General features: G+C 56.4%; 48 protein-coding genes and 3 pseudogenes (1 of these 51 running past the window's edge). 20 read left to right on the forward strand and 31 right to left on the reverse strand.

The features are described from left to right. Window positions 1-103: 103 nt before the first annotated feature. The 3 genes and pseudogenes from KDX37_RS22375 to KDX37_RS22385 form a co-directional block, all read right to left on the reverse strand. Window positions 104-505 (reverse strand): annotated as a pseudogene (locus tag KDX37_RS22375) (LysR family transcriptional regulator); the annotation flags it as partial. A gap of 15 nt (window positions 506-520) precedes the next feature. Next, on the reverse strand, window positions 521-916 hold the full coding sequence (locus KDX37_RS22380) for a DUF1330 domain-containing protein (RefSeq protein WP_231655204.1): 396 nt from the start codon (window positions 914-916) through the stop codon (window positions 521-523). Window positions 917-991: 75 nt separating this feature from the next. Continuing rightward, on the reverse strand, window positions 992-1,381 hold the full coding sequence (locus KDX37_RS22385) for a putative quinol monooxygenase (protein WP_231655205.1): 390 nt from the start codon (window positions 1,379-1,381) through the stop codon (window positions 992-994). 369 nt (window positions 1,382-1,750) lie between these two features. Here KDX37_RS22385 and paoA point away from each other — a divergent pair, with 369 nt between their 5' ends. The 4 genes from paoA to KDX37_RS22405 are packed head-to-tail and all read left to right on the forward strand — an operon-like array spanning window position 1,751 to window position 6,574. Continuing rightward, window positions 1,751-2,410, forward strand: a complete 660-nt coding sequence (gene paoA / locus KDX37_RS22390) for an aldehyde dehydrogenase iron-sulfur subunit PaoA (protein ID WP_231655206.1) — start codon at window positions 1,751-1,753, stop codon at window positions 2,408-2,410. Continuing rightward, window positions 2,407-3,357 carry an FAD binding domain-containing protein gene (locus KDX37_RS22395; RefSeq protein ID WP_231655207.1) on the forward strand — a complete coding sequence of 317 codons (951 nt, stop codon included), beginning with the start codon at window positions 2,407-2,409 and terminating at the stop codon, window positions 3,355-3,357. Before paoA ends, KDX37_RS22395 begins: the two co-directional genes overlap by 4 nt. A gap of 52 nt (window positions 3,358-3,409) precedes the next feature. Then, window positions 3,410-5,620: an aldehyde oxidoreductase molybdenum-binding subunit PaoC gene (paoC, locus tag KDX37_RS22400; protein ID WP_231655208.1), complete on the forward strand. Its 2,211-nt coding sequence runs from the start codon at window positions 3,410-3,412 to the stop codon at window positions 5,618-5,620. Window positions 5,621-5,659: 39 nt separating this feature from the next. Further along, the gene (locus tag KDX37_RS22405) at window positions 5,660-6,574 is read left to right on the forward strand and encodes a LysR family transcriptional regulator (RefSeq protein WP_231655209.1); all 915 of its coding nucleotides are present in this window, start codon (window positions 5,660-5,662) and stop codon (window positions 6,572-6,574) included. Window positions 6,575-6,579: 5 nt separating this feature from the next. On the opposite strand, the gene KDX37_RS22410 is transcribed toward KDX37_RS22405, so the two are convergent. Beyond that, a complete protein-coding gene (locus tag KDX37_RS22410) occupies window positions 6,580-7,368 on the reverse strand; it encodes a carboxymuconolactone decarboxylase family protein (RefSeq protein ID WP_406643114.1) in 789 nt (262 codons plus the stop codon). Beyond that, window positions 7,365-7,856 (reverse strand): (R)-mandelonitrile lyase, encoded by a 492-nt coding sequence (locus KDX37_RS22415; protein WP_231655210.1) that lies wholly within the window; start codon window positions 7,854-7,856, stop codon window positions 7,365-7,367. Before KDX37_RS22415 ends, KDX37_RS22410 begins: the two co-directional genes overlap by 4 nt. Window positions 7,857-8,082: 226 nt before the next feature. Here KDX37_RS22415 and KDX37_RS22420 point away from each other — a divergent pair, with 226 nt between their 5' ends. Further along, window positions 8,083-9,336 (forward strand): Bcr/CflA family multidrug efflux MFS transporter, encoded by a 1,254-nt coding sequence (locus KDX37_RS22420; protein ID WP_231655211.1) that lies wholly within the window; start codon window positions 8,083-8,085, stop codon window positions 9,334-9,336. Window positions 9,337-9,433: 97 nt separating this feature from the next. Here the strand turns inward: KDX37_RS22420 and KDX37_RS22425 are convergent, their stop codons facing one another. Together KDX37_RS22425 and KDX37_RS22430 are read right to left on the reverse strand one after the other, a co-directional pair. After that, on the reverse strand, window positions 9,434-10,171 hold the full coding sequence (locus KDX37_RS22425) for an SDR family oxidoreductase (protein WP_231655212.1): 738 nt from the start codon (window positions 10,169-10,171) through the stop codon (window positions 9,434-9,436). 390 nt (window positions 10,172-10,561) lie between these two features. Further along, complete coding sequence (locus KDX37_RS22430) at window positions 10,562-11,389, reverse strand: LysR family transcriptional regulator (RefSeq protein ID WP_231655213.1); 828 nt, start codon at window positions 11,387-11,389, stop codon at window positions 10,562-10,564. A 187-nt stretch (window positions 11,390-11,576) separates the two neighbouring features. On the opposite strand from KDX37_RS22430, the gene KDX37_RS22435 reads away from it, so the two are divergent. The 3 genes from KDX37_RS22435 to KDX37_RS22445 all read left to right on the forward strand — a co-directional run bounded on the left by KDX37_RS22435 (window position 11,577) and on the right by KDX37_RS22445 (window position 13,614). After that, window positions 11,577-12,146 (forward strand): flavodoxin family protein, encoded by a 570-nt coding sequence (locus KDX37_RS22435; RefSeq protein ID WP_231655214.1) that lies wholly within the window; start codon window positions 11,577-11,579, stop codon window positions 12,144-12,146. A 34-nt stretch (window positions 12,147-12,180) separates the two neighbouring features. After that, window positions 12,181-12,474, forward strand: coding sequence for a superoxide dismutase (locus tag KDX37_RS22440; protein ID WP_231655215.1), 294 nt, complete (start codon window positions 12,181-12,183; stop codon window positions 12,472-12,474). Window positions 12,475-12,564: 90 nt separating this feature from the next. Further along, window positions 12,565-13,614, forward strand: a complete 1,050-nt coding sequence (locus KDX37_RS22445; protein ID WP_231655216.1) for an NAD(P)-dependent alcohol dehydrogenase — start codon at window positions 12,565-12,567, stop codon at window positions 13,612-13,614. 83 nt (window positions 13,615-13,697) lie between these two features. Here KDX37_RS22445 and KDX37_RS22450 read toward each other — a convergent pair whose 3' ends face one another. From KDX37_RS22450 to KDX37_RS22460, 3 genes are read right to left on the reverse strand one after another with little or no spacing between them, the layout of a single operon-like run. Further along, on the reverse strand, window positions 13,698-14,084 hold the full coding sequence (locus KDX37_RS22450) for a putative quinol monooxygenase (RefSeq protein ID WP_231655217.1): 387 nt from the start codon (window positions 14,082-14,084) through the stop codon (window positions 13,698-13,700). Between the two features lie 52 nt (window positions 14,085-14,136). Next, on the reverse strand, window positions 14,137-15,171 hold the full coding sequence (locus KDX37_RS22455; RefSeq protein WP_231655218.1) for an amidohydrolase family protein: 1,035 nt from the start codon (window positions 15,169-15,171) through the stop codon (window positions 14,137-14,139). Between the two features lie 29 nt (window positions 15,172-15,200). Continuing rightward, complete coding sequence (locus tag KDX37_RS22460) at window positions 15,201-15,899, reverse strand: type 1 glutamine amidotransferase domain-containing protein (protein WP_231655219.1); 699 nt, start codon at window positions 15,897-15,899, stop codon at window positions 15,201-15,203. 339 nt (window positions 15,900-16,238) lie between these two features. On the opposite strand from KDX37_RS22460, the gene KDX37_RS22465 reads away from it, so the two are divergent. Together KDX37_RS22465 and KDX37_RS22470 are read left to right on the forward strand one after the other, a co-directional pair. Next, window positions 16,239-17,171, forward strand: coding sequence for an NAD(P)-dependent alcohol dehydrogenase (locus tag KDX37_RS22465; protein ID WP_231655220.1), 933 nt, complete (start codon window positions 16,239-16,241; stop codon window positions 17,169-17,171). Between the two features lie 3 nt (window positions 17,172-17,174). Then, window positions 17,175-17,879, forward strand: a complete 705-nt coding sequence (locus tag KDX37_RS22470; RefSeq protein ID WP_231655221.1) for a helix-turn-helix transcriptional regulator — start codon at window positions 17,175-17,177, stop codon at window positions 17,877-17,879. Between the two features lie 334 nt (window positions 17,880-18,213). Here KDX37_RS22470 and KDX37_RS22475 read toward each other — a convergent pair whose 3' ends face one another. Beyond that, window positions 18,214-19,107: a LysR family transcriptional regulator gene (locus KDX37_RS22475; protein WP_231655222.1), complete on the reverse strand. Its 894-nt coding sequence runs from the start codon at window positions 19,105-19,107 to the stop codon at window positions 18,214-18,216. A 99-nt stretch (window positions 19,108-19,206) separates the two neighbouring features. Here KDX37_RS22475 and KDX37_RS22480 point away from each other — a divergent pair, with 99 nt between their 5' ends. Further along, complete coding sequence (locus KDX37_RS22480; protein WP_231655223.1) at window positions 19,207-20,376, forward strand: mandelate racemase/muconate lactonizing enzyme family protein; 1,170 nt, start codon at window positions 19,207-19,209, stop codon at window positions 20,374-20,376. A 99-nt stretch (window positions 20,377-20,475) separates the two neighbouring features. Continuing rightward, a complete protein-coding gene (gene dctA, locus KDX37_RS22485) occupies window positions 20,476-21,783 on the forward strand; it encodes a C4-dicarboxylate transporter DctA (RefSeq protein WP_231655224.1) in 1,308 nt (435 codons plus the stop codon). Window positions 21,784-22,021: 238 nt separating this feature from the next. Here the strand turns inward: dctA and ycaC are convergent, their stop codons facing one another. From ycaC to treP, 7 genes and pseudogenes are all read right to left on the reverse strand, one after another. Next, on the reverse strand, window positions 22,022-22,648 hold the full coding sequence (gene ycaC / locus KDX37_RS22490) for an isochorismate family cysteine hydrolase YcaC (protein ID WP_231655225.1): 627 nt from the start codon (window positions 22,646-22,648) through the stop codon (window positions 22,022-22,024). Between the two features lie 231 nt (window positions 22,649-22,879). After that, window positions 22,880-27,460, reverse strand: a complete 4,581-nt coding sequence (locus tag KDX37_RS22495) for an AAA domain-containing protein (RefSeq protein WP_231655226.1) — start codon at window positions 27,458-27,460, stop codon at window positions 22,880-22,882. Between the two features lie 296 nt (window positions 27,461-27,756). After that, on the reverse strand, window positions 27,757-28,065 hold the full coding sequence (locus tag KDX37_RS22500; RefSeq protein WP_231655227.1) for a PTS transporter subunit EIIB: 309 nt from the start codon (window positions 28,063-28,065) through the stop codon (window positions 27,757-27,759). 2 nt (window positions 28,066-28,067) lie between these two features. After that, window positions 28,068-30,601: pseudogene (gene ptsP / locus KDX37_RS22505) on the reverse strand (phosphoenolpyruvate--protein phosphotransferase). 60 nt (window positions 30,602-30,661) lie between these two features. Further along, window positions 30,662-31,885, reverse strand: a pseudogene (locus tag KDX37_RS22510) (carbohydrate porin). Window positions 31,886-32,008: 123 nt separating this feature from the next. Next, window positions 32,009-33,667, reverse strand: a complete 1,659-nt coding sequence (gene treC, locus KDX37_RS22515) for an alpha,alpha-phosphotrehalase (RefSeq protein ID WP_231655259.1) — start codon at window positions 33,665-33,667, stop codon at window positions 32,009-32,011. A gap of 84 nt (window positions 33,668-33,751) precedes the next feature. Next, entirely contained in the window at window positions 33,752-35,194 is a 1,443-nt protein-coding gene (gene treP / locus KDX37_RS22520; protein ID WP_231655228.1) for a PTS system trehalose-specific EIIBC component, read from the reverse strand. A gap of 245 nt (window positions 35,195-35,439) precedes the next feature. On the opposite strand from treP, the gene treR reads away from it, so the two are divergent. The 4 genes from treR (at window position 35,440) to gudD (ending at window position 40,270) form a co-directional block, all read left to right on the forward strand. After that, window positions 35,440-36,144 carry a trehalose operon repressor gene (gene treR, locus KDX37_RS22525; protein WP_231655229.1) on the forward strand — a complete coding sequence of 235 codons (705 nt, stop codon included), beginning with the start codon at window positions 35,440-35,442 and terminating at the stop codon, window positions 36,142-36,144. 189 nt (window positions 36,145-36,333) lie between these two features. Continuing rightward, on the forward strand, window positions 36,334-37,368 hold the full coding sequence (locus tag KDX37_RS22530) for a LacI family DNA-binding transcriptional regulator (protein WP_231655230.1): 1,035 nt from the start codon (window positions 36,334-36,336) through the stop codon (window positions 37,366-37,368). Window positions 37,369-37,520: 152 nt separating this feature from the next. Further along, complete coding sequence (locus KDX37_RS22535; RefSeq protein WP_231655231.1) at window positions 37,521-38,891, forward strand: MFS transporter; 1,371 nt, start codon at window positions 37,521-37,523, stop codon at window positions 38,889-38,891. A 23-nt stretch (window positions 38,892-38,914) separates the two neighbouring features. Continuing rightward, window positions 38,915-40,270, forward strand: a complete 1,356-nt coding sequence (gene gudD, locus KDX37_RS22540) for a glucarate dehydratase (protein ID WP_231655232.1) — start codon at window positions 38,915-38,917, stop codon at window positions 40,268-40,270. 130 nt (window positions 40,271-40,400) lie between these two features. Here gudD and KDX37_RS22545 read toward each other — a convergent pair whose 3' ends face one another. After that, window positions 40,401-40,814 (reverse strand): hypothetical protein, encoded by a 414-nt coding sequence (locus KDX37_RS22545; protein ID WP_231655233.1) that lies wholly within the window; start codon window positions 40,812-40,814, stop codon window positions 40,401-40,403. 275 nt (window positions 40,815-41,089) lie between these two features. On the opposite strand from KDX37_RS22545, the gene KDX37_RS22550 reads away from it, so the two are divergent. Beyond that, the gene (locus tag KDX37_RS22550; protein WP_231655234.1) at window positions 41,090-41,866 is read left to right on the forward strand and encodes a hypothetical protein; all 777 of its coding nucleotides are present in this window, start codon (window positions 41,090-41,092) and stop codon (window positions 41,864-41,866) included. An 85-nt stretch (window positions 41,867-41,951) separates the two neighbouring features. Then, window positions 41,952-42,692, forward strand: a complete 741-nt coding sequence (locus tag KDX37_RS22555; RefSeq protein ID WP_231655235.1) for a PA3715 family protein — start codon at window positions 41,952-41,954, stop codon at window positions 42,690-42,692. 32 nt (window positions 42,693-42,724) lie between these two features. Here the strand turns inward: KDX37_RS22555 and KDX37_RS22560 are convergent, their stop codons facing one another. Next, window positions 42,725-43,702: a GlxA family transcriptional regulator gene (locus KDX37_RS22560; protein ID WP_231655236.1), complete on the reverse strand. Its 978-nt coding sequence runs from the start codon at window positions 43,700-43,702 to the stop codon at window positions 42,725-42,727. Window positions 43,703-43,804: 102 nt separating this feature from the next. Between KDX37_RS22560 and KDX37_RS22565 the strand changes: the two genes are divergently transcribed. Beyond that, complete coding sequence (locus KDX37_RS22565) at window positions 43,805-44,353, forward strand: cysteine hydrolase family protein (RefSeq protein WP_231655237.1); 549 nt, start codon at window positions 43,805-43,807, stop codon at window positions 44,351-44,353. Between the two features lie 60 nt (window positions 44,354-44,413). Here KDX37_RS22565 and KDX37_RS22570 read toward each other — a convergent pair whose 3' ends face one another. The 11 genes from KDX37_RS22570 to KDX37_RS22620 all read right to left on the reverse strand — a co-directional run bounded on the left by KDX37_RS22570 (window position 44,414) and on the right by KDX37_RS22620 (window position 56,795). After that, entirely contained in the window at window positions 44,414-45,592 is a 1,179-nt protein-coding gene (locus tag KDX37_RS22570) for an MFS transporter (protein WP_231655238.1), read from the reverse strand. Between the two features lie 152 nt (window positions 45,593-45,744). Then, complete coding sequence (locus tag KDX37_RS22575) at window positions 45,745-46,698, reverse strand: fatty acid desaturase family protein (protein ID WP_231655239.1); 954 nt, start codon at window positions 46,696-46,698, stop codon at window positions 45,745-45,747. Further along, window positions 46,685-47,320, reverse strand: a complete 636-nt coding sequence (locus KDX37_RS22580) for a phosphatase PAP2 family protein (RefSeq protein WP_231655240.1) — start codon at window positions 47,318-47,320, stop codon at window positions 46,685-46,687. Before KDX37_RS22580 ends, KDX37_RS22575 begins: the two co-directional genes overlap by 14 nt. A gap of 3 nt (window positions 47,321-47,323) precedes the next feature. Then, entirely contained in the window at window positions 47,324-48,451 is a 1,128-nt protein-coding gene (locus KDX37_RS22585) for a glycosyltransferase family protein (protein ID WP_231655241.1), read from the reverse strand. Continuing rightward, entirely contained in the window at window positions 48,448-49,146 is a 699-nt protein-coding gene (locus KDX37_RS22590) for a hypothetical protein (protein ID WP_231655242.1), read from the reverse strand. The genes KDX37_RS22585 and KDX37_RS22590 overlap by 4 nt, the downstream gene beginning before the upstream one ends. A gap of 32 nt (window positions 49,147-49,178) precedes the next feature. Beyond that, complete coding sequence (locus tag KDX37_RS22595) at window positions 49,179-50,204, reverse strand: hypothetical protein (RefSeq protein WP_231655243.1); 1,026 nt, start codon at window positions 50,202-50,204, stop codon at window positions 49,179-49,181. A 34-nt stretch (window positions 50,205-50,238) separates the two neighbouring features. Then, window positions 50,239-51,318 (reverse strand): glycosyltransferase family A protein, encoded by a 1,080-nt coding sequence (locus KDX37_RS22600; protein ID WP_231655244.1) that lies wholly within the window; start codon window positions 51,316-51,318, stop codon window positions 50,239-50,241. A gap of 220 nt (window positions 51,319-51,538) precedes the next feature. Beyond that, a complete protein-coding gene (locus tag KDX37_RS22605) occupies window positions 51,539-52,792 on the reverse strand; it encodes an OprD family porin (RefSeq protein ID WP_231655245.1) in 1,254 nt (417 codons plus the stop codon). Window positions 52,793-52,879: 87 nt separating this feature from the next. Beyond that, window positions 52,880-54,184, reverse strand: a complete 1,305-nt coding sequence (locus KDX37_RS22610) for a CitMHS family transporter (RefSeq protein ID WP_231655246.1) — start codon at window positions 54,182-54,184, stop codon at window positions 52,880-52,882. A gap of 140 nt (window positions 54,185-54,324) precedes the next feature. After that, complete coding sequence (locus tag KDX37_RS22615; RefSeq protein ID WP_231655247.1) at window positions 54,325-55,632, reverse strand: dicarboxylate/amino acid:cation symporter; 1,308 nt, start codon at window positions 55,630-55,632, stop codon at window positions 54,325-54,327. Between the two features lie 80 nt (window positions 55,633-55,712). Beyond that, on the reverse strand, window positions 55,713-56,795 hold the full coding sequence (locus tag KDX37_RS22620) for a 4-oxalomesaconate tautomerase (RefSeq protein ID WP_231655248.1): 1,083 nt from the start codon (window positions 56,793-56,795) through the stop codon (window positions 55,713-55,715). 167 nt (window positions 56,796-56,962) lie between these two features. On the opposite strand from KDX37_RS22620, the gene KDX37_RS22625 reads away from it, so the two are divergent. Next, window positions 56,963-57,671 carry the 5' portion of a LysR family transcriptional regulator gene (locus KDX37_RS22625; protein ID WP_231655249.1) on the forward strand. It continues 182 nt past the right edge of the window, so 709 of the gene's 891 nt are visible here — the first part of the coding sequence; the start codon lies at window positions 56,963-56,965; the stop codon falls past the right edge of the window.

The raw sequence follows: 57,671 nt of genomic DNA on the forward strand, positions 1-57,671 counted from the left end.
GTCGGGTCGCATCATGATCGATGGGCTCCTGAGAGAATCGGGAGCCCAGCATCTGGCATTAGCTTAGTGCTTTGAATGTGGGGTTAATGGAGCGGTTACGGTCGGCTACGATGTCGACCAACCGATAGTCACAGTTCACTTCTACATTGATGTCTGGGTAGCGAGCCAGGAAGGTCTCAAGCACTGGCCATAACACCGTATGAAAGCTGAAATCTGCTGCGGTAATCTTTATTGTGCCGGCTGGCTTTTCTCGAAGGCCTAGCAGTGCCTGAAATGCGTCAAAGTGAGGGCTCATACCGTCGTAGAGCGCTTGTCCGGCATCCGTCAACGTGACACTTCGCGTTGTACGGGTCAGAAGTCTCAGCCCTAGCCTCTCTTCGAACGCCTTGATGGTGTGGCTCATCGCAGATTGAGAGACGCGAAGCTGTGAAGCCGCCTTCGTGAAGCTTTTTTCTCTAGCCACTGCAATGAAGACCAGTAGGTCATTCGCATTCTCGCGCAGCATGGCGCTACTCCTCGACTATTGCGCCGATACCCCCTCGATCAAATAGACGTCTGTCTTGGCCGTACGCTGGCGGATTTTCCTCAGTTCTGTGTACTCGGCAGAGTTGTACCATGCCTGGGCTTTTTCCACGCTTGCAAACTCGATCACAACGCGTCGACGTTTTGGCGCCACACCCTCGAGTGAAACAGTCTTGCCGCCACGGACGATGAAATGCCCCCCGTAGGGTTTGAAGGTTGATTCGACCTGGGCACTGTAAGGTTTTATTCCCTCAGCATCGGTGATCTCAAATTCGGCAACATAATAGGCCGGGGGCGTTGCCGTGTTTGCTTCTGATGCGATTACCTGGCCGATGCCTGCTGCAAAAAAAGCCAGGCACGCCATGGCAAGCGTCATCCCCTTAAAGTTACTCATCATTTTCCTCCATTAAAAAAACAAGCCCGCTCAGTCCGATACTACTTTACCGACCCGCCACTCACAGAAAATCGATCACTTTCCGGTTTGAGTGCTGAGTTGAACCGGTTCGGTTTCCATTAGCACTCTGGATGCGATCATTGACTGGGTAGTTTTCACGTATTTCTGAAAGTGCGAGGACGCTATATGACTTCGATACGCGGCCTCATCTGCATAGATCTCGAAGAAGTGAAGCCGATTCGGATGATCTTTTTCCGCGACGGAGTAGATAGCAAGCACCCCCGGCTCAAGGCGAACGGAGTCGGCCATTTCCTCTTTGACTGCAGCGTGATACGCCGCCAGCTGAGCAGGGTCAATCACAAGCTGAGCGATACGCACAACCTTTTCAGTTGGTTCACCTGCGAGCACCGATCCTCCCCCAAAACAAACAATGGCAGCGGCTGTACACAGGGCTGGAATACGCATTCGTATATCTCTGATAGTTATTAGCGAGTCATGCTACACCGCATCCTCGAAAAGGATTCATGAGCACACTAGATAACTGTTATGAGCCAGCGAACCCTCGGGAGCAAGGGCATGCTAATTAATATTGTGTTTCTAATCATGCATCAGTGCAGCGGATTGACGACGTCCAGGCAGAACTACTGAGCCCTGCTCATGACTTCATTCTGAAAACCCCGGTTATCAGCTGGAGTCCAGTGCCATAGGCTCCACCGATGAAAAGTCCAATAAAACGTTTTTCATCCAGTGCATTGGTGATTAAAGCTTCGTACCTGGAAGGAATACTTGAGGAGCGACCGGCTTCAGCCACCCACGCTGCTAACGGAGACGTTGATGAACCCTGGAAAACCCGACGCTGGAATAGAACTATCCCGACGACAAGTCCTGATCGGCACAGCAGGTACTGCTGTAACAGTAGTATTTGCGAAGGTCGATGATGCTCAGGCGATTGCCAGGATGAAGTCCGCAGCGCATAGCCCACCGGACAGCCATGTAACGTTCAACCTCAACGGCCGACGATTTGCTCTGGATGTGGACAACCGTACTACTCTCTTGGACGTCCTTCGAGAAAGGCTTCACTTGACGGGCACCAAGAAGGGCTGCGACCACGGCCAGTGCGGCGCCTGTACGGTGATCGTTGAAGGAAGACGAATCAACTCATGCCTGACGCTTGCGGTCATGCACGAAGGCGACATCATCACCACCATTGAAGGGCTCGGCACGCCGGACAATCTGCATCCACTGCAATCGGCATTCATCAAACATGACGGCTATCAATGCGGTTACTGCACGCCTGGACAGATTTGCTCGGCAGTGGCGATGCTTGAAGAGATAAAGGCCGGAATACCCAGTCACGTAAGCAGCGATTTGATCGCGAAGAGTCCCGTAAGCGCTGCTGAAATCCGGGAACGTATGAGTGGCAATATCTGCCGATGCGGCGCGTACTCCAACATCGTCGATGCCATTACTGAAGTGGCCGGGGGTGAAGTATGAAGTCCTTCACTTACGAACGGGTGACATCTGTACAACAGGCGGTGAACGCTGCCGCCAATAATCCAGGCTTCCGATTCATTGCCGGCGGTACCAATCTGCTCGATCTGATGAAATTGGAAATCGAGACTCCTCCGCACCTTATTGATGTGAACGGGCTGGCGCTCGACAAAATTACCCCGACCGAGGACGGCGGACTAAGGATCGGCGCCCTGGTGCGCAACACCGACCTGGCCGCTGCGCCTCAAATTCGTCGAGACTACGCCTTACTGTCCAAGGCACTGCTTGCCGGAGCGTCAGGGCAACTGCGCAATAAAGCCACAACGGCAGGCAACCTATTGCAACGCACCCGCTGCGCCTACTTTTACGATACCAATCAGCCGTGCAACAAGCGGCGCCCAGGTTCTGGCTGCTCTGCGATGGGTGGCGCCAGCCGGCAGCAAGCGATTATCGGAATCAGCGATGCCTGCATTGCCAGTCATCCGAGCGATATGGCCGTGGCAATGCGAGCATTGGGCGCGAAGGTAGAAACACTCAACTCAGACGGCCAAGTCAGGACGATCGCAATCGCCGATCTTTACCGGGCTCCCGGGGATACCCCGCATATAGAAAACACTCTGGGTAAAGCCGAACTGATTACGGCTGTGACCTTGCCTGAACCTCCAGGAGGCAAGCATATCTACTACAAGGTTCGCGACCGTGCGTCCTACGCGTTTGCGCTGGTGTCTGTCGCGGCGATCGTACTGCCTGACCAAACCGGACAGCTCGCTCTGGGTGGCGTGGCATACAAGCCTTGGCGAAGTGAAGATGCCGAAGCGTATCTCCCTGACGGCGCGAAGGCCGTAGCCACACGTTTGCTGGCCGGCGCTAATCCTACCGCGCAGAACGCCTTCAAAATCAAACTGGTAGAAAGGACGATCAGTCTTGCTCTTTCCAGCGCGTCTTCCTAAGCAAAATCACTGGCATTGCACGGCTGCGGTCGATTGACCAGGAGTGAGCCTCATGAAGTTTGATACGCCTGCGAGCACAAATCCCATCGATCAAATGAAGATCATTGGGCAACCCAAAGATCGCGTTGAAGGCAAACTGAAAACAACCGGTACTGCGACCTATGCCTACGAACAACAGGCCATGGTCAGCCCCCCTGCTTACGGTTATGTAGTAGGTTCATCCATTGGCAAGGGACGCATCTCATCAATCGATTCGAGCGAAGCACGCCAAGCCAGCGGCGTTATTGCAATCGTCACCTATGAGAATGCGGGTCATCTGGACAGGGGCGAATTTTACGTTGATCGCGCACTAGCCGGCCCCCAGGTGGATCACTATCACCAGGCAGTGGCGATCGTCGTTGCGCACACGTTTGAACAGGCAAGGGCCGCTTCGGCATTGGTTCGCGTCTATTACGTCAGAGAGTCCGGATCCTACGATCTGGCCGCCCAACGCGAGTCAGCCACGACACCTGCACCGGGGGCGTTCGGCCCTCCCCCACAAACGGCAATCGGGGATTTCGAAGGCGCGTTCAAGAAGGCAGCGTTTACACTCGACGGCCATTACACGACTCCGGATCATGCACACGCGATGATGGAACCCCACGCGACCATCGCTCAGTGGCAGGGAGAAAAACTGACACTATGGACTTCCATTCAGCAAATGAACTGGGGTGTCAGAGATCTTGCCAAAACACTGGGTATTCCCAAAGACGACATTCACTTGATCTCACCTTACATTGGCGGCGGCTTTGGCGGTAAGGGCACCATTCTGTGTGACGCGGTGCTGGCATCTCTTGCTGCTAGAGAAGCCGGGCGCCCGGTAAAAGTCGCACTCCCCCGCCCACTCATGTTCAACAACCTGACCCACAGACCCGCGACGATTCAAAGAATACGGCTCGGTGCCAATCCGGACGGCACGCTTACCGCCATCGGCCACGAGAGTTGGTCAGGCAATCTGCGCGGTGGTCGTACTGAAGCCGCCACCGCATCGACCCGAACATTGTATGCGGGCGCGAACCGTATGACCCGTTTGTACCTTGCCAAACTCGATCTTGCTGAAGGCAGCGCGATGCGTGCGCCCGGCGAAGCGCCAGGCATGATGGCGCTGGAAATTGCCATGGACGAAATGGCTGAAAAACTGGGGATGGATCCTGTGAGGTTTCGCGTCATCAACGACACCCAGGTAGACCCGGAGCAGCCTGATCGCCCGTTTTCAAAGCGCCAGCTAGTAGAGTGCTTGAATACAGGAGCCAATCATTTTGGCTGGGCTCGACGTAACGCCCGTCCGGGTAAAGAATTGCATGACGGCTGGTGGGTCGGAATGGGGATGGCCTCCGCGATTCGAGGCGCACCTACAACGAAATCCGCTGCTCGCGTCCGGCTTGACCGCAAAGGCTTGATCACCGTCGAAACAGATATGACAGACATCGGAACCGGCTCTTACACGATCATCGCCCAGACTGCTGCTGAAATGTTGGGCGTTGAGATGTACAAGGTGAACGTCTACTTGGGAGATTCAAGATTCCCGGAGTCTTCAGGGTCTGGTGGTCAATGGGGAGCGGCCTCATCAACGGCGGGCGTCTATGCCGCCTGCGTAAAACTCCGGGAAGTCATCGCTACCAAGTTGGGCCTGGATCCAACGAAAGCGGAATTTATAGGTGGCCACGTTCGTGAAGGTTCGAACAACCTGCCATTGGACGATGCGACCAAAGATGGCGACCTGTCGGCCGAAGACGTCATGGAGTTTGGCGACTTGGCAAAGCAGTATGCCCAGCAAGCCTTTGGCGCTCACTTTGTCGAGGTTGGCGTAAACGCTGCGACAGGAGAAATTCGTATTCGCCGTCAGTTGGCGGTGTGCGCAGCAGGCAGAATACTCAACCCCAAAACAGCCCGAAGTCAGATCATTGGGGGAATGACCATGGGCGCGGGCGCGGCGCTAATGGAAGAAATGATTGTGGATCATCGCTTGGGTTTCTTTGTTAATCACGATCTGGCCAGCTACGAAGTTCCGGTTCATGCCGACATTCCTCATCAGGAGGTCATTTTCCTGGATGAAGTAGACCCCTATACGACGCCTCTTAAAGCTAAAGGCGTAGGCGAGCTCGGTATTTCCGGAGCAGCCGCAGCAATCGCCAACGCTGTCTATAACGCTACCGGCATAAGGGTGCGCGATTACCCAATCACACTCGATAAACTCATTGAACATTTGCCCGCTCTGGGCTGACGTTCCCCACAACTCACTGTTTTGGCTTCGGAGTAACAAATGCAGTTAAGCCGTACGAATTTGGCAGACATTGTTTATTTCCTCGCCATCGCGCGGCATCAAAGCTTCAGAAAGGCTGGTCTGGAGGTCGGTATCAGTGCGTCAGCGCTGAGCCATGCCATGAAAGGACTTGAGACGCGGCTTGGTGTACGACTGCTCAATCGCACAACTCGAAGCGTGACCCTGACGGCCGCTGGTGAGGAGTTGCAGGGCCTCATCAGCGCACCGGTCAATGATATCGGCCAAGCACTGGAGACGCTGAATCGGCTACGCGATGAACCCGCAGGGCGTATCCGTCTGAACGTCTTGAGCGACGGCGCAAAACTGCTTTTGGGCCCCGTACTCCCTGTTTTTGTTGACCGCTATCCGGATATCGAGGTCGACCTGACCGTTACCAATAAAATGGTCGATGTTATCGGCGACGGTCATGATGCAGGCATTCGTTTCGGTGGGACTGTTCCCGAAGATATGATCGCTCAACGACTATCTCCCGATGTAGCCTGGGCAGTCGTTGGGGCGCCTGATTATCTTGAGCGATTTGGCACCCCGATACATCCAGAAGATTTATATCAGCATCGTTGTTTACGCGTGCGCCTGGGTAATGCACACATTTACCACTGGCAATTCTCGAAAGGCGGCCAACAGATGGAGATTGACGTTCCCGGAGCCATCACGATCGATGAAGCACGCGTTGGTGTAACGATGGCCATGCGCGGCGCTGGTTTGATGTACGTTCTAGCCTCAGTCGTCGAGCGACAGATCGCGGAAGGCTCGCTGCAGCGAGTGCTTGAAGACTGGACTCACTACGACCCCGGCTTTCATATCTATTATTCAAGCTTCAGGCAGGTTCCAGTGGGCCTTCGCCTCCTCATTGACCTGATTCGTGAACTCGAACCCATGGGCCCACTTCCATGACGGATTTAGCTCGCCTGCCGCTTGGTGAATACATCGTTGAAAACAGGCACCGCCGAAAAAGCGTTAGGCCAGCCCGCATAGAAGGCAAGGTGCGACAGCAGTTCGGACGCCTCGGTCTGCGTCAGGCCATTGTCCATTGCACGATTGAGGTGGTACCCGATCTGAGCAACCTGACCATTGGCCACTAACGTTGTCACAGTTATCAGGCTGCGGTCTCTGGGGGCGAGACCAGGTCGCAGCCATAGATCATTGAATAGCGCGCTGGTAGTGTACTGCACTAGCCTAGGCGAAACCGGGCCAACCGATTTGTCGACACTCGCTACGCGGGCATCTTCGGCAACCTGATCAATAGGCAGAAGGACGGGCGATACTGGAGCCAGTTGATCAACTGATATGCCGTTCCTGCTGAAGACATCTTTAGCGATCGGTGCTGCTCCAGCGGCATTACCCCAGCCCGAGTAAAACGCGAGATGGTTGATTGCTTCGGACAACTCCAGAGGAGTCACACTGTTCTTCAGCGCCAGATCAAGGTGGGCGGCCAGTTCTGCTGTCTGACCTCGCGCAATCAGCACCGCCACGGTTGCAAGGCTCCGATCTCGGGGAGACAACTCTGGGCGCTTCCATACCTCACCAAGGAGTAATGTGTCGGTGTTGTGAGCCATGACTGGTGAAATGGCGCGCAGATCGGCGGAGTTGGGCATGTGAGAATTTTCCTTGGTCATTGCCACGTTGGCGGTGGCGAATGCAGACAAACATAGCGCTAAACTTGCTGCTGAAAATGTGCGAATAATCATAATGAAGCTCCGTACTGGGCTTCGGTGACAGGCTCAAGCCACTCAACATTCTTACCGTCAAGCGTTCCTTGAATAGCCATATGGGTCACGCCCGTCGTGCTGGTGGCGCCATGCCAATGCTTGACGCCTGGGGGAGTCCATATCACGTCACCAGGTTTGATAACCTGCTTTTCAGCACCCTCCTGTTGAACCCACCCGCTACCCGTCGTTACCACCAACATTTGTCCCTGCGGGTGGGTATGCCAATTGGATCGCGCCCCTGGCTGGAAGGTGACATAGCCTGCCGAGACCTTCGAGGGTGCTTGTGCGGCAAACAGAGGGTCTATTCGTGCGCTGCCCACGAAATTCGTGGGCGCCCCGATAATTGAGGCCTGCTCGCCATTTTTTACCACGGTCATGGATTGCCGGTTGGGTTCATCGGCAGCGCTGGCGTTGAGTGTGGCAGTGGCCAACAAGACGAATGCTGACAAGGTTGATCTTTGACGCATCTGTAGCTCCCTGCTGAAGAAGTACACTTGCCAACAACCTAAAGCATGATTTCTCGCTCAACTACCAGCTGCTGGGTTGATGTACAGATGAGCATCACTCAGCAATGGGCAATCCAGACCATTGGTGAGTAGAGCTCAGCGGTTCATCCTTCGCGGGTGTGTTTTCCTATGGACGGGCTTGTATTAGCGTATGCGTCCCGAACCTATCAGGAGCGCCGAATTTTTCATGAGTCAACTGGACGTTGTTTCTCAAAAAACCGAAGCGTTGAATACCCGCGCGACAGACAAGCCCCCGGATCACGCTTTGCGGACCTTGCTTATTCTCAGCCTGCTGATGGCATTCGCCTCTATCTCGACCGACTTGTACCTGCCAGCCATGCCTGAGATGGCGCAGGCACTCAACATAAGTGCCGGCACCCTGCAATTCACCGTTACGGGCTACCTCATCGGGTTCAGCGCAGGACAGTTGTTCTGGGGGCCAATCAGTGATCGCTTCGGACGGAAATTACCTGTCGCCATTGGGTTGATACTTTTCATCACAGGATCGGCAGGCTGCGCAATGGCCACAGATGGCACCCAGATTATTATCTGGCGCGTCGTTCAAGCACTGGGGGCATGCGCAAACGTAGTGTTAGCGCGCGCGATGGTAAGAGACATTTATGAAGGCCGAGAGGCGGCTCAGAAAATGTCTACGCTTATGACCATCATGGCCATAGCCCCGCTCGCTGGACCTACCCTGGGTGGACAGATTTTACGATTCGGCTCATGGCAGGCAATTTTCTGGAGCCTGGTGCTGATAGCCGTCGTAACACTGATCAGCCTATCCATGCTGCCGGAAACGCTTCCACGACAACGGCGCAGCCCTGCCTCGCTCAATCAGATCGTCAAACGATATGGCAGTTTCTTTCGTGATAGTCGCTTCTTGAGTTATACGGCCGCCGGTGCGTTTTTTTATGCTGGCACGTTCGCTTACATCGCCGCCTCCCCCTTTGCATACATCACGTATTACCACATATCTCCGCAGTTTTACGGCCTGATATTTGCGGGAGGAATTATCGGCATGATGGTCACTGCACAAATTAACGCCAGGCTGCTACAGCGCTACGATACTGAAACAATGCTGCGGCTGGGGGCGTTAGTATCGGCCTGCGCAGGCTTGATACTGGTCGTGAATACCTGGGCAGACTGGGGTGGACTACCCTTGATGATTTTCGCTTGCCTGCTCTTCGTCGCGGCGACAGGACTGGTGTTGGCCAACTCGGTAGCGGGCGCATTGAATTGCTTTCCAGATGCCAGTGGCTCGGCCTCTGCATTGGTCGGCGCGCTGCAATATGGCTCGGCCATGCTTGGATCGGCAGCGGTAGCATTTTTCGCGAATGGCTCTGCGCTGCCATTGGGTTCTGTTGTGGCAGTCTGCGGTACAGGTTGTCTGCTTTGCGCATTGTCGGTGCCCAGAGCCTCAGCCCCGGGCCTTGAATAAGATGAGTTTATCTCCTCCCGGAATGGTTTGAACGAATGAATGGGCAGCACGCCTTCATTGAGGAAGAACTGCCCTTCGGACAGCTCTTAGCCTGGGCTCAGTCACGGTTATTCATAATCTCGAACATCGCGTCTCCCATCTGACGAGTCTTTATGGAAATACCGACCAGAATCTCCTCTTTACCCGCTGCGAGCTGCTCAATGGTCTCATCGGCAAAGTCATCAGCTGACACCATCATGTGGCTTACCGCGCCCGCGCTGCGAGTACCGCCACCGAGCCCGGTATCGACTAATGGCGGAGCAACTTCAATGACGCGGACATTAGAAGACTTCAGTTGATGCCTCAGGCTCAGCGTAAAGGAATGAATAGCCGCCTTGGTTGCGCAATACACCGGCACGTCAGCCATGGGCGAGAATGCCAGGCCAGAGCTGATATTGATTATGTACGCCTTTTCTTGCTGTTTTAAGCTTGGCAGTAGTTCCGCAATCAAGTGGACAGGAGCCGTGAAGTTAACGGCGACCTCTGCATCGAGCGTATCCATACGCGGGTCGCTGTTGAAATCACGTTGGTTTTGAACGCCAGCGTTGTTGATCAAAACGTTGAGGCTCGGGTGGTTGGCTTTGAGCCATTCCACCAGCGCACCACGACTATCAGTGTCAGCCACATCACAAACACGTGTGATCAGCGTCGAAACATTATCTTTAGCGCGGGCCAACATCGCCTCATTACGGCCGCAAATAATCACATTATTATTTTGAGCGAGATGTTTGGCGAGAGAGAAGCCGATGCCCGAGGCACCGCCAGTGATCAGAATGGTATTGCCGCTGAGTTTCATGAGAGCTTCCTACGTTCAGTAAGAAGGTGCGCTGCACGAAAAGAGGAATCCGCAGGCACACCTTCGCAACCGGCAAGCCGGGAAGGTGTCGCGGATACCCTTTCGGGAGGAGTTGACGTCCCAAGGAACGTTGACCGGGCTACCATCCGGCCTGCACTCTTTCGACACGCAATTTTTAGCAAGCTTTTGTGCGAATCACAACCCGTGCCGTTACCTGCGGCTGATAAAACAAAAGTGAAACCCAGTTTCATCCACGCTGTGTCAACGCATCCAAGGTCATGCATGTGCGGTGTCAGCTAGGTCTGAGGCGCCTGGCTTTCCAGAATCTTTGGAAGCTCCAGTGCCAGCAGATCAATAGCCAGCCGTGATCGTAATGGAAGGTGCTGAGCATCAGGCCACACAACGTTGCACTCCATCACCGCCCGGGGTCGCCCCCCCCCAAATCTCGACCAGTTCATTACGTTGAATACGCTCTCGAATCAACCAGTACGGAAGCCACGCAATGCCCATGTCTGCGACGGCCGCATCGGCCACCATTTCGAGATCGTCCAAACGAACGCGAGGACACACAGGAACCTCGACCAACACACCATTCGCGTCGGGAAGCCGCCAAGGAAGTGCCTGACCGTTACGGCAGTACGGCAGGAGTTCATGACTCGAAAGGCCTGCAAGTGACTCCGGCGTACCACGCAAATCGAGATACGAAGGGGAAGCACACAGCAACTTGGGTTGGCTGACCAACCGGCGGGCGCGTAACGTGGCTCCATTGCCAAGGCTGCCACTGCGCACTGCAAGGTCGAACCCGTCAGTCACGAGATCTATCTGACGATCGCTAAAGCTGAGTTCGAGCTCCAGCCCAGGATGCGCACGAGCAAAGCCCAGTAAAATAGGCGCAACGCAGTACCGCCCAAATAGCACAGGCAGTGACACTTTCAACCTGCCGACCACCTCCCGGCGGCCAGTCTCCAGCATGATCTCGCCGACGCGCAATTCCTCCAGGGCTCGAAGGCATTGCTCGTAATACTGTTGGCCATCTTCGGTAATGCATTGCGTCCTGGTGGTGCGCTTGAACAACTGGACACCCAGCCGCGCCTCCAACCGCGCGATGGACTTACCGACGGCTGAGCGCGTCAACGACAGCCGTTCGCCAGCCCTGGCGAAACCACCTGCCTCGACAACTTCAACGAACAGTTGCACACCGTCGAACCTATCTCGCATAGCACGCTCTCAGGCTGAAAATGTAGAACTTATGGAACCACTGACGAGAATAATCGCCAACAATGGGTATTTAATTTCTACTTTATAGTAATCGAGAAACAAGGGCAGAAGATTTTCAGACTTCAAGGCACTACGTGTTGGTAGTGAGTTTTTAGCATCCGGCATGTCATGCAAAAAAGGGCGGCAGATGATTATCACGATCGTATATGACAGCGGCTATGGACACACCCAACGCGTAGCAGAATGCGTAGTTGACGGCGCGCTGGTGGTTGAAGGAACCGATGTAAAGGCCATTTCTGTCAGTGACGGTTTTTCTGACTGGGAGCGTCTCGAAAACAGCGACGCGATTATCTTTGGTTCGCCGACCTACAACGGCTTTATCAGCGCAAAGCTGAAGCAGTTTTTTGAAGATTCCACCAAGACAGCCTGGGCTCAGCAGAAGTGGCGCAACAAGATCGCCGCCGGCTTCACAAACTCTGGCGCCCAGAACGGAGACAAGCTCAACTCCCTGATAGCGATGGCCCTCTTCGCCGCACAGCACGGAATGATCTGGGTTGGCCTGGATTTGATGCCCGGCAACAGCAGCAGCGCCGGCTCCACTGGAGACCTGAATCGGCTCGGAAGTTGGCTTGGCGTTATGACACAGGCAGATACAGATCAGCCGCCCGAGCTCTCTCCCCCGGACAGCGACCTACGTACAGCTGAATATTTTGGTCGCCGTATCGCGCAAATTGCAGCTCGATTCCAACCCGTTTGACCCCCTCCCTTATCCTCGATCAAGGAAACAGATCATGAAGCTGCTTTGCCTCGACGTCCCACGGCCAGGCGCCACCTTCACCCAATATCAGCCATACATGCAGGCTGAAGTGCGTCATAGCTGGAATCTCTATAAAAACGGCGCCATACGTGACATCTACTTTCGGCAAGATCGGCCCGGCGTCGCGATCATTGCCGAGTTCGAGTCAGTTGAAGCTGCAAAACAGGCGTTGGCAGACTTCCCACTCGCCCGCGCCGGCCTGATTGACTGGGATGTCATCCCCCTCGGGCCGTTCACCAACTGGGAAGCGCTGTTTGCGGTCGAGTGATTGTCAAGCAAAACCGCAATCTTGACTGCAACGAGAGCCCGCACTCAATCCGGAGTGGGCGGCTCCCAGGATAATAACAAGGCGTATTGTATGAAAGTATTGGGCTTCGCAGCTCACTCGGCCACAGCTTCGCTTGAGCCGTTTTCCTTCGAAAGACGCACCCCGCGAGAGGACGATGTTGTCATCGAAATTTTGTATTGCGGCGTTTGCCACACCGACTTGCATCTGGCACGCGATCATGGCGGCTATACAACCTATCCCATCGTCCCTGGTCACGAAATCATCGGTCGAATACGCCAGGTCGGCGCACAGGTGACGCGCTTTCGCGCTGATCAGTTGGTCGGCGTTGGATGCATGGTCGACTCGTGCCAGCAATGCCAGCCCTGCCTGCACGGGTGGGAACAGAACTGCCTGGAGGGATCGACTTTTACTTACAACAGTAAAGACAGACTCGACGGCAGTGCGACCTTTGGTGGCTATTCGCAAAACATCGTAGTACGGGAGAAATTCGTGCTCGCCCTTCCCGCCGGCCTTGACCCTGCCGGCGCTGCACCACTGCTTTGCGCAGGCATCACGACGTGGTCACCCTTGCTGCATTGGGGTGTCGGCGCTGGCACCAAGGTCGCTGTCATCGGTCTTGGTGGGCTCGGTCATATGGCATTGAAGCTGGCAAAGGCTTTGGGCGCAGACGTCAGCCTGTTCACAAGGTCTGAGGGGAAATCGGAGGATGCAATTCGACTGGGCGCCGACCATGTCGTTGTGTCGAGCGATCCAGAACAGATGGGCGCTGTGACTGGCCAATTCGATGTAATTATCGATACCGTGCCCTACGATCACGACATCAATCCTTACGTACCTACCCTGGAGCTGGAAGGCGTGTTGGTTTTGGTGGGCTACATGGGCCCACTGTCTACACCGGTAAACGCCGGCCTGCTGGTCAGCGGTCGAAAGGCTGTTACAGGCTCCTTCATAGGAGGGGTAAAAGAAACCCAGCAAATGCTCGATTTCTGCGGCGAAAAAGGCATCGTCTCTGACGTCGAAATAATCCCGATTCAAAAGATAGATGAAGCCTTCGACAGGATGTCGAGGAGCGACGTTAAATATCGCTTCGTCATCGAGATGTCATCTTTGAGCGTTTAAGGAAAAAGCATCTGGGTGATGCCAGCCGCAAACCCAGGCAGCTCTGATAAAGAGCTCAAGGGCGCTCGATAGAGGCGGCATCGTCAAATCAAATCATGATCTGATGGCTTTGTTGCAAGCGCCACGACGTCTACATCGATCAGTTCCAGAGACTGGACGCTACCTGCTACCGCCGCTTTGTATTGCCTGAACGACTGGGTCTTTAGATGTGACTGATACCCTTCTTCATCGCGATAAATCTCGACCACAAAGAATCCACCTGGCACATCACGTCGCTCCAACGCATAAAAAGCCAGAACGCCCGGTTCCTGGGCGACAGACTCTTCCACCATACGCCTGGAAGCATCCCGATACTGCTCCAACTGCTTGGGGTCTACCTGGATTTGGGCAATACGAATAAGCAGTGCCCTCCCTTTGTCGCCGGGATCACCTTGAGACACTATTTCTGTGGCGTACGATTTAACAGGCATCTCAAACCCTCAATGATTTTGGGCATCAGCTTTCACGCGGACAACACCGGATTTAAAGCCCGAATAACTTCTCGGCATTGCCATGGGCAATCAGCGCTTTCTCTGCCTCACTGATTGGCAGGTTTTCAATAAACGCTCGCGCGCCGTCCAGGCTCTGGTACGGATAGTCGATGGAGTACAGGATGCGCTCAGCCCCCATTAACGAATAAATAAACTGAAAATGTGGGGCGGTGAGCATCCCGCTCGGCGAAACATAGACATGTTCACGATAGGTCTGAACGATCGGACGGCTTAGACCCGAGGCTTCCTGAGGAATCGAATCCTCAAGTCGCTGCAGGAAAAAGGGCACCATTTCCCCCCAGTGTCCGCTGATCACTTGCAGCGAGGGATAGCGATCAAATATACCCGCCAAGAGCATACGCACCACCTGAATGCCCGCCTCGTTATGCCAGCCCCACGCAAACATGGATAGCCGAGCACTCAACTCACGGTCGAAGCCACCATAATAAGGAGCTTGTACCGCAGGCAGAGGCAAACCTGGATGCACATACAACGCCACATTAAGCGCATTGAAAGCATTCAATATCGGGGAATATTGCGGGTCGTCCAGAAAGGTTTCGCCGGGGCGGCCGTTAATCAAAGCGCCCTTTAAGCCCAGCTGCTTGACCGCCCGCTCCAGCTCGATTGCTGCGGCCTCTGGTGCCTGCCACGGAAGCGTCGCAAGACCCGAAAAGCGAGCGGGATTGGCATGCGCCGCCTCAGCCAGCTTATCGTTCGCGGTACGGCACAAATCAATGGCCTTTTCCGCTGAGAGCATTTGAGGGAACCCGCCATAGGAGAGCACTTGCAGACTGATGCCTGCATCATCCATGTCAGCAAGTCTTGACGCCCCCATATCCAGGCCTTTGCGAGCTGACTCAGCAACTGCGATGACATGCGGCCGACTGATATCAGTTTCCGGCCTTAAGCCATCTACGACACGACTGCTCCAACCTGAAAGATAAGGGGCTTGTGTGCCCACAAGCGCCTGACTAGCAGCGCCCATAGCGGGATCCAGAACGTGTTCTTCCACACAAATCAGTTTCATATGTTCTGTCCTCTGTTGCACGTTGATGCTTATGACGCCAGCAATGCGTCTCTCAGGGCTTCTCCCAGGCTCGCAGCAGACTGCGGGTTCTGACCCGTGATAAGTCGACCGTCCACAACTACGTTATCTGCCCAGTTAGGAGCGCTTTGATGAAGCGCTCCACGCGAAACCAAAGTGCTTGCAAGCAAGAAAGGGACGACGTGAGTCGATTGCACCTCGTCTTCTTCTGCGTCAGTAAATGCAGCCAGGCGTTTGCCTGCCACCAGCAAGGTGCCATCTGCGCGGCGTGCATTCACAAAAGCCGCAGGGCCATGACAGACTGCTGAAACAATGCCGCCCGCCCCATCAATCTCACGGATGGCTTTTTGCACAGCCGTGTTGTCGGGAAAATCCCACATCGTGCCGTGTCCGCCGGCGAAAAAAATGGCCGAATAGCGAGATGGGGCGATATCGTCAATGCTCAGGGTATTGGCCACGGCATGACGAAAAACATTGTCAGCCCAATAGTGAGCGATGACCGGATCAGTCATATCCTCCATGCCGTCCAGCGGCGCAGCGCCTCCCAATATGGAGGCGATTTCCACAGTAATCCCTGCTGCTTGTAGCTTTTCTAAAGGATGAGTCACCTCGGCCAGATTGAAGCCAGTCGGAATTCCAGTAGCCCCCTTTACGGCGTTACTGGTGACCACGAAAAGTACCGGTTTTAGCTTAGTGGCTTGGTTGGACATATCCGTAAACCTTAAGATTGAGTGGTTGGAAACCTTTCCGGGACAGGTGGAAAATACGCCAAAGACTTTAATGTAGAAACCATGGAGACATTGAGGATTAATAATCCCATCTCCGCATCCCGACAGGAACCAATCACCTACCAACAGATATGAAATTGCTCTTCAATCCTTGAAGAAGTGGTTCTCCCCGAAAATCTCCAGCAGCGCCTGGAAGATCTTTTTACATCCTCAGCAACCGCGATTAATTCGGTACAAGAAAATTACTCGATGGTGCCAATAATTGGCCACATGGCCCGTTAGAGTCGTTTCCACACATTTGCTGGATTATGGAGACGCAGGATGAAACGCATTCAATACGACAGTTACGGTGGGTCTGAAGTGATGCAGCTCAGCGACTTTGACCTACCCTCTCCAGGCAAAGGTGAGGTGGCGGTCAGCGTTCAATTCGCCGCGATCAATCCGATTGACTGGAAATTACGCGCCGGGCAAATGAAGATAATTACCGGAAAAAAATTTCCTCGTGCAATGGGCATGGATTTCTCCGGAACAATTCTATCGGTTGGCCCCGGCGTCACCCGCTTCAAGCTCGGCGACCCGGTCTTCGGGCTTGCACGCTTCAAGGAAAGCGGTGCGTTTGGCCACGCGGTCGTCACCAAGGAAGCTTTTTTAGCGCTTAAGCCTGACGAGGTCTCCTTCGAAGATGCGGCGTGCCTGGGCACACCGGGTGTAACCGCCTGGAATGGACTGATAGACAAGGCCAAGCTCCAACACGGCCAGCATGTTTTCATAAACGGATGTATGGGGGCTGTTGGAGAAGCGGCCGTGCAAATAGCAGTGATGCATGGCGCTGTCGTTTCGGGCAGTTGCAGCGCCAAAGACATACCGCGTGCAAGATCGTTGGGTGTGCAGACAGTTTATGATTATCGCAATACACAGGTTTCGAGTATTGCCACCCGCTTCGACGTGGTTTACGACACCGCGGCGACGATACCGGTTTCGACAGGCGTTTCGATGTTGCGTAAAGGTGGAGTGTTTTTGGATCTGAACCCAGGCCCCGGCAAGTTCATTCGAGCTTTTTTTGATCGTCGGCTCAAACCAGTCATTGGATCGCCGCGCCCCGAAATTCTGGATAAGCTTGCCAAAGCTGCCAGTCAGAGTAGCTTCAAGCTCCCCATAGGAAAAACTGTTCCCCTGAGCGCCGCTATTCAACTGATAGTGGAACTTGAAAAAGGTCTGAAAGCCGGCGGTAAAGGCGTCATCGCGATGGAGTAGGAAGTGGCAAGAAGTGATCGATTGTTTGAGCTTATGCAAGTGCTCCGCCGGCATCGCAGAACCGTATCGGGACGGACACTTGCCCAAGAGTTAGGGGTGTCACTTCGTACCATTCGGCGCGATGTACAGACCTTGCAAAGTATGGGCGCCGACATTGATGGTGAGCCGGGATTGGGTTATGCCCTCAAACCTGGATTTCTTCTGCCACCGCTCTCGTTCACAGAAGAAGAATTACAGGCGCTAATGGCTGGCGCCTTGTGGGTCAGTCGTCAGACTGACGAAAAACTTGCCTTCGCGGTTACAAACGCCCTTGCCAAGATTGATGCGGTGTTGCCTTTGGACATGCGCCCAATTCTCGACGATGAGACATTTTACGTAAGCAGCCCTGCCACTCATTCTACTTTGATCGACTTAAGCGAAATTCGACGAGCAATGCGCGACCAGTGCAAGCTACGCATTACGCTATCTATCACTCATGCACCTACTGACCACCAGATTGTCTGGCCGATCATGCTGGGGTTTATCGAAACGCAACGCTCCCTGGCAGCATGGTGCGAGGCTGACGGCAAGTACCGCATGATAGATCTGAGTGATGTAGTCCACGCTGAAGTGCTCGTAGAACGATACTCTCGTAATCGCCGCCAACTGATCAAGGAATGGCGTGCTTTGGATATTTTGCCGTGTAATGGCCGTGGCGAGGTTTGCTGATTGTAGTCACCCGACCAAGCAATCTATCCAGGACTGTCCCTGCACAGCTGACTATGCGGCAGGGATGTATCGTCGGGTAGTAGCGTTTTATTCGCTTACTCACCAATAAGCCTTGGCCGTTCCTCCCCCTCTCGAGTAGTCGAAAAAAAACGACATCAGGACAGCCGTCTGTTCCGGATGTAGTTCTCTATCCACGCCAGAAATTCTACTGGTAAACGACCTTACCGACGTTACCGCTTTCAGCGATCGTCAAGTTGTTGATTAAGAACGTCACTCACATCCTGCACGCCTTGTACCCATGAGAATCCATAGCAGGACGAACGCACTTATCGAGTCACACCAAGGGCGTCTGCCCATTGCCCGCCCTGCCCCAGAAGTCTTCTGCCGCCTTGCTGAGCATTGCTTCAGGGCGAGTCAGATGGATTTCCAACGGTATATCCCAACTTTCGTCCAACGCCCTGACCAGACGTCCGTCCAGAATTTCCTGCTCAGTGAGGCTTTTGGGCAACCATGCCACGCCCTTGCTTTCCAGGGCCATGGACATCAGAACGGCTGCAAGATGGCTGCTGAACAGTGGCTTGAGATGGAGGTAATCCTCCTTGCCACGCAATCTGTGGGCGACGATACGTCCCAGTCCAGATTCATGTGTGTAAGCAAGGTAGGGCAATGCCGCGGGAGAGGAGCCCAAGTTGGCGGAGGGGCTTGCAAGAGGAACGAGGACGTCTTCGCCGACCTTCTTGCCAATGAACTGGTCAGGGGCCAGCAAAGGCGGAACGTCAGGATGTCGGTGGCACAGCAGAAACTGAACCTGGCCATGTATCAGCATCTGCTCACATACTGCCATGCTGTCCGAGTGCAACTGCACAGCCTCGATGGGGGCACCGTTTTCCGCGCTTCGAAGCCACTTGGGGAAAAAAGTGAACGACAGCGAGTGAGTGGCGGCAAATTGCAACGATCGGGCCGCCATTCCTGCGACCTCTTGAGCTTCGTGGCGCATTCTGTACAGGTGTCTGGCAGCTTCCTGGGCACGCGGCAAGATTTGCCGCCCTGCATCAGTAAGGGTTGCACCTTGGGGTGTGCGCACAAACAACTCGACGCCCATCCAATTCTCCAGGGAGCGAACTCTGCGGCTGAACGCCGGCTGAGTAATGTGGCGTGCCTCTGCCGCGCGGACAAAGCTGCCGTATTCCGCAAGCGCCGAGAAGTCTTCGAGCCAAACCAGTTCCAAGGGCCATGCCTCCTGTGCATAGGGTGCGGCATTAATAGCATTGGGCGGGTGCCATCGCAACGCATAACGTGGGCCTACAAACAACAAGAGGAACCCGTCATGCGCATCGTAGACATCCGCGAAAAAACTGTTTCCATTGCCTCCCCGATTGCCAATGCGTACATCGATTTCTCAAAAATGACCTGCTCGGTCGTCGCGGTCATCACGGACGTGATTCGCGATGGCAAACCTGTCATCGGCTACGGTTTCAACTCCAATGGTCGCTACGGCCAGGGCGCGCTGATGCGTGACCGCTTTCTGGCACGTATCACCGAAGCTGACCCGGACACGCTCGTTGACCATGAGAACAACAACCTGGATCCGTTCGCCATCTGGAAAACCCTGATGACCAACGAGAAGCCAGGCGGCCACGGCGAGCGGTCGGTTGCAGTGGGCACCATCGACATGGCTGTATGGGATGCCGTCGCCAAAATTGAAGGCAAGCCTCTCTATCGTTTGCTGGCCGACCGTTACCGTAATGGCGTCGCCGATGACAAGGTCTGGGTCTATGCAGCAGGGGGCTATTACTACCCCGGCAAAGACCAGACCAAGCTCAAGGCAGAGATGCAGAGCTATCTGGATCGCGGCTACGACGTGGTCAAGATGAAAATCGGTGCAGTACCACTGGACGAAGATATTCGTCGTATCGAAGCCGTGCTTGAAGTGGTGGGAGACGGTCGCCGGCTGGCGGTCGATGCCAACGGTCGTTTCGATCTCCAGACAGGCATCGCTTATGCGGAAGCCATCAAGAAGTACAACCTGTTCTGGTACGAAGAAGTTGGCGATCCGCTCGACTATGCATTGCAGGCCGAACTCGCCAACCATTACGAACTGCCTATGGCGACCGGGGAGAATCTCTTCTCCCACCAGGATGCCCGTAACCTTCTTCGTCACGGCGGCATGCGCCCTGATCGCGATTTCCTGCAGTTCGACTGCGCGCTCTCCTACGGGTTGGTGGAGTACATGCGCACCCTGAAAGTGATGGAAGAAATGGGCTGGTCTTCCCGCCGTGTAGTTCCGCACGGTGGACATCAGATGTCCCTGAACATCGCTGCAGGCTTGCATCTGGGCGGCAACGAATCTTACCCGGATGTGTTCCAGCCGTTCGGCGGCTTCGCTGACGGCATCAAAGTAGAAAACGGATACGTCGGCCTGCCAGATATTCCAGGTGTGGGCTTCGAGGCCAAGTCCGCCTTGTACGCAGTCATGCGCGAACTGGGTGAAGGCTGATCGCCGTCAATCTGCGGCCCTTAGAGAGGCCGCAAAACCTGGCGTTGACTGCCGACGCCAAGCCACATGCCCATCACAACAATAAAATGAGGTGCTTGCGTGGAAACTTCCAAGTCCCGCTGGTACAGCCAGCTCTATGCGCAAGTGCTGATCGGCATTGTAATAGGTGCAGCGATCGGTTACTTCGCGCCAGATATTGGAGCCAAGCTCCAACCCTTTGCCGATGGCTTCATCAAACTGATCAAAATGCTCCTGGCGCCCATTATTTTCGGTACCGTCGTGGTGGGTATCGCGAAGATGGGCAGCATCAAAGAGGTCGGGCGGATTGGCGTGAAAGCGCTGCTCTACTTTGAAATTCTGTCGACCATTGCCTTGGTCGTCGGCCTCCTGGTGGTCAACATCGTCAAGCCTGGCGTCGGCATGAATATCAATGTCAGCGTACTTGATGGAAGTGCAATCAGTAAATACAGCCAGGCCGCCAGTGAGCAAGGCGGCACCCTTGATTTCTTCCTCAATATCATCCCCCACACGTTCCTTGGCGCATTTTCGAATGGCGTCATGCTTCAAGTCATTCTGCTTTCGGTGTTGATGGGTGTTGCCCTGGTTCAAATGGGAGAAACCAGCAAGCCACTGATCAACATCATTGATCTGTTCTTGCAAGGCTTGTTCAGGATCGTCGCAATGGTTATGCGTTTGGCTCCGATTGGCGCCGGGGCCGGCATGGCGTTCACTATCGGTAAGTACGGGATTGGTACTCTGCTGTCGCTCGGCCAGTTGCTGGTCGCGCTCTATATCACCACCTTGATTTTCATTGTGGTGGTGCTGGGTACAGTTGCCAGATGGTCGGGGATGCCGTTAATGCAGTTTCTTCGCTATTTCAAGGATGAAATCCTCATCACGCTTGGCACCTGTTCAACAGAAGCCGTACTGCCTCGAATGATGGTGAAGCTTGAGAAGCTAGGCTGCAAGAAATCGGTGGTGGGCATGGTGCTGCCTACGGGTTACACCTTCAACGCGGACGGCACTTGTATCTATCTCACCATGGCCGCGATCTTTATCGCTCAGGCCACCAATACGCCGCTGACGTTCGTGGATCAGATGATTCTGCTGGGCGTATTCCTGTTGACCTCCAAGGGCTCGGCTGGTGTGGCAGGCGCGGGGTTCGTGACGCTGGCGGCAACGCTCACGACCATTCACTCCATTCCGCTGGTAGGGCTGGTTTTGCTCTTGGGTATCGACCGCTTCCTGAACGAAGCGCGGGCTGTGACCAACCTCATCGGTAACGGCATCGGCACTATCGCTATCGCCAAGTGGGACAACTCATTCGACGTCGAGGCCTGTGAGCGTGAGATTGCTGCCATGAAACGCGACAAGTTGGCGAGCAAGGCGTTGCTGGCGCAAAAATAATTCCCAGGATGAATTGAAGCCCTTACTGACAGCCGTAGGTAATGCTGTCCTACCCAGCTTGAAGACCGTGACCGCATCTGCACGCTTGCGCTTCAGGCACGAAACGCAAAAAAGACGTCCGGTACGCGTTATCAAGTCAAGGCTGACGGAGCGTTGATATTTGGACTTGGAGACACGCGTCGCATCGGGACAGGGCAGTGCTGGCGAATCTCCGGCACTGCCCTGTCGGCGAAATTTCTCAACGAGCGGTCAGCGCCGAATAGCTGTTCATCAGGTTGCGGTAGTTAGGGATGCGCTGGGACAGCAGGTTGCCCAGGCCTTCGATGTCGTTGCGCCAGTCGCGTTGCAACTCACACGCGACCGAGAACCAGTTCATCATCTGCGCGCCCGCTTGGGTCATGCGATTCCATGCCGCCTGCTGCACAGTCGTATTGAACGTGCCCGAAGCATCCGTGACCACGAACACGTCGAAACCTTCCGCCAGGGCCGACAAGGTCGGGAACGCGACGCACACATCGGTCACCACACCGGCAATAATGATCTGCTTGCGACCGGTCGCCTTGATCGCTTTGACGAAATCTTCGTTGTCCCATGCGTTGATCTGACCGGGACGGGCAATGTACGGCGCGTCCGGGAACATCTCTTTGAGTTCTGGAACCAGCGGGCCGTTAGGGCCTTGTTCGAAACTGGTGGTCAGGATGGTAGGCAGCTCGAAAAACCTGGCAACATCAGCCAGGGCCAACACGTTGTTCTTGAACTCGTTGGGCGAGAAGTCTTGAACCAGAGAGATCAAGCCAGTCTGGTGATCAACCAGCAGTACTACGGCGTCGTCTTTGTTCAGGCGGTTGTAGGTTGGAGTCGTCATCGTGAAGTCCTTTCAGGTGAGTCAGTAATGGGGTTGTCGTTCGGTATGGCGCTAGATTATCCATTCCCCAGAACCTGATAAATCACCTGAAAAGCGCTTTACTGTCTCGCCCTAGTGGACAATTGGATGATTTACTCGATCTATTCACCCAAGCGGTGAGGCAGTTGGCAGGCTACCGTTGCTGGACACCTGCCCTACCCGCCTCCGCTACCCGCACGTCATACCTGAATGTCAGATCAAAAGAGTCTCTTGGGCGTCCGCAGAAGACTCCGCTTTGGGCTCCTGGTTGTCATTCAGACTCTCAGCGGGACGCACGCCGGCGTCCCGGCTCCACTCTCTGAACTCGACCAATGCAGGCAGTTTGTCCATCGTACCGGTGGGCTCGATACCCAGCTCAGCCAGACGCTCAAGCAGCTCATTGAATATCTCGTCCTTGTTCATGCTCCATGACGAGGCGAAGCAGCGCCAGAATGTCCACCCTGCCCGCTCCAGGATGCGCTGGCGGTTCATGTCCGCTGCCCAGCGATCCGGACCATGGAAAGCGTCGCCATCACACTCGATTGCAAGACGACTGTCGTTGGCGCCCTCCACGACCATATCGAGGCGGAAGGCACCGCTCTTGACCTGAGGAGCGACGCGGTAACCGCGCTCCACGAGCCGGGTGAATACCTGCTCCTCGAAGCCTGATTCGCACAGCTTGATAAGCCCGTCCTGCTCTGCCTCCTGCTCAATCAATGGTTTGCTGAAATACTCCAGCAAAGTGCAACGCAAGTCTTTGGGTGACAGGTCCTCAAGCGTCACCGAGCGAACCAGATACATCCGGTCCCGCGCACGGCTGGCTGCCACGTTGAAACGCTGCTCGGCGCCTACACCTGACAGCGGGTGACAGTTTTCCCGATCAGCAACGAGGGAGATGAATATGATGTCCCGCTCGCTCCCCTGGAAAGTGCTCGCGTCTCCGCACGCAAACTCCCGAGTATGCAATTCAGCCGCTGAACACCGCTCACGTACTCGACTGTCGATGTATTTGGCTTGCTCCATGCCGCCCAGCAATGTCACCACGCCAATGGTGCGGCCTGCGTATTTCTCATCGTTGATGAGGGCCTGTATTTCTTCAACGATGGCTTCGGCTTCAAGCGCATTACAGCCCTTTTTGTCCCTGATACCCTCTTTTACAAAGATATCCACCAGAGGTGGATCAAGCCGTTCGGACGGACGCGGGATACGCAGAGGCTGAATCGCGCCGTTGTAGAAGCGATTGGAGTACGTGATGATCGGCGGTACGCATCGGAAATGCTCTCGCAGCATGACCATCTGGCCAGCGAAAACCCGTGCCGCCAAGTCGTACAGTGACTTGTCCGGCGTCATTTCTGCGCCATAAGGCTGGTCACTCAGAAACCGGTCGCGAAGCTCGCCGATCCGCTTGGAGGACTTGAAGCCACTGTCGGGTGACACCTGTTTGTCGTCACCGACCACCAGCACTTTCTTTGCTCGAACAATTGCTGGCAGCGCCCACAGGTCCGACTGACTGGCCTCATCAACGATCACGAGATCAAACGCGCCAATGTCGGCAGGCATTGATTCAGAGATTTTGGCATGGCTCATGATCCAGCACGGCACCGCGTCTGCTGCGTTCTGCATGCACTGTTGCGCGTCACGGCGATATCGTTCGGCATTGGGCCCGGTACCCTGACCGATTTTCCTGACGGCAGTTGAGTATCCGGCCAGTGCCTGCAGCACCATAGGGCTTGCGTGGGCTTTGGTGGACAACCACGCGGAACGGCTCACTACCTCGCGGTACATGCGGGCCAGGCCTGTTTCCAGGTCAGTACGTTTGGTGTTCAAGTTCACGAGCTCATGTCGGGCCTCAATGCTTTCAAGGTGCGAACGTATACGGGCGTGTTGCCATGCCTCACGCCATGACGACGGCAATGCAGTATCTTGCGCGCCGTTCTGGACGGGAGTACTCAGCACCCTGCCGGCAATTTTTTCTCCTCCCGCCTCTTTGAGACGTCGGGCACCCACACGCACCTGATCCAGCGATGCTTCAAGGGCCTTGACCCGGCGCAGCTCTGCGATCAACCCGACGTAGGCCGAGACAATATGTTGGTTGCTGTATTCCAGCCTGCCCAGTTGCTCCTCGATGAACGAACACAGCTGCGCGGTAATCGGGCCGTTATGACGCGTGACGTTATCGTGCAAATGGCCCAATGACGCCAGCGCTGCGCTCAAATCAACGCGTGCAAGGTGATGACGCACTTGTCCACGACGTGTCTCCATCTCCGAGCGATTCAGCATCTGCAGACCGTAAGGTGCATCGCCGAAAACGTCTTCCAGGAGCGGACTCAACTGAGTGGTCAGTCGAATGCAGAGCGTCAGCGAGATCTGCACAGTGGATGTGGTCAGTTCCAACTGCCTGAGATGAACAATGCCGCCTTGCAACTGTGGTATCTCCAGCAATTGCGCCAACGGATTCCAGCGAGCGGCAAACGCCTTTGCGCGCGCATGAAGTTGCAGATAGTGCAGGACCACGCCCCACTGATCTGCGGTTTTGGGTGCAGTGCCATTGACCCTGACCTGTGCCAGATGGGCTTTGGCATCCGAGGCTCCAAAACTCATCAGCCCGAACGGTTTACCGGTTTGCGCTGCGCGCTCGACAGCCTCGGCAGTGGTATCGCAATCAAGACCCGCGTCAGGAAAATCGACGTGGTTTTTCAGCGTCTCCCTACGGCGCCGCACCAGGTCTTCTGCTTCGGTGATCAGCGCTGCCAACGCTGATATTTCGCCGTCAAATCGCTTGCTGAACACTTTGTGTCGAAATTGCAGTGACCATGAAGGTTCGGCCTCTGCCCCCTCGCCAAGCGCCGACAGTAGATCCAGAAAGGCCCCGAGTTCTGATTCCAGCAATCTGGCCGCTGCGATAACGGCGGCGTCGGCGGACTTCAGCGGCCGGATGTTGCCTTGATCAACAGCCTGGCCGAGTGCTTTCAACTGACAAAGTGAGGTATGCAGCTTCGCGATCTCTTCGGGCGCTGGCAGTTGCACAGGATCAGGCACGCGGCTGTTCACGTACACGAGGTCAGTGCCGAGCGCCCGGCGGATCTCCCGCAACGTCTTGCCTGCCTCCTCGTCAAAGGGCGGTGAATGCTCAGCCCTCAACGACAGTTGATCATCGAACCATTGGTGTTGATCACCGTCGCTCATCAACAGTTCGGCGAGCTGTTCAGCACGGTATTCTGTTCCGTCGATCTGGATCTCAGACAGCTGCTCCAGAGCGATTTCATTGACCCTACGGTCGAGCCTTATCAGTTCGGCGTGCGCGAGATCAATGGACTGATGCAGGCGTTCGATCTCCGCACGGGCCGACGACGGATTGATTTGCGACACCTGGTGCTGGATCGCTTCGATCGAACCCTGAAATTGCCGAATGCCCTCGCGGTCATTGGTCAGCAGCGCAACTGTCAGCGGTCGCACTTCTACGGGGATTTTGGCTTGCAGGACTTTCAGCGCCTGTTCGCCACGCGAGGTAACGAGGATTCGTTTGCCGGTCGCCAGGTAATGGCAAATGATATTGGCGATGGTATGGGTTTTCCCCGTGCCTGGTGGCCCTTGCACGGCGACGCCTGCCGAATGCTCCAGGCGTTGCACAATGGTTACCTGCTCATCGTTATACGGAAGCGGAAAATAAAGCTCTCTGGGTTCAGCAGTCGAACCTTCCATGCTGCGACTGGACAGCCCGCGGAAGTTCACGCTCTCGTAATCGGCCGCGATTGTCGATGGGGGCGTGACCAGGGCCAGTGGCCCCGCCGGGATTTCCTGATTGCCCTTGAGCTTCTCGCGGATGTTACGCAGATCGTTGATCAACCAGTTGCTTGGCTTGGGCCGTGCGAAAACCACCCACGATGAGCTGACCTGTATCGTGTCTGCTCCCTCTGCCTCGGGCTGATCAGTCCCCATCCACTCAATGTACCTGCCACGACTGTCGAGGCTTCTGGCAATCAGCTGCAGCGCCTCATTGAAAGTCGACGGCAAAAACGGGTTCAGCGGAGTGTCCGAGTCTTGAAGCTGAGCGCGTACCGCTTTTTCGCACTCACCGGCCCCAGCCACGCCAGCAGCGATCATTGCATCCAGCTCGACCAGCGGGTTGGTAGCCCGGGGACGGATTTCCAGGCCCATGTTGGTCTCGTTGAGACTGATATCCACGGTTTGCGTCAGCAACGGATAATGGAACAACTGCTGCGCGTCGTCGATCGCCAGTGACCAGGTACTGACGCCGATGCCCCAGACAAGCTCGCGAGCAGCCTTGCCCGTTTCCATCTCGCGCATGAGCGCAAAGACTTCACTGTACAGCCCAATGGTTTTGCGGCGCGGCGCTTCATCGTCGGCCCACTGCTGCCACACGGCCTGATAGAGCTGCAGGGCGGCTGTGGCTTCATCGCGTACCTGCTTTTCGATCAGTACCGGATCGTTGTCCGGGGCTTTTGCCTGCTGTTCCCGGATGCGCTGAGCCAGTGCCGCCTCAATGAGCGTTGGGGCCTTGCCCGGATGCTCGCTGGGTTTGATCAGTGGTTTATACGGCCCGTCGATCGGTGCCGGGCTGCGTGTTTCTTCAATGCGATCTATCTGAAGCCAGATGCTGTCGCCAGGAAGCTGCTGGTCGAAGGACAGGCCAGGCATCGCCGTGAGAAACGCCGGCGTAAAAACCTCGTTTTTCGGACTCGACAGTTGATAGCGCGAAGGTTCGAGCTCTTTGAGGCTTTCTTCTGCGTAATCAAACAGGCGGCTCAGGAGCTCATCAGGAGTCCGTTGCATGTCATGCTCCAAATCTTACTGCAGTAGCAGCTAACCAAAAAAATATGCTCAAGGATGACATATTGCTTTTGGTCTGACTGCACACCTGCCCTTTCAACCGTCGATTTGTTCCGCTACCGGCCAAAAACAGAGTCGGTACTGCCGAAGGCATCGAGTCATTTCGCAGCGAACATGAGGTTCAGGCACCTCGTGCTTGAGGTGCGATGGATGGGGACATCACTGAAAACGGTTGCTGAAGACGGAATGTTCACCTCGCAAAGGCGACCCCCACAGTCAGTCAAAGCAGGACTTGATACTCAGCCCGTTTCGGATAACGCAGCGCTGATCGGCGTCAGGACATGAATCACCCCGTTCGCCAGAACCATGACTGGGGGCATGCCCGATGCTTTCAGCGCAGTTTCATCCAGACGGGCCGCGTCATGTAGCTGTACACGAATACGCGTCAGCGCAACGCGCTGCTGTAACGCGAGGTTTTCCGCGCCACCCAGTGCGCTGACGACCTTGGCAGGCAGCAGTATTTCCGGTATCGCCGCGACCTTTGGCTCATCCGGCACCAGATCCGGGGTCAATGCCTTCCAGAACGCACTTTGCAATTTGCTCAACATGCTCAGCTCTCCAATACGGGGGACATTTGCTGCGGTGACGACTGCATAGCCAGCAGTGCATCACGGACGTACTCGGCGCTTTCCAGTCCCAGGGCCTGCTGAGCAATGGTTTCGCATTCGCTGAGCACGACCTCGCGAATCCTCGCCTTGATCGCCGGAATCAGCGGCACACTGACCGACAGCTCATCAACACCCAGCCCTAGCAGCAGAGGTACGGCCAACGGCTCTGACGCCATCGCGCCGCACACGCCCACCCATTTGCCATGGGCATGAGCGGCTTTCACCGTGCTCGCAATCAGGCGCAGTACCGAAGGGTGAAAGCTGTCAGCCTGACTGGCCAACTGCGGATGATCCCGGTCCATGGCCAGTGTGTACTGGGTCAGGTCGTTGGTGCCTATCGAGAAGAAATCGACCTCAGGTGCAAAGACATCAGCCATCAGCGCTGCGGACGGCACTTCAATCATGATGCCCAGCTTGGGAAGCGTCTTGATCCCCATGGCAGACGCTTCTTCCTGAAGTATCTGACGAGCCAGGCGCAGCTCTGACAGCAGGCTCACCATGGGTAACATGATGTGCAGGCGGGCCAGGTCAGAGCTCGCCAGAATGGCTCTGAACTGCTCGCGCAACAACTGTGGACGCTGCAGGCACAGGCGTATTCCGCGCATGCCCAGAAACGGATTGACCTCGCTATCCATGGGGACGTAGGTCAGCGGCTTGTCACCGCCCACGTCCAATGTGCGTACCACCAGATTGCGCTCCGGTCCCAGCTCACGAGCAATGGAGCTGTAGATCAGTGCCTGCTCTTCCTGGCCGGGCGCATTACTGCGGTCCATATACAGAAACTCCGAACGCAGCAGCCCTACTCCCTCGCCGCCCAGCTTTATGGCGTGTTCAGCTTCCTGCAGCGAGGCGATATTGGCAGTCACCTCAAAGCGATGCCCGTCGAGAGTGACAGCCGCGAGGGCCGCCTGCTCAAGGTCATGCTGCTGGCGTTGCGTCTGCTGTTGACGCTTGATGTGCAGCTGCTCTATGGCGGGCGCATCTGGCTCCAGATGCAGTTCACCTTTGTCGGCGTCGAGCAGAACACGCGTGCCTTCGGCCAGCGCAAGCACCTGAGACGGCAGGCCGCACACGGCTGGTAACCCCAGTGCACGAGCCAGTATCGCTACATGGCTGGTGGCACCGCCGCCGACCGTTGCGAAGCCCCTGACTTTGCCGGTGTCCAGTGCGGCGGTCTGGGACGGTGTCAGTTGTTCGGCAATCAGAATGGCATCGTCCGGCAGAACCCAGGCGCTGTCCTGCACACCGAGAATGAGCTTCAGTACACGCCGCCCCACATCCAAGAGGTCCAGCGCACGCTCGGCGAGAAAGGTATTTCCGCCAGCCCTGAACACCTCGGCCGTGGTCTCGGTCACAGAGTTCCACGCGTAAGCTGCACTTTTGCCTTCGTTGACCAGAATTCGCGCCTGCTCCAGCAGGCTCGGGTCTTCCAGCAACTCCTGATGCGCCGTGAAAATCTCCGCCTCGGCGCCGCCTGTTGCGTCATTACGCAGTGCCTGCAATGCCTGCATGGCTGCTGCCAGCGCACGGTCCAATGATGCGTGCTCAGCCTGCTGGTCCGCCGCCAATTCGGGTATTTCCAGCGTGCGCTCGGCCACCTGCACCACGTGTCCAAGCGCGGAACCCGCTGAAGCGCAGACACCGCGCAACAGTGACGACAACGCTTGAGGTGGTTGAACGGCAGGCGCTACAACGGCAAACGGCACTACCGACTCCCCGCACCCCTCCTCCAGCAAATGGCGGAGCACGTCGATGGCCGGCCGGGCATCCTCGCCGACCGCGCTGATCTTTAACACATCGCCATAGGCTGTCTGCATGGCCATGATCGCCACCAACGATTTGGCATTGGCGCTCTCCTGCTGCTTGTGCAGGCGGATATCGGCCGTGAAACCTTTAGCGGCCTGAGCAAAGACTGCCGCAGGCCGGGCATGCAGACCGTTGGGATTAGGCAGGTTGACGGGCTGCGAAATAGCGTGTCGCCTTCGTTGGTTTCAGCATCGGCAGTTTGATCTTTGCTGTCGAGGCTCAGTAGCGGCTGAGCGCATTCAATTCGCCCGCTTGCGGGCGCCAATGCTGTAAAGGATTCGCCGCTGACCACCAGCATCAGCGTCATCAGGCAACGGGCATGCTGGGCGATGTAATCCGCATCGAACTCTATCAACGGCAGTCCGGCTTCCACGTACTGACCTTTTTCGACCAGCGCCTTGAAGCCTTCGCCCGCCAGGTTCACGGTGTCCAGACCAATGTGCAGCAACACCTGAGCCCCACTCTCATGGGTAATGGTAACGGCGTGCCCACTGGCCTGAAGGTCACTGACCATACCCGTCAACGGAGCGCACAAGGTCTGCGAGGTCGGATCGATGCACAGGCCGTCACCGATCACTCGATTGGCGAACACCGGGTCCGGCACATGATCAAGTGGCACCAGCACCCCGGAAAGCGGTGCCAACAATTGCAAGGGTTGAGTTACGGTCATGGTTTCACCTGCGATATTGTTCTCTGACATGTGGCCTACGCGCTGCGTCGGCCACATTGCTTATTTCCACCAGTACTCGACTTGCAATCCGACATTGGAGCCATGCAAGGACGAGCCGAACTCGCCGGTATCGGACAACGCAGAGCCCTGGGCCAACTCGTTGGCTGCTCGTTGCGCCGCCTCGTTCCAACTGGCATAGGTGTAGTACAAACGCACTTCGGGTCTGGCCCAGAACGCCGGGCCTTTTGGCGACCAGGTGGGCGCGAAGGTAACTTTGCTCAACTTGCGCGTACCGTCTGGAGCATCGACCTGATCGTGCCCCAGTTCGGCCACCAGCTTGAACTGGTCAGTCAGTGCGTACGCAGGTCGTACGCCCAGAGAAATCCAGTTCTGGTCCGTGCCATCAGGGCGAATATCCTTCTGATAGACCGCCTCAATCTGACCACCAAAACGCGGGGTAACTTGCCAGTCGAAGAACTCCACCAGGCGATAACGCTTGTTGCTGTCGTCCAGCCCGATATCACCGGTGTATCCCAGACCTGTGCCAGGCCCTTCACCGTACTGCAGCGCCAGTTTGTTCTTGCCGCCCAGAAAAGCCTGCTGAACGTGCTGTGCGGTAACCGACCAGCCGGCGTGCGTATCGCGACGGCCGGGTTTGTCGATGTAGCTGAAGCCGAGCTCAAGCTCGCCGCCCGGATTGGTCTGGAAACCTGCGACGTTGAAGTCCTGCCGAGTGACCTAGTCTTTCTGGTAGAGGTTGTCCTTGCGTGAAAACGCGTAGCTGTACTTCAGATCACCAATCTTCACGTCCTCGACCCCACCGCCCGTGGCGCTCTGGTTCCAGTAGTAGAAGTCGGAAATATGAATGTCGTTACGTTTGTAATAACGCCGACCGGCCCACAATGAGCCGCCGTTGAGGCTCGGCAGGTTCGACCATTGAGCGTAAAGCTGGGGCAGACGAATCGCACCGTTGTCGCCTTGAAATGTGAGGTCACGATCGTACTCGTTGAACAACGAAACCATGCCGTCGACGCTGAACACCGAGCCATCGTCGAGCGCCAGCAAATCCTGTCGCAGCTCCAGTTCCCCGTACTGTTCGCACTCATTGCCCAGGCGATATTTGGATTCCGCGCCGGGCAGCTTGAAGCATGATTGCGAGCGGCCGTTGTCCGTACTGCCTATGCCACTGCGTAGGTAACCAGCGAACTCAAGTGCCTGGGCCGAAAAAGGCATGATCAGGCACACGCATGATGCTGCGAGACCGACATTTATTTTTGTTTTCAAGAGTCACTCCTTTGTCTTTCTTATTGTGTTGATTCTTTTGAACCGCTATCCCTGGTTGCCGCTGCTGTGAGTCAAATGCTGCGGGACAAGCGCGCAGCAATCACCGCTTGCGCGGCAAAAGTGTCATAGAGAGTCTGTGAGGTGCAGAACGAAAGACTCGTAAGGCTTGAGAAGCAGGTGGCGATCGCGTGGCTCACAGTCCGGGTAATTGCTGATCACCACCCGCTGGCTGCTCTCCTCGTCGATCACCCGTTCAGGCAATGTGATTTCACACGTCTTGCCGTAAAAATTGCTCACCACCAGTAAACGTTCATGCCCGTCTTCGCTTGCGCGTAAATAGGCCCAGACCTGCTCGTGGTCTGGCAGCAACTGGCAATAAACGCCTCGCTGAATCAGCGGTTCAGAGCGGCGCAGGGCAATCAATTGGCGGTAGTAGTGCAGTACCGAAGCGGGGTCATCCAGTTGATTTTCGACATTGATCTGCGCGGCATTGGACGCCACCCCGATCCACGGCTCGGCGCTGGTGAACCCGGCATTTGGCTGATTGCTCCACTGCATGGGCGTGCGTCCGTTGTCACGCGACTTCTGCATGATCGTCGCCATGCTTGACGTCGCAGACTCGCCCGCGTCGCGCTTGAGACGATAAATATTCAGCGTTTCGACATCCCGGTATTGTTCGATGTGCTCGAAGCCGGGGTTAGTCATGCCAAGCTCCTCACCTTGATAAACGAAGGGAGTGCCTTGCAGAAAGTGCAGCGCAGTGCCGAGCATTTTTGCCGAAACCGCTCGATACTCGCCGTCATCGCCAAACCGCGACACGACCCTCGGCTGGTCATGGTTACACCAGAACAAGGCGTTCCAGCCGCCCCCCGCCTGCATGCCAGTTTGCCAGTCAGACAGAATGCGTTTGAGTTCAAGAAAGTCGAAATCAGCCTGAACCCACTTCTGCAGATTTGGATAATCGACCTTCAAATGGTGGAAATTGAAAGTCATCGACAGTTCGTTAGAATCTGGACGCGAGTATCGGATGCAGTGTTCGAGGGTGGTTGAGGACATCTCGCCAACGTTGATCAACGCATGACCTTCAAAGACCTCACGGTGCATTTCCTGCAGATATTGGTGAACGTTCGGACCGTCGGTGTAGAAACGACGCCCGTCACTTGCGTCCTCAGGAAAATCCGCCGGCTTGGAAATCAGGTTGATCACGTCCAGACGGAAGCCGCCAACGCCCTTGTCACGCCAGAAGCGCATCATCTTGAAGACTTCTGCACGTACTTTCGGGTTGTCCCAGTTGAGATCAGCCTGGGTGTGGTCGAACAGGTGCAGGTAGTACTGGCCGGTCTGCGCCTCGTATTCCCAGGCCGAGCCGCCGAACTTGGATTCCCAGTTGTTTGGTTGATCGCGCCAGATGTAGAAGTCGCGGTAAGGGTTATTGAGGCTGCTACGGGCCTGCTGGAACCAGACATGCTCGATGGACGTATGGTTGACCACAATATCGAGCATCAATTTGATGCCACGCTTGCCCGCCTCGGCTATCAGCAAATCGCAATCGGCCATGGTTCCGTAGCTGGGATCAATCGCGAAGTAGTCACTGATGTCGTAACCGTTGTCGCGCTGCGGCGAACGCAGAAACGGTGTCAACCACAGGCAATCGACACCCAACCATTGCAGGTAGTCGAGCTTGGCTACAACCCCAAGCAGGTCGCCTGTGGGATTGCCCGCGTGGCTGTAGAAGCTTTTCGGGTAGATCTGATAGATCACCGAATGCTGCCAGTCTTGCATGGCACGTTCCTTCAATTGATGGGTAATGGCCTTGAACACCTGCCTGGCAAAGCGACAACGTCGCCCTGCCGTCGAAGCGAACATTCAGGCAACCCGGTAGCCCGGCCGAATGATCTTCACGCTCAAGACGCAAGTCAGCAGAAACGGCACCGCCATGGCGATGACCATTCCCACCACGAAAACCGGGATGTATTGCGGCATGATTGAAATGAAGCCAGGCAAGCCGCCAACGCCGATTGCGGACGACTGGACCTTGTTCAGCGACAGAAACATGCAGCCCATGGAAGAACCGATGAGTGCTGCATAAAACGGGTATTTGTAGCGCAGGTTGATGCCGAACATGGCCGGCTCGGTTATGCCGAAATAGGCGGAAATTGCCGAGGTCGATGCCATGCTTTTGTCCCGTGCGTTACGGGTCATATAGAACACCGCCAGCGCGGAGCTGCCCTGGGCCAGATTGGACATGACGATCATCGGCCAGATGAAGGTGCCGCCCTGGGTCGAGATCAATTGCAGGTCCACACCGAGGAACATATGGTGCATCCCGGTAATGACCAACGGCGCGAACAGCAGACCAAAAATCGCCCCACCCACCAATGGTGCGAAGTCGAACAGCGTGACCACGCCCTCAGTGATGAGGATCCCCAGATGACGAGTGACCGGACCTATCAAGGCCAGTGCCAGAATACCGGTGATGACAATGGTGGTGATCGGCACTACGAGCAACTGAATGGCGTTGGGTACTCGTGCGCGCAGCCATTTCTCGATGACGCTCATTACATAGGCGGCCAGCAGAATGGGCAGGATCTGCCCTTGATAACCGACCTTCTCGATCTTGAACCAGCCGAAGATGTCGAAGTACGGCAGGCTCTGCCCGCCCATTCCCGCCACCACCTTGCCGTAGTTCCAGGCATTGAGCAGATCCGGATGAACCAGCATCAGGCCCAGTACGATGCCGAGAATTTCACTTCCGCCAAAGCGCTTGGCGGCGGACCAGCCAACCAGTGCGGGAAGGAAGACGAACGAGGTGTTGGCCATCAGGTTGATCAGGCTCCACACGCCGTCCAGCGCCGGGTAGGCCTCGAGCAACGTCAGTCCTTCGATAAACATGCCCTTGGCGCCAATCAGGTTGTTCACACCCATCAGCAAACCGGCAATGATCAGCGCAGGCAGGATCGGCATGAACACGTCTGAAAGTATGCGTACCAGACGCTGCATGGCGTTGATCTTGGCAGCACTCTGCTGCTTGAGGTCGGCAATGGTCAACGCTGCGAGGCCTGTCTGCTCGCGCAGCGCAGCGTAGACCTTCTCGACATCGCCGGGACCAATCACCACCTGGAACAGACCACCGGTGAAGAAAGACCCTTTGACCAGGTCGATCTGGTTCAGGGTTGCGACGTCTACCAACTTGGCATCTTTTAGGGACAGACGAAGGCGCGTGACACAGTGCGCGGCCTGCTCGAGGTTATCGCGGCCTCCCAAACTGTGAAGCAGCTCACTGGCGATCGCAGAATAATCGTGACTCATGCGCTTTTATCCTTTCAGGATTTTGTTATTGGAGAGCGTCATCGGTAGCATGTGGGATTGAAACTACTCGTCTGTACGAGTTAAAGCAATAACTCGTACAGACGAGTTTGTCCTTTTGCTTGTTCACGCTTGTTGGAAGGCGAGATTTCCGACATCCGGCACGGAGTCCTGTGTGCGTGATAGACAAACTGTCCCGCGCTCCCTAAGGTTCCCTGCTTACACCCAACCGGTACCGAGCGCACACCATGAGCAAATACAACCAGATCTATAGCGATCTGCTTGCCAGCATCACGACTGAACGCCTGGAACGTGGGGCCCGCCTGCCCTCGGAAACCGAGTTGATGGAGAGTTACAAAACCAGCCGCGGTACCGTTCGCAAAGCTATCGAGCAGTTGCAGGAGCGCGGGTTTGCGCAAAAGATTCACGGCAAAGGCACCTTCGTGCTGTCGCCTACGCCGATAGAGTTCCAGCTCGGGGGCATCGTCAGTTTTCAGGAAACCTATCCCACGCTAGGAAAAAACGTACGTACGGAGGTCGTGGAGCTTGTCCAGATCCCTCTTCAAGGCGCCCTGCTGGAGCATATTCAGGGCGAGGAAGGCAGCCTGATTACACGTATAAAGCGGGTACGGCGCATCGACGGCAGACGGGTGATTCTGGACATAAACCATTTTGTTGCCGACCTGATCACGGGACTGGATCGGACCATTGCCGAACATTCGATTTACGAGTTCATCGAAAAGACGCTGCAACTACAGATCAGCTACTCGCAGCGCACCATTGAGGCCATCCCCCGAGGTGCAGACGATCAGAAGCACCTTGACCTTGAGGGGCAAAGCCACGTGATCGTGGTCAGCAACCAGACCTTTCTGCAGGACGGACGACAGTTCGAGTACACCGAGTCGCGGCACACCCTCGACAAGTTCTACTTTTCTGATGTCGCGAGGCGCTGAAACGTCTGGACTGGAGGCTTCATCATCGAAGTGTGTCTGGTCCTGCACTCCGGGACTCAGGCAACACTTGCGTTTGCTGGAAACCGAGTCGTTTCGTACACTGCGTTCATTCGCGAGAAGCCCTTCAGCGCAGGTTCAAGGCCGCTGGCCCTCGCTCACCGCAAGCACTAAAAAGTACGCAGGAAGACCGTGGCAAAGAAATCAAGAAGGGAGCTTTTGAACTCGGCCAATGCTGCCGAAATACCGGTCACGGTTATCGACGTCGCTCAAGCCGCAGGCGTATCGCCTATCACCGTTTCGCGTGCGGTCAATCGACCCGAGCTGGTCAGCGATGCAACCCGCGCTCACGTGCTTGAATTCGTCAGAAAGATGGGCTACGTCCCCAATCGACTGGCTGGTAGCCTGGCCACCAGCAAAAGCAAGCTGGTCGCGATTGTTCTTCCGACCATATCCCATTCGATTTTTGCGACGGCTGTACAAGCCATCATGGATCGCCTCACTGACGCTGGCTATCAGTCACTGCTCGGCCCGACCGGCTATTCGCCTGAGAAAGAAGAAGCGCTGCTGGAAGCTATCCTGGGCAGAAGGCCCGATGGCATTGTGCTTACCGGGACGCTGCACACCGCCGGCAGTCGACAACGCCTGGCCAGCGCTGGCATACCGGTTGTTGAAGCATGGGATTTGAGCGAAACCTGCCTGGACATGCAGGTGGGTTTCTCTCATGAAGACGTCGGCACAACCGTTGCCAATCATTTCGTAGCCAAGGGCTATCGTCGTTTCTCGGTCATCACTGTGGACGATCCACGCGGCATTCGCCGCTGCAATAGCCTGATTGAGCAACTGAAACGCCACCAGATAGATGATGTCCCGGTAGAAATCCTCCCGCTTCCTGCGACATGGGAGGTAGGACGCGAAGGCCTGAAACGGCTGCTTTTGCGCGACGAAAAACCTGAGCTGGTTTTTTGCAGTTCGGACACTGTGGCGATGGGCGTTCTTGCTCAGGCTGCTGAATCAGGCCTGCGTGTTCCTGAAGATATTGCTGTCCTGGGCTTTGGTGACACGACCAACAGTCGGTTTGCACACCCTGCCCTTTCGACGATCAGCGTGAACTCGTCCGTCATGGGCAACGAGGTCGCAGACGCTCTATTGCGGCGGTTTTCAGGTGAACGGCTCCCAACGAGAATCAACAGCGGTTTCACCTTGATCGAACGCGCCAGCACCTGACTTTCTATTCAGAACGAAAAATCTTTCAAAGGGGCCTTGAATGATAACGTTATCTGCGGAATGATAACGTTATCGTTGTGCGACAACAGACGTGTTGAATGCCGACGGTTACCTATCTACCCGCATAAAAATAATTCGTGGGAGCGTCAGACATGCAAGAACCGAAGAAAACCCGTGCCCGGTATTTGATCCTGCTCATGTTGTTTTTAGTGACTACGATCAATTTCGCCGACCGCGCGACCATCTCTATTGCAGGATCCAGTATTCAGAAAGCGCTAGGCATTGATGCCATTACCCTCGGCTATATCTTCTCGGCTTTTGGCTGGGCTTATGTGCTTGGGCAGATACCCGGTGGCTGGCTGCTGGACCGGTTTGGTTCGAAAAAAGTTTACGCAGGCAGCATTTTCACTTGGTCGTTTTTCACCCTGTTGCAGGGTTACATCGGGGAATTCGGAATTTCCACTGCGGTGGTTCTGCTGTTCCTGCTGCGCTTTACCGTCGGCCTCGCAGAAGCCCCTTCCTTTCCTGGCAATGCGCGCATCGTTGCGTCATGGTTTCCTACCAAGGAGCGCGGCACCGCGTCGGCCATTTTCAACTCAGCACAGTATTTCGCTACCGCGCTGTTCGCACCGCTCATGGGCTGGATCGTTTACAGCTTTGGCTGGGAACACGTATTCATCGTGATGGGTGCGCTGGGTATTGTGTTTTCGATTGTCTGGATGAAAGTGATCTACAGTCCCAAGGATCACCCACTGGCGAACGAAGCGGAGGTCCGCTATATCGCGGAAAACGGCGGCCTGGTTGATCTCGACGACAAGCGCACCAATAAGGACTCCGGGCCGAAGTGGGACTACATCAAACAACTGCTTTGCAACCGCATGATGGTCGGTATCTACCTGGGCCAGTTCTGTATCAACGCGTTGACTTACTTCTTCCTCACCTGGTTTCCGGTTTATCTCGTTCAAGAACGCGGCATGACCATTCTCAAAGCCGGGTTCATTGCCTCGCTACCAGCCATCTGCGGTTTCCTCGGTGGCGTATTGGGCGGTGTGTTCTCTGACATGTTGCTGCGTCGTGGCAACTCGCTGAGCGTCGCACGCAAAACGCCAATCGTACTGGGCATGTTCCTGTCCATGTCTATGATCCTCTGCAACTACGTGGACGCAGACTGGATGGTGGTGTCGTTCATGGCATTGGCCTTCTTTGGCAAGGGTATTGGCGCGCTGGGCTGGGCCGTCATGTCTGACGTCTCTCCCAAGCAGATCGCGGGTCTGTCCGGCGGTATCTTCAACACCTTTGGCAACCTGTCTTCGATCTCCACGCCGATCATCATTGGCTACATCATCGCCGCGACCGGCTCGTTCAAAATGGCCCTGGTGTTCGTGGGTGCCAACGCACTTATTGCCGCGGTCAGTTACCTGTTCATCGTGGGTGACATCAAGCGGATCGAGCTCAAAGGCTTGCCCGTTCCGCCTGAGCAGCCCCAGGCCGCATCTTCCGATCTCGCCAAGACCAGCCATTGAGCCCAGCCAAAGGAATTCGAACCATGAACGCATTGACCTCAAGCTCGAACACGCGCGGCGCACCGACCATCACCGAACTTACAGTTGTACCGGTTGCCGGTCATGACAGCATGCTGCTCAACCTCAGTGGTGCCCACAGCCCCTACTTCACTCGTAACGTTCTGATCCTCAAGGACAACGCTGGGCGCATCGGAGTCAGTGAGGTGCCGGGAGGCGAAGGCATTCGCCAGACCTTGGAAGATGCTCGTGATCTGCTCATCGGTCAGTCCGTGGGCAACTACCAAAGCCTGCTGAATCAGGTTCGTAACAGCTTCGCAGACCGGGACTCGGGTGGTCGTGGCTTGCAGACATTCGACTTGCGAATCACCATTCACGCGGTTACCGCCGTCGAATGTGCGCTGCTTGATCTGCTTGGACAGCATCTTGAGGTGCCAGTGGCTGCGTTGCTGGGCGAGGGCCAGCAACGCGACGCAGTCGAAATGCTCGGTTATCTGTTTTACGTGGGCGACCGAAATCGTACCAATCTTCCGTATCGCGCCGAGCCAGACAGCGAAAGCGCCTGGTTCAATGTGCGTAACGAAGAGGCGCTGACGCCCGAAAAAATTGTAGGCCTCGCCGAGGCCGCCTACGAGCGTTACGGTTTCAAGGACTTCAAACTCAAGGGCGGCGTACTCCGGGGTGCCGAGGAGATCGAAGCCGTCACCGCCCTGTCAGAGCGTTTTCCCGAGGCGCGCATTACCCTTGACCCGAATGGCGCCTGGTCGCTCAAGGAAGCGATTGCCTTGTGCCGTGATCAACACCATGTGCTGGCATATGCCGAAGACCCGTGCGGCGCCGAAGATGGCTATTCGGGCCGCGAGGTGATGGCCGAGTTCCGTCGCGCCACCGGCCTTCGCACTGCCACCAACATGATCGCTACCGACTGGCGTCAGATGGGTCACGCCATTCAGCTGCAATCCGTGGATATTCCTCTTGCCGATCCGCACTTCTGGACCATGCAGGGCTCGGTGCGTGTCGCTCAGATGTGTAACGACTGGGGACTTACCTGGGGCTCGCACTCCAATAACCACTTTGACATCTCGCTGGCGATGTTCACCCACGTAGCGGCCGCCGCGCCCGGCAAGGTAACGGCTATTGATACGCACTGGATCTGGCAGGACGGTCAGCGCCTGACCAAGGATCCGCTGACCATCAATGGTGGGCTGGTCGCGGTACCGAAGCGTCCTGGTCTGGGTGTCGAGCTGGATTGGGACGCGCTTGCTCAGGCCAACGAAGTGTATAAAGGCATGGGCCTTGGCGCGCGCAATGATGCAGTTGCGATGCAGTACCTGGTGTCTGACTGGACGTTTGATAACAAGCGTCCTTGCCTGGTGAGGTAAAGCGCTGTTCAACGCGGAACCGAAGCCTGCAGCGGCGCGACACAGGAATAGCAAGGTTCCAGCTCTTGCTTTGGCGCTGTGTCGCGCTGCAACGTTTGAACGCGATCGTCAAGCCTGGCGGGTTTCAGACTTACTCGGCAATCACACAACTGGCTTCGACCTGCTGTGGGCCAAATGCCTGGCCTGCTGCGAGGTCGCCCACCAGTCCTTTCTGGTTCGCCTTTTTCAATTGCTGCTGCAGTTTCTGCAAACTGACTTTCTCGAAGACTGCGGTGTAACTCGCACCCAGTTCGCCGTCCGGATCAATAAAAACCTCGACCCTCGCTACCGGCAGGCCGAACACGGTAAACGTGGTCGGCGGCGTCAGCGTCCAGCTACCCGGCGAGCCTGGCGCAATGTCCTTGAGTTTGGCCGCCGGCAATACCGCGCGGCACTCAACCGCTGATTTCACGGACGCCTCTATCGCTGCCCAGCGTTGCGGGTCAATGGCGGCGCCATTGGCAGCAACAACCGGCAAGGCAGCCAGCAGAAGGTTTTCCATCATGGACTTGATTCCTTATCGATGCGTGAGTGGGTAGGCAAAAGCTCGTTGACATCGCTTCCTGTCATGTCAGCTCAACGCTGCATGCAAGCGCCCGAGGGTTGGTGTGCGAACATGAACATTGGTTCAGTAAGCGCGAGCCGGGCTGTGAGGCATCGCACAATTTGGCGCTGTTAAAATCATATGCCGCAAAAAACTACGCGATTTACAGTGCGACAGCGGTCATCGTGCACCGCTGTTCAGCAAGACTGACCCACCTTGCCTGCGAAGCGACTCCAATGAATCCGCTGACTATCCTGACTGCTTCGTTCCGCTTGCTGCTTGGCAACGTGGGCATCATCGCGCTGTTCTACCTGCCGCTTCTGGTGCTCGAGATGTGCATAAGCGCCCTTGTCCGAAGTCACGCTGCTGTCGACACGGAATGGGTCTATCAGTCTTTGATCGTTGTGGTCATTGCGCCCATATATACCGGTTATCTGATCCTCGCTCTTGAGACGCGCAGTTCAGGAGATCGACCGTCCTGTGCTGACCTTCTGCGCAACACTCTGCCTGTCTGGCCTGCGCTGGCGGTGCTGTCTGCGGTGGATCAACTGCTGATCATTCTTGTCACGCTGCCGTTTCTTTGGGGCGCCAGATGGGAAACGTTGATTCTCTCCAGCGTCGAGTATGTATCGCCCGGTATGTGGCTGTTGCTCCGGCTACTGGTCGCAGGTCTGGCCTTTACCGTACTGATTCGCCTGATATTCGACCAATGCCTGGTGGTGCTGAAAGCGCGTACGACTGTCGCCGCAATGCGCAAAAGTATCGATCTCTCCAGAGAGCACATCGGGCGCATCGCGGGCTGCGCTTTATGGATGACTCTGCCCCTGTTGGCGATCACCGCGCTGGTCTTCGGTCTGCGCCCTGACTGGATGGAGGGACTCATTGCAAGCTTCGAGCAAAACAGCCCGGCCACCCTCACGCTGTTGTCGGTCTTTGCCGCTTTCATCCGATTGTTCACAACGATTGTCATCTTCTGCCTGTTCAAACGGATCGGCCAGCAGGCTTCCACGTGATGAGACTTGACCCCATACGTTCACCGTGTAACTTGCTGCGCACGGTCCCGATGCTCGCCGAGCATTACTCTTTAATGGAATAAACATGGCCATGCGTAAATTCTTTGTTCTGTCTCTGCTTTTCTTTCCTTTGTTGGCCTCAGCAGATTGCACAGACCATCTGCAAGCATGGGCCAAAACGCTGCAACCCGAGTTGAAGCTCAACGCTGAACACGCCGTGTGCAAGATCAATCCTGCCAATGCCGGACAGATTCTGGCTGCCCTGCCCTTTGCCGAGAACGTCGATGAAGATGGCCAGGGCGATTACGGCCTGGCCGTGATAGTCGCCAATTCTGATAACGGAAAGATCATCGCTCATCACTATCAGGCCGCGGCGATCGTTTCAGATGCCATAAGTCTGGACTCCCTCGCCATCGACACAGCCCGCTATCAGCTTGCGCCCAAGTTGCGGGCATTCGGCGTAAGAATGAGTTACCAAGGGTCATCCAGAGTCAATCCGTTCAACAGCACGGTTCTGAACCTGTACCTGAACGAAGGCCCCAAATTGCGGCCGATCTCGGCCGGGCTCGTGGTCAGCAAAGGCGGCGGCGAGTGGGACGGTAACTGCACCGGGGAATTCTCTCAGACAGAACGCACTCTCTCCATCGCAGACAAGAGCAAGAACGGCCTTGCCAGTCTCCAGGTTGACGAAAAAACCATTGATACCGCTGAGCATCTGAAGGGTGATGAATGCGAATCTGTGGATACCAAACCGGCCGTAAAAAGATATTTGCTGGAATACAACGGGAACGAGTATGGGCTGCCGAGCGAGCTGAAGGGGCAGTAACTGACTGATACCACTATTTCCCGAGAGCAAACTCAGCTCGCCATCTGAAACCGCCGACGATACTCACTCGGCGTCAGACCCACGATGCGGGTGAAGACTTTTCGAAATGCGCCGGGGTCGGCATATCCGACGTCCCAGGCGATGCGTTCGACCGACTGGTTTCCTTGTTGCAGAATCGAGCGTGCACGGCCCACGCGGATGCGCTGGCAATACTCGGATGACGTCATGCCGGTCGCCTTCTGGAAGCGCCGCAGGAAAGTGCGCTCCTCCAGGTTGGCCTCGGCTGCCAGCTTTGTCAGGGTGATATCGATGGCGTCGGTGGCCTGTAACCAGTGCTGCACCTTGAGAATTGCAGCATCTGCGTGGGTCAGGCGCGGCGCAAAACTGCTGTAGTAGCGCTGTTCCCGGCCAGGAAGATCAATCAGCAGCATTTGCGCGGTGGCAATCATCACCTCAGAACCCAGAAAGCGGTCGACCAGCCGAAGGCTGAGGTCTGTCCAGCCCATCAGGCCGCTGGCGGTGATGATGTCGGCGTCATCGATCAGAAGCTGGTCGGTGTCTACGAAGATCTCAGGAAAGCGTTTCTCGAATCGTTCTGCAAGTGCGAAATGCACGGTCACTGTGCGGTCGTTGAGCAGGCCCGTTTCAGCCAACAAAAAAGTCCCGGCGCAGACTGATCCCAGGACGGCACCCGACAGGTGAGCGTCTTTCAGCCATTGAACAAGAGGCAGCGCACCTTGTCGGCCGATGGGCTCTCCCAGAATCGGCGGCACGAGCACTGCGACAGGACTCTCGGTCGAGCCCGGATGGCTGTCAAGAACCCGTTCTGGCGTATCGCCTTCCTTGTAGGCACTCCAGTGACTGATTCTGACGACATTGTCTTTCAGACCTCGTCGGTCGGCGGCGATACGCCCGGCGAGACCGAGCAGGTCGGTGATGCCAAGGACCGAGGCTTGTTGAACGCCCTCATAAAGCACGATTCCGATTTCAATCTGACTGCGGATTACCATGTGTCGTTTCCAGCCTTATACGTGTCGATTGCGCCACTCGATACCTTAGCGTGATGGCGTGACAATGTGTTAACGATTCAGTCATGACCCACAAGGTGAACCATGGAAGCGCACGCAGTAATAGTTGTCGATTTGCAGAAGGACTACCTGGTAACAGGCGATATGGCGCTGGTTGGCATTGAGCAAGCAGTAACCAACGCCGCACGGGTGATCGAGCGCTCACGCCAATTGGGTCACGTGGTGATCAATGTGCAACATGAGTTCGAGAGCCAGGACGCGCCGTTTTTCAGGCCCGGTACGCAAGGCGTCGAGTTCATTGAAGCGGTGTTACCCGCTGACGGCGAACCTGTGGTGGTCAAGCATTCCCCGAACTCATTCCAGGGAACGAACCTCAAGCAGTTACTTGATGAGCATGGGGTCAAAACGGTGACGGTCGTGGGGGCGATGAGCCACATGTGCATCGATGCAACGGTCCGGGCGGCGGCGGATTTTGGCTATCAGGTCACCGTGGTGCACGACGCATGCGCGACTCGCGATCTTGAGTTTCAGGGTAATGTCATCGCGGCGACCCAGGTTCATCAAGCCTTCATGTCAGCCCTGGGGTTTGCGTATGCGAAGGTCGTGACGACTGACGAGTACCTGGCGGGCTGAAGGCCGCTGTGACAGGGCTATGCCCTCCGTCACAGCGGCTGCTTTACGCCCAGCAACCCATCAGGCGCATTGCGCTACAGTGCGTCGCGTGACCAAAGGCCGCGCGAGGCTCAGCAGCCCGAGCAACGCCATGCCAGCGCCGACCCACAGCGGCGCTCGCAGCCCGTAACCCGCGTCGATTGCGCTGCCACCGGCCCAACTGCCCAGCGCCAGGCCAGCGGTGATCACCGAGGTATGAAGCGTGTTCACCAGTGCGCCTGGCTCAGCGGCTTTCATGACCCGGGCGACCATCGCCGGATTGAGCGCTACGCCGGTCAGGCCTATCGCGATGAAGCAACCGATGTTCAGCCAGCGATGATCGCCAGCCAGCGCAAACCCGCCCAGCGCCAGAACCAGCAGTAAAAGTCCCCAACCCAGTGCCGCAAGCGTGTGCCGGTCCGCGACACGCCCTACAAGCATGTTGCCCACAAGATTCGCTACGCCGTATAGCGCCAGCAGCGGTGCGACATGACTCGGGTCTATGCCTACTTCGTGAATCAGGATCGGCGTGCAATAGCTGAACGCCGCGAACGTCGCGCCAATAATCAAGCCGCTGGTGAGGTAAGCGGCCCACAGACCAGGATTCTTGAGCGTTGCCCACTGACGCCCAAGCTCGGGTTCACCGGACACCTTGTCGGTTGGCAAACGCGTTGCTGCAAATGCTGTGCACATCAGCGCCAGTACCACCACCAGCCAGGAACTGGCGCGCCAGCCATAATGATGTTCCACCCACGCAGTCATCGGTACGCCAGCAACTGGCGACAACATCAGACCCGCCAGCACCACCGACACCGCCCTGCCCCGTACTTGCGGTGCGACCAGCCCGGCACAGATCGTCATGCACAGACCAATACAGGCAGCGCTTGTCACACCCATCAAAATGCGTGCAATCACCAGCACCGTGTAAGTCGGGGCAATTGCTGCGACCAATGCCGCGCCTACATAGAGCGCGAGCAGCCCCACCAGGGCATGTTTGTTACTGATACCACGCGCCAGCAGTAATACCGTGACCGGCGGGCCACCCAGGGCCATGCCCAGTGCGTAATAGGCAATCAGGTTACCGACCTGCGCAAGGCTGACGGAAAACGCATCCGCCAGTGCAGGCATGATCCCGGCAACCATGAATTCTGCAGTGACCAGTGAAAAGATCGTCGCGCCCAGCAAGTAGACAGTCGGCGGCAGTTTAGAGCGGTTAGTCATGAGGATCTCAGGCAGAAACGGTCGGCCACCCTATGCAAAGTTGACCGTATCGTCAAATAACTGTTGGGCATAGGCACAAGCCTTCCGGCGCAAGCAAGCACAGAGCAGTCACCAAAAGTCATGTCCATTCAATGCCGGCATGGCCATGGGCATCAGTGCTGGCTGGGGTAGCTGACATCTCTCAATACGCGTCCGTAACCGCTATAAAGATTTCCGGCAGGCAACAACTTGTGCGCAGCCAGTTGCCGATGCGCGCTAGGGAGATGGTAGAACGGCATGCGCACGTAAAGGTGATGCTCGATGTGATAATGAACGGCATGAGGACCGAAAAAGAATGTCTGCCAGCTCGGTCGCACGATACTGCGTGCGTTCTGGCTCTGGTCAGCGTTGGGCGCAAAGCCTGCGTGTTCCAGGATTGCTCGGACTCGCCCCATCAAGGGCAGCAAAGTGATTGCCGGCAGTAACCACAAGCCCGCGTATAGCCACGGGTGTCCGCTCCAGTACAACACGCCGAACAGAACCCCATTGATGAGCAGCATCGAAGCCACTTCCCACTGTTTGAGGTGCGCCGATTTATCAACCCTGGGCATGATCGCGCGATAGTCGCCCCGGGCGAATTTGAAGGCACTGATGCAATAACCCGCGCCGGTAAGGTCGGCCAACAGTCGAAGGGCCAGTCGGCTGCGAGGCAATGGATAGTCGCCCAGACCAAAGACTGCAATCACCGGATCATCCTGTTCCATGGGACGTAGATGGTGTTTCAAGTGGCCGGCGCGGTAGGTCTGCAAAGAAAGAAACAGTGGGCCTGCGGCAAGCAACTGACCACACCAGTCATTCAGACGTTGCTGGCGCAGCAATACGCCATGAGCACTCTCATGCATGATCACCGCCAGCGCCAGTTGGCTGCGGGCGATGATCAACGCCGCCAGCAGGTAAACCAGCGGATGAGGCCAGATCGCGGCGCAGACCAATGAAACGGCGATCAAAACCCAATCTCCCATCAAGGCGAGGGAACCGCTCCAGGGCTTGATCACGAACAGCTCTGGCGCGAGAACAAAGGCATTCAGTGCCTGATTCTGGCCTGATCGGGATTCAGCTCGAGGCATGAAAGGGCTCTCCTTGTCGCATGGCCCTGGATCGCGTCAATAACGCGCATGACGCGGCGAGCAACACGCCACCTGCAACATCGATAACAGTGTGTTGCTTGAGGGTCAGGGTCGACAGGCAAATCAACAGCCCGGCAGCGCAGACCAGCCATTTGCCCGGGTGGTGCCACAGCGCACGGCAGGCCAGACACGTCACGGCGACGTGCAGGCTCGGGCAGCCATTGGACGCGTAATCGAGTGCCCAGAGCCGACTCAGGCGCTGGTGCAGAAACGTGTTTTCTATCGAACTGATATCAGGCCGGGGCACGTATTCAGGAAACAGCCAGAAGCACAGCATGGCAACGACAAAAGCCATTGCGGTCGCGTTCCTGAAAGCCTTGAAACCTTGAATATCGGTGTAGGCCGCAGCCAGCAATACCAGTGGAAAGAACAGCACGTATACCCACCAGGATTGCGCGATGAACGGGATCATTCTGTCCAGTGACGTCACCCACTCGTAGCGTGGCGTGATGAACCTCTGCAAGGTAATGAATACGCACAACCCTGCCAGCAGTCCAAACAGTGCAAGCAATGCCTGCCGAGAATTGACACTTGGCCTGGGGCGCTGCGCGGTCATGGTCATCGATCAGTGCGCCGACAGGCTGAGAAGATGCCTGACCCACACGTGGATTCGCGCTTGAGCGCACTCATCGCCGTTTACGCCGTGCGTCGATGCTGGCGCTGCCGTCATGTGCATCGCAGCCTGAGCCACCTGATGCTGGAATTCAGTGGCATCACCGCGCCAGATCACGGCCTCGTGCAGCAGCTGCATGTCGACGGCGCGGGCTGCATTGGTGGCCTGTTCAGGCTGATCGCTGAGCACCAGAACAATGGGCCGCCGGTACACTTTGGCGATGGACAACGCCGCCATGCCCGGCGCAGATACGATCATTCGGGCACTTGCGGCGCGGCTGGTCCATAGCGGGTCTACTGCCAGCCAGCCTTCTCGTCCGGCGTAACCCTCTCCTACCCGATGCATCGTCAGGCCTGCGTCGACAAGACCGGCGCTCAATGCGTCGGCCAGGCGAGGCTCGGCGAAGTGTGGATTCAGGTACACCGCAGCGTCAGCAGCCGGTTCATTCAACGCCTCGGCCAGCGCCACAGGCGTTGGCAAACGGTACACGAGCGCGTTTTTGAAAGAAGACGCGTGGACGGACTCCTGTGCGCAAACGTCCACTTCATAGGCGAAGTCATGCTCGAAACAGGCGCGCGCCCGGTTAATCTGACGGCTGACAATCCAGGCAAACAACTTGCCGAACTGCCGAGGCCACATCCCTTCGAAGTTACTCAGCAGCGCGGCCTTGAGGCTGGCACCGTAGACGTGCACGACTTTGCGGCGCCACCCCGGCAGCATACCCATGTACAACAAGGCGGGATGAAAAGAGTCATTGATCACCAGATCCGTCTCACGCAACAAACGGCTCAGATGAACAATGTCACGCAGCATCCTGCCAGGATGGAACAGATACCAGCCGACGTTGCGGTTGGTGGCTTTGCGCAGCATGTTCTGTTCGCTGTCGAACTGCACCGCGTAATGAGTGGAAAGCACACTGGCCTGAACATCGAAACGTTGCAGGAACTGCACGCCCTCCTCTGAGGTGGTCAACACATCGACGTGAGCGCCGGCTTTGCGCAGGGCATGCACCAGCAATTGTGCGCGCATCAGGTGGCCACGGGCGTCGGCGGTTGCCAGATACAGAATGCGCGAGCTCATCGAGCTGCCGAGCCCAGGCTGCCCAGCATCAAACCGGCAACGTACATCGCCAAAGCGCCGGTCACACCGAAGCTTGCGTCGATGGCACGAATATCTTTCAGCAACAGCGCCAACTGCGGTGCTTCATGAGGCGCAACGATGCGCTGCAGGGTGTTCTCGCACAGCCGAATATGGGCTTTTTCATCGCCGAGCACCTGAGACAAAAGCGGATACATCGTGTGCTGTGCACCAATGACCGAGCAGTGTCGTCTCAACACGCGCTCAGCCATCTGTTCCGCACACAATCCGGTGGCATAAGCTGGCACCAGCAGGCCGTGTTCGAAACGGGGAGCATATTTATGCGCCAGACGTTGCCAGCGCATTATCTTGCGCTTGCTCAGCCAGTCAGGTTCCAGCCGCGGCGCCTCCTTATCGCCCAGCGCGTACAGGGCCTGTGCGAACAGCGCCACATGGCGCCGCTCGTCCGCCAGGTGCCGCTCGACCTGGCGTTCGAGCCATGCCGGAGACTGAGGCAGCAAGTCCTCAAGCAACGTACGCTCAGTCGCGTCTTCACCTGCCAGGTACATGCGCAGTAGCAACCTTTCGCCACGACGGCTACGGTGCAGCTTTTGCAGAGCGGAGCGTTTGATGCGGTCGACTGCTCGCACCTGCAACGATCTCAATCCGCGGACCTGAGGCGGGCTGATCGCGTGCATGACCGCCTCATTGGTGGCAAATGTCTCAGTCGTCATTGCGCTGGCTGGGACGACGTGCCGGCAGATGCCGTGGCGAAAGTCGGACTGCGATGCCAGGCCAGAATCAGACCGATGAAGCTGTCACGCATGAACTCGAAGCCTACTCTGGAGGCTTGCGGAAAGCTTTGTTCACGGCCGCTGTAGCGCAGGTAGCCGTTGCCGTTCACAGCGCCCAGTTCCAGGGTGTCGAGCTTGTTCAAACCGCGCTGGCGGACATCCTTTAGCAAAGGACTGTCTTCGAGACCGAACACAAAAAGTTGGCGTTGCACTGCCCAGACCGGTATCTGCCCCGTCAAGGCTTGCAGGTTGAGGTTCCAGGTGCCGTTTTTCATGACCTCACCCAACTCTGCGGTTTTCGGTTGTTCCGAGGTAAAGCGGGCGCGCATCAGTGATTTCGACACTTTGCCTACGCCAAGGGCGACCGTGATGTCATCGGCGGCCGGATTTTGTTCGTCGCTCGGACGTACGGCGACGAAATAGCTCGCGACCTGGGCGGTGATCGAAGGCTGCGCCAGAATGTCCCGCGCCTGCTCGGCAGAAATCAGGACACGCTCACTCGCACCTTCTTGCACCTTGATCTGGTATGGGTCGAGCATGACGTCCTTGAACTTGCCGCGCACTGGTGTGTGCACATAAGCGTCGGATTTCCACTGCTTACCGGAGCGCCTCAACAGCACCTGCAGGCTCAAGGGCACACGCGTACCGTCGGCCGCGATGCCGCTGCCATGCAGCAGCACTTCGGCGAGCACGGCCTTGCTGTCATGACTGCCCTCGGCGCCAATAACGATGACATGGGCTTGCGCGTCTAGGGTGGCATGGGCGTCCGATACGTCCAGCGCGATGCGGTTGCAGTCGTGATCGCTTTGACCCGACGTTCCGGGGCAGCCGCTGCCTGACTCGAAGTGAAACACGTCGCGGCCTTTGTACTCGACGGGTGCGGCATTGGCCTGACTGTTGAACGCCAAGATCGTCAGACACACGGCAGACAGACCGACCGACAGAAACGGTGATGCTTTCATACGTACTTCCTCTGTACACGCCGTGCAGGGCTGATCAATCCACGGGGCGATGATAAGACAGGGCTTCACTGTGACGGGCGCTCGCGCGACCGGCATTGATACCCATGCCGCGCAACACCGCACCGGCGGTATCAATCAGTGAGATGACGATAACCATTGCCGTGGCGGCAAGGCGCCTGGAGCCGTGCAAGGGTGGCAAATCCTGATGATTGAGCGCGCGCAGGCTGTAGCGCAATCGGCCGGCCATCACGCACAAAGGTCCAAGCGGGCCGCTGTTGCCCAGCCATTGCAGCCATTTCGGCATATAAGCGCGTACCAGATGAGGCGTGAGATCGACACTGTCGCCGCCTCTCAGCCAACGCAACTTGATGACTTCACGGCGTGTGTCTGGCAGTCGGTGCTCGGTGTGGGCGTGCGCGGCATAGGCCACTGCAACACCCGCGGCCTGCATGCGCAGGCCCATGACCTGACAATGAGCGCGGTAGACGCCGGCGAGCGGCTCGTAGCGATATTGCTCGAATGTCTCACGGCGAAAGGCGACGTTGTTGGCATAGAAGTTACGCGTGGCCTTGCCGCGTAACGGACTGGGGAAGTACATGAAATCGATGGAGGTCAGCGCGCTGCCCGTGACACTCGGCGCATAACTGGTACGCCCCGCAACCGCCAGTGGCGCGTCTTTCTGAACAAAGGGCGTCAACAGATTTTTCAGCCAGTCATCGCAAGGCAGGCAGTCGGCGTCGGCAAATACCACGTACTGACATCGGATACGGTCCACCGCGTCGAAGCCGGCATTCTTGGCATCGTAATAGCCTGTGGAGCGGTCTATTTCAATAAAATCCAGTGCTCTGCCCGCCAGTACGTTCAGCGTTTCGCGTGCTGATTCGTCGATACCGTCATGGGTGATGATCCACTGGGCAAAATGCCGGGGTGGCAAGCTCTGGCGCTTGAGGCGCGTCACCAGACGTTTGAGGCTGTCAAGTGACTGATCTGCCCCTTGCCCGCCGCGCAGATTGTTGGTCTCCAGCACGAGCGCTGTCTTGCCGGCTATGCACTCCAGCAACGTAAGTGCCTCGTCGGGATGCCACGTCCGTGATTCCTTTTCCTGGCTATCCATTTCAGTGCGTCTCTTTTATAAGGACCGCTTGATCAGGCTTTGTGTCGCATTCTCCCTGTATTGGAATGCCAGCGCCGGCAAAGCGCTGGCATCACATCACTAATTACTGGATTAATCAAACACGGTTTTAATTATGGCGCGTACATGCTTGACTGCTGACTGCTGACTGCTGACCGCGCTCAAGTCACACACCTGTTGGCACTTCAGCATCCAGTCCGGTTTACCAGAGCGCGATGTCGTAAGTGACATAGAGGCGATTACTGTCACGACCGCGAGCAAAGTCCGAGCGGTAAACGTAATTGCGCAGTTTCACGCCCAAACCTTTGAACGTCCCACCCTGAAGCACATACGCGAGTTCGGCGTCCCGTTCCCACTCACTCAATTGCGCCGAGCCGGACTTGCCGTTGTCACCACTCAGGTATCGAGTCGAGAACGTCAGGCCGGGTATGCCGACTTTTGCGAAGTCGTATCCGTAGCTGAGCATCCAGGTCTTTTCGTCTTCTTCGATAAACTTGCCTATTCCGACATTACTGAAGGAGTAAACCGTCGCGCCGTTTATGTACGGCAAGCCGGCTTCGCCATCCAGTACCTGATAACCGCCGCCGAAACTGTGTCCGGCGATGGCATAGGTCAATTGACCACTCAGCATATCGTTATCGATCTTGCCGGAGCGTCCCGTGCCAGCGTCATCGCTATGGAAGTAACGAAGGTCGCTGGTAAGCACCCCGCTGCCCAAAGGAAGGTCATGCTGAATGGACGCAAAGTGTTGGCGGTAGAAGTTCTCGAGTTCTCCGTAGAAATAGCTCAGGCGGATATTCTTGCCCAGTTTGTAATCGCCACCCGCATAGGAAAAGTCCGAGCCCCTGCCGGTAAAGCCGTCCGGAATTATCGAGCGGCTGTCAGATGAGTCGCGCAACTTGAACTGATCCAGATGGCCGCCAGTGAGTGTCAGGTTATCGATGTCGGTGCTGGTGAACTGGGCGCCCTGATAGGTCTGAGGCAACAGTCGGGCGTCGTTGTAGATCAGCACCGGAGTTTTGGGTAACAACGTGCCGTATTTGACGGTGGTTTTTGAAAAGCGCGCCTTGACCGCAGCCCCAATGCTTGAGAATTCATCGGCGGCACGTCCGTCCGCGTGCACCGGGAGCAAACCAGTGCCGCTTCGCCCTTTGCCGGAGTCCAGTTTGACGCCCAGCAATCCTGACGCGTCCAGACCGAAGCCTAATGTTCCTGGCGTGAAACCCGACTGGTAGTCCAGCAGGAAGCCCTGCGCCCATTCGGTTCGTTCACTTTTGGCGGTACGGGCAGCGTTTGCACTCAAACCGTTTTCATCGCGGAAGTTCTCGTTGAAATAGACGTTGCGCAGCTGCAACTTGAGCTTGCTGTCTTCGATGAACCCTGCAGCGTCGACGCCCGCAAAAGGCAGTACACCCAGCAGCGGAAAAAGGGTCGCACGTGTTGTAAATAGACTCATGCTCACTACTCATTGTTGTTATTGAAGATGCATTGATCCGCCCACCCCTTTCAGGGCGTGTATCCAGAGGAGTATTTGAAAAAGGGATCAGACGAACAACGTTATCGCGCCGGTCAACAGTGCCAGGGCTGTGACCACCAGCGAGGTCAGAACTGCCCACTTGACCGTGGCCTTCTGGAAGTCGCCAATGTCGCGGTCGATCATGCCCACCAGCAACAGGGTCGAGGCCACCAGCGGGCTCATCAAATGCACGGGCTGGCCCAGAATCGATGCTCTGGCGATCTCCAGTGGGCTGATGCCGTAAGCCGCTGCGGCGTTGGCCAGGATCGGAACCACGCCGAAGTAATAGGCATCGTTTGACAGCACAAAGGTCAGCGGCATGTTGGTAAGGGCAACCACCAACGGGAACAGATGACCCCATTCCGGTGGAATCCAGGCAACCAGCGTTTGCGCCAGCGCGTCGACCATCTTGGTGCCCGAGAAAATCCCGGCGAACACACCGGCGGCGAATACCAGAAGGACGACCGTCATCGCGTTGCCTGAGTGCGCCAGGATGCGCTCTTTCTGAATGTCCAGCTGCGGATAGTTGATCATCAGCGCCAGTACGAAGCCGATCAGAAACAGAACCGCGGAATGCATCAAGCCCATCACCAGCGCGACCATCACAAGGATGACCAGTGCCAGATTGACGTAGGCCAGCTTCGGTCGTTTGTGCGGTGCGTTACCGAGGATCTCTTCGATGTAACACTCGCCTCCTCCGCTTTGCAGCTGCACGTTGCCGATGCGCTTGCGCTCCGCACGGCCAAGCAGAAATGCAGTGAACACCACCCAGGCCGCGCCGCCGACCATGGTAGGCAGCAACGGAATGAAGTACTCCCCGGCATCAAGGCCCAGCGCAGCAATGGCGCGTGTGGCCGGACCGCCCCATGGGGTCATGCCGCTCATGATGCTCAGCGACAGCATGGACACAATCCCGAGGATCATCGGGTTCATGCCGATGCGCTTGTACAGCGGCAACATGGCCGCGCAGGTAATCATATAGGTCGTCGTGCCATCGCCATCCAGCGCCACGGTCAATGACAACAGCGCTGTGCCGACCGCAATTTTCATCGGGTCACCGTTGACCCGTTTCAAAATCTTGCGAATCAGCGGGTCGAACAACCCGGAGTCGATCATCAGGCCGAAAAACAGAATGGCGAACAACAGCAAAGCAGCGGAGGGAGCGACCATTTTCAGGCCATCCAGCATCATCTTGCCGGTGGTGCCGCCAAAGCCTCCAATCACGGCAAATATGATCGGGACGATGGTCAGAGCGACAATCGGCGACAAGCGTTTAGACATGATGAGGTAGGTGAATACCACCACCATGGACAAGCCAAGGAAGGCAAGCATAGGGCTGTTCTCTTTTTGTTATTGACAGTTATGTAAGCGCAGGCGAACCCTGCCAGGCCTGTCGGTCATCGCTGGGCGACGCTCGACAGGCTCGGAGGTGTGTCGGGGTTATAGGGATGTGTCGGGTGGTGCCAGCGAACTCAGATGCGCTCGGCCGCTCGAGGTGTTTCCCATTGAGCGAGTTCCGGAGCGGTGGTCGCGGCCTTGCCGTCGAGCCTTTGCATCAATACCTGGCGATCACAGGCATTTTCGGAGAGCGAAATCACTACGGTTGCAACTGCATTGCTCGCCAGGCTGGTGAGCGCCCTTGCCTCGGACATGAAGCGATCGATGCCGATCAGCAAGGCCAGCCCCGCCAACGGGATGTCGTGAATCACGGTCAGCGTCGATGCCAGCGCGACGAATCCGCTGCCGGTCACGCCGGCAGCGCCCTTGGATGAGAGCAACATGATCGCCAACATGGTCAGAGTCTGGGTCATGCTCAGTTCGATGTTGCAGGCCTGAGCAATAAAGATGGCGGCCAACGACAGGTAGATTGCTGTCCCGTCCAGATTGAATGAATAGCCTGTCGGCAACACCAGACCGACGACACCTTTCTTGCAGCCCAGCGCTTGAAGCTTTTCAAGCATGCGCGGCATTACCGGTTCGGTGGACGACGTACCGAGCACCACCAGAAACTCCTCCCGGAAGTAACGCAGCAGCTTCCAAAGGCTGAAGCCATGCGCCCGGCAGATTCCGCCCAGCACCACGAAGACGAAGAAACCGCAGGCGATGTACAGCGTCATGATCAGCTTGGCGAGTGATCCCAGCGAAGTAATGCCGTACTGGCCCACGGTGAAGGCCAGCGCACCAAACGCTCCTAACGGGGCGAAACGCATCAGGTATGAAAATATCTTGAACACCATGTGCGAAGCCGACTCGAGCACGTCAAGCACCGGCTTGCCGCGCTCGCCCAATGATGACAGCGCGAAGCCTGACAGCACGGCGATGAACAGCACCGGCAAGACCTCACCTTTATTGAAGGCGCCGATAAACGTATCCGGAATGATGTGCATGAAGAAATCAACTACGCCCAGCTTCGCTGCAGACTCGGTGTATTGCGACAACCCGGCAGTGCTCAGTTTAGTGGGATCAATGTTCATCCCGACACCGGGCTTGATCACATAGACCGCCACCAGCCCGATAAACAGACTGATCACTGTCAGACCGAGAAACAGCAGCATCGTCTTGCTCAACAAACGGCCCAGCGAGCGCTTGTCGCTCATTCCGGCGATGCCAGTGACGATGGTGCAAAACACCACCGGAGCAATCATCATCTTGATGAGTTTGATGAACGCGTCGCCCAATGGTTTGAGAGCAATCGCCTGTTGAGCCCAGAAGTGCCCGACCAGCACCCCGAGGACTACCGCGCAGAGAATCTGAAAGTAGAGCGATTTTGCGATTTTCATGATGCATCACCCATTATTGGTGTTGTTCTGATGCGATAACGCAGATACGTCAGGTAAAACACAGCACAGCCATCGAGCACTCAGCCCGCGAGCAACTGCACGCCGGGCGCATAAACTTCGCCGGAAAACAGGCGTCGTGCGGTCCGGACCACCGAGGCGCGAATGGTTTGCCCATTGTCACCTACGTAGGCCAGCGCCACTTGAATCGAACCGCTCGGGTGTTCTATCCGAACCTGCTGCAAACGGGATTCTCCAGAGGCACCCAGCAACTTCGCGACCACGGTTCCTTCGCTGACACAGGCCGTCGCCAATCCGATCGATCCGGTAATAGCCAACGCTCTATGACAGTTATGCGGCATGAAGTAACGAACCTTGAGGGTGCCGCCATCGCTCGGCAGCGACACCAGAACAGGCTTCGGAATGACCTTGTCGCTCACATCGCCCAGGCCCATTGCCATACCGGCGCGCAAGCGTAACGCTTCGAGCTTGCGCAGAAAATCCTTGTCGGCATCCAGCTCCGCAGGTGTTTCATTACCGTATTTGCCCAGTAGCGAAGCGTCGATGATGACCATCGGCATGGCCATGTCGATACAGGTGACCGGCACGCCATCGAAGTAATCCGTCTGCTGGCCTGTAGGGAACAGCTTGCCGGTTTTACTGCCGGCAGCGTCGAGAAAGGTCAGTTGCACGGGTGCTGCTGAACCTGGGACGCCGTCTATGCGGGTCTGGCCTTCATAACTCACCTGACCGTTCGGCGTATGGACATCGGCACACACAAACGTGCCGGTATTGAGGTTGCGAATTCGTACCTGCGTCACCTCCCCCGTTGCCTTTACCAGGCCTTGCTCGACGGCAAACGGCCCGACGGCGCAGAGCATATTGCCGCAGTTGGGCGCTGTGTCTACACGGCGTTGGGAAACCATGACCTGAACGAACAGGTAGTCGACATCCGCATCTGCGTGGGTCGAGGGGCTGACGATGGCAACCTTGCTGGTTTGCGGGCTTCCGCCGCCGATACCGTCAATCTCCAGCTCATGGCCGGACCCCATCACTGCGAGCAGTAGCTCATCACGCTCGTGGCTTGAAGAAGGCAGGTCGCTGGCAAGAAAGACCGGCCCCTTGGAGGTGCCGCCGCGCATGAGTACACAAGGAATCGGTTGCATAAAATCTGACTCTTGTTGATCAATTGGGTTAATTGATGTGTTGAAAGCAAGAGTCACACGGATTTTTGACCTTATCCAATGCAAAGATCGTAGTTATTATTCCACTTATTGGAATAATAGCGCTGCTCGCTTTTCACCCTCGCTCAATGATCGACAAGGAAAATAAAATGGAATATGAGCTTCAAGATATTCGATCATTCGTGAAAATCGCCGAACTGGGGAGTTTTCATGAGGCGGCTGAAGTGCTGCATATTTCTCAGCCGGCCCTTACCCGGCGTATCAAGAAGCTTGAGCAGGGTCTTGGCACCTCTTTGCTGGACAGAACCACTCGAAGGGTCAGCCTGACCAGTGTCGGTCGTGATTTCTTCCCCAAGGCGCGTCGACTGCTGGATGATTTTGAAGATTCAATTCTCAACATTCGCGAGCTGGCAGAGCGACAGATAGGTCAGGTCACCCTCGCCTGCATCCCGACCGCCGCGTTCTATTTCTTGCCCAGCGTGATTCGTCTGTACAACGAGCGCTACCCCAAGATCCGCATCCGCCTGCTGGACCTGAGCGCCAACGAGGGTCTGGAGTCGGTGTTGCGTGGCGAGGCAGATTTCGGCATCAACATGATGAGTGGACAGCACCCGGACATCGAGTTCATACCGTTGGTGAAAGAGCCATTTGTACTCGCCTGCCGACGTGACCATGAACTGGCGAAGCGCGAGTCAGTCGCCTGGAACGAATTGAGTGAGTATCGGCTGATTGGCGTCGGTCGGCTCAGCGGCAACCGGATGATTCTCGACCATGCGCTGGCAGGGCTGAGCTGGCGTCCGAAATGGTTCTATGAAGTGCAACATCTGTCGACCTCGCTGGGCATGGTCGAGGCCGGCC

It is taken from the genome of Pseudomonas californiensis (genome assembly GCF_021147775.1).
In the GTDB taxonomy this organism is placed as follows: domain Bacteria; phylum Pseudomonadota; class Gammaproteobacteria; order Pseudomonadales; family Pseudomonadaceae; genus Aquipseudomonas; species Aquipseudomonas californiensis.

Coding starts and splice junctions, on each gene's coding strand:
- KDX37_RS22380 (WP_231655204.1), bottom strand. CDS start 916: ATGAGTAACTTTAAGGGGATGACGCTTGCCATGGCGTGCCTGGCTTTT.
- KDX37_RS22385 (WP_231655205.1), bottom strand. CDS start 1,381: ATGCGTATTCCAGCCCTGTGTACAGCCGCTGCCATTGTTTGTTTTGGG.
- paoA (WP_231655206.1), top strand. CDS start 1,751: ATGAACCCTGGAAAACCCGACGCTGGAATAGAACTATCCCGACGACAA.
- KDX37_RS22395 (WP_231655207.1), top strand. CDS start 2,407: ATGAAGTCCTTCACTTACGAACGGGTGACATCTGTACAACAGGCGGTG.
- paoC (WP_231655208.1), top strand. CDS start 3,410: ATGAAGTTTGATACGCCTGCGAGCACAAATCCCATCGATCAAATGAAG.
- KDX37_RS22405 (WP_231655209.1), top strand. CDS start 5,660: ATGCAGTTAAGCCGTACGAATTTGGCAGACATTGTTTATTTCCTCGCC.
- KDX37_RS22410 (WP_406643114.1), bottom strand. CDS start 7,368: ATGATTATTCGCACATTTTCAGCAGCAAGTTTAGCGCTATGTTTGTCT.
- KDX37_RS22415 (WP_231655210.1), bottom strand. CDS start 7,856: ATGCGTCAAAGATCAACCTTGTCAGCATTCGTCTTGTTGGCCACTGCC.
- KDX37_RS22420 (WP_231655211.1), top strand. CDS start 8,083: ATGAGTCAACTGGACGTTGTTTCTCAAAAAACCGAAGCGTTGAATACC.
- KDX37_RS22425 (WP_231655212.1), bottom strand. CDS start 10,171: ATGAAACTCAGCGGCAATACCATTCTGATCACTGGCGGTGCCTCGGGC.
- KDX37_RS22430 (WP_231655213.1), bottom strand. CDS start 11,389: ATGCGAGATAGGTTCGACGGTGTGCAACTGTTCGTTGAAGTTGTCGAG.
- KDX37_RS22435 (WP_231655214.1), top strand. CDS start 11,577: ATGATTATCACGATCGTATATGACAGCGGCTATGGACACACCCAACGC.
- KDX37_RS22440 (WP_231655215.1), top strand. CDS start 12,181: ATGAAGCTGCTTTGCCTCGACGTCCCACGGCCAGGCGCCACCTTCACC.
- KDX37_RS22445 (WP_231655216.1), top strand. CDS start 12,565: ATGAAAGTATTGGGCTTCGCAGCTCACTCGGCCACAGCTTCGCTTGAG.
- KDX37_RS22450 (WP_231655217.1), bottom strand. CDS start 14,084: ATGCCTGTTAAATCGTACGCCACAGAAATAGTGTCTCAAGGTGATCCC.
- KDX37_RS22455 (WP_231655218.1), bottom strand. CDS start 15,171: ATGAAACTGATTTGTGTGGAAGAACACGTTCTGGATCCCGCTATGGGC.
- KDX37_RS22460 (WP_231655219.1), bottom strand. CDS start 15,899: ATGTCCAACCAAGCCACTAAGCTAAAACCGGTACTTTTCGTGGTCACC.
- KDX37_RS22465 (WP_231655220.1), top strand. CDS start 16,239: ATGAAACGCATTCAATACGACAGTTACGGTGGGTCTGAAGTGATGCAG.
- KDX37_RS22480 (WP_231655223.1), top strand. CDS start 19,207: ATGCGCATCGTAGACATCCGCGAAAAAACTGTTTCCATTGCCTCCCCG.
- ycaC (WP_231655225.1), bottom strand. CDS start 22,648: ATGACGACTCCAACCTACAACCGCCTGAACAAAGACGACGCCGTAGTA.
- KDX37_RS22495 (WP_231655226.1), bottom strand. CDS start 27,460: ATGCAACGGACTCCTGATGAGCTCCTGAGCCGCCTGTTTGATTACGCA.
- KDX37_RS22500 (WP_231655227.1), bottom strand. CDS start 28,065: ATGTTGAGCAAATTGCAAAGTGCGTTCTGGAAGGCATTGACCCCGGAT.
- treC (WP_231655259.1), bottom strand. CDS start 33,667: ATGCAAGACTGGCAGCATTCGGTGATCTATCAGATCTACCCGAAAAGC.
- treP (WP_231655228.1), bottom strand. CDS start 35,194: ATGAGTCACGATTATTCTGCGATCGCCAGTGAGCTGCTTCACAGTTTG.
- treR (WP_231655229.1), top strand. CDS start 35,440: ATGAGCAAATACAACCAGATCTATAGCGATCTGCTTGCCAGCATCACG.
- KDX37_RS22535 (WP_231655231.1), top strand. CDS start 37,521: ATGCAAGAACCGAAGAAAACCCGTGCCCGGTATTTGATCCTGCTCATG.
- gudD (WP_231655232.1), top strand. CDS start 38,915: ATGAACGCATTGACCTCAAGCTCGAACACGCGCGGCGCACCGACCATC.
- KDX37_RS22545 (WP_231655233.1), bottom strand. CDS start 40,814: ATGATGGAAAACCTTCTGCTGGCTGCCTTGCCGGTTGTTGCTGCCAAT.
- KDX37_RS22550 (WP_231655234.1), top strand. CDS start 41,090: ATGAATCCGCTGACTATCCTGACTGCTTCGTTCCGCTTGCTGCTTGGC.
- KDX37_RS22555 (WP_231655235.1), top strand. CDS start 41,952: ATGGCCATGCGTAAATTCTTTGTTCTGTCTCTGCTTTTCTTTCCTTTG.
- KDX37_RS22560 (WP_231655236.1), bottom strand. CDS start 43,702: ATGGTAATCCGCAGTCAGATTGAAATCGGAATCGTGCTTTATGAGGGC.
- KDX37_RS22565 (WP_231655237.1), top strand. CDS start 43,805: ATGGAAGCGCACGCAGTAATAGTTGTCGATTTGCAGAAGGACTACCTG.
- KDX37_RS22570 (WP_231655238.1), bottom strand. CDS start 45,592: ATGACTAACCGCTCTAAACTGCCGCCGACTGTCTACTTGCTGGGCGCG.
- KDX37_RS22575 (WP_231655239.1), bottom strand. CDS start 46,698: ATGCCTCGAGCTGAATCCCGATCAGGCCAGAATCAGGCACTGAATGCC.
- KDX37_RS22580 (WP_231655240.1), bottom strand. CDS start 47,320: ATGACCATGACCGCGCAGCGCCCCAGGCCAAGTGTCAATTCTCGGCAG.
- KDX37_RS22585 (WP_231655241.1), bottom strand. CDS start 48,451: ATGAGCTCGCGCATTCTGTATCTGGCAACCGCCGACGCCCGTGGCCAC.
- KDX37_RS22590 (WP_231655242.1), bottom strand. CDS start 49,146: ATGCACGCGATCAGCCCGCCTCAGGTCCGCGGATTGAGATCGTTGCAG.
- KDX37_RS22595 (WP_231655243.1), bottom strand. CDS start 50,204: ATGAAAGCATCACCGTTTCTGTCGGTCGGTCTGTCTGCCGTGTGTCTG.
- KDX37_RS22600 (WP_231655244.1), bottom strand. CDS start 51,318: ATGGATAGCCAGGAAAAGGAATCACGGACGTGGCATCCCGACGAGGCA.
- KDX37_RS22605 (WP_231655245.1), bottom strand. CDS start 52,792: ATGAGTCTATTTACAACACGTGCGACCCTTTTTCCGCTGCTGGGTGTA.
- KDX37_RS22610 (WP_231655246.1), bottom strand. CDS start 54,184: ATGCTTGCCTTCCTTGGCTTGTCCATGGTGGTGGTATTCACCTACCTC.
- KDX37_RS22615 (WP_231655247.1), bottom strand. CDS start 55,632: ATGAAAATCGCAAAATCGCTCTACTTTCAGATTCTCTGCGCGGTAGTC.
- KDX37_RS22620 (WP_231655248.1), bottom strand. CDS start 56,795: ATGCAACCGATTCCTTGTGTACTCATGCGCGGCGGCACCTCCAAGGGG.